The sequence below is a fragment of the Rhizobium sp. BK399 genome, from assembly GCF_014194695.1.
Taxonomy (GTDB): domain Bacteria; phylum Pseudomonadota; class Alphaproteobacteria; order Rhizobiales; family Rhizobiaceae; genus Rhizobium.
On the sequence record NZ_JACIAH010000004.1, the window covers coordinates 111,590 to 167,991 of the forward strand.

The following is a 56,402-nucleotide window of genomic DNA, read 5'->3' on the forward strand; positions in this document are numbered from 1 at the left end:
ATGTGAACGACTTTCGTATCCGCGCGGCCTGTCAGGCACTTGTGAACATGGACGAGCCGGTTACGCGGCTGATGTTCGATTGCGGCTTCATCAGCAAGTCGAATTTCAATCGCGAGTTCCTGCGCGTCACCGGCACCAACCCGACCGAATTCAGGCGACGCCGCCGTCACAAATCGGAGGCCGTCGCTACGCAACCGACGCTTTTTGTGTCACGGTGACAAAGTCACCGTTCACAAGCGTCGCGTGTGGTCCTATGCAGGGGCGTACCGTCATTCGAAAGAGTCTCCATGGCCAGCATTGAAATGATCGTTGCCGCCCGCGCCCGCCTGCGCGGACATGCGCGCCGCACGCCGCTTCTTTCTTCTCCCTTTATCGATGAGCTTGCCGGACGGCGGGTATTGGTGAAGGCCGAGTGCTTGCAGCACACCGGCTCCTTCAAATTCCGTGGCGGCTGGTCCGCCGTCTCCGCGCTCGATCCTGCCGTTCGCAGCCGCGGCGTCATCGCTTTCTCGTCAGGCAATCACGCGCAGGGCGTGGCGCTCGCCGCCAAGCTGCATGGCGTGCCGTCAGTCATCATCATGCCGTCGGACGCGCCAAAACTGAAGATCGCCAACACGCGTGCGCTCGGCGCCGAAGTCGTGCTCTACGATCGCGCGACACAGGATCGCGACGCCATTGGCGCTGAACTCTCTGCTGCGCGCGGCCTGACGCTGATCAAGCCTTTCGACGAACCGCAGGTGATCGCCGGACAGGGTACGACAGGTCTGGAAATTGCCGAACAGGCAGACGAGGAAGGCATCAGCTCGGCCGAGGTATTGGTCCCCTGCGGCGGCGGCGGCCTTTCCTCGGGGATAGCGCTTGCACTCGAAGCCAGTGCGCCTGCGTTCCGAGTGCGCCCCTGCGAGCCGGACGGCTTCGACGACTTCACGCGGTCGCTGGCATCAGGCAAGATCGAGCGCAACGCCACCATGACCGGCTCGATCTGCGACGCCATCATCACGCCGCAGCCAGGCAACATCACCTTTCCGATATTGCAGCGCCTCGCCGGCGCCGGCATCGTCGTGACGGACGAGGAGGCGCTCCGCGCCATGGCCCTTGCCTTTGTCCGGCTCAAGATCGTCGTCGAGCCCGGTGGGGCGGTGGCGCTTGCCGCAGCGCTCTTCCATGGCGATGAGTTGGAAGACGACAACGTCTTCGTCGTTACCTCGGGAGGCAATGTCGACGCCGATATCTTCGCCGAGGCATTGGCCCGGCACGGATAAAGGCAGGCGAAAGCCTGCCTCCAACCTCGCTTAGGCGGCCTTATAGCGTGCCGCAGGTGCCGAGCGTGACAGGTGCGGCATCAATGCCTGACGCGCACCCTCGTAGGCCGTCAGCAGCCCTCCATCTTCAAGAGCCGGGATCGTCGCGAGCTCACCTTGATCGAAACCGACAAGGGCGGCATCCACCATATCTTCCGCCGACATGACGATTTCGGTTGGCAGGTGCTCGACTGGCGTGCCGGCGATGTTCCAGAATTCGGTCGCCGTCGCTCCCGGCAGCACCGCCTGGATGCGGATGTTCTTGTCCGCAAGCTCGTGCTTCAACGATTGGCTGAAGGCAAGAACGAAAGCCTTGCTGGCGCCATAGACGCCGTTCAGCACTTCAGGCGCGATCGCGACGATCGAAGCGATGTTGATGATCGCGCCGCCGCCGCGCGCCACAAAACCGGGCACGCCGGCATAGCTCAGCCGCATCAACGCCGTGACGTTGAGATCGATCATCGCCTGCATCTTGTCGACATCGGCGGCAAGCAGCGGTGCCGTGCCACCGACGCCGGCATTGTTGACCAGAAGCGTAATGCTGCGGTCGCTCTTCAGAACCGACTCGACGCGCGCCAGGTCGGCCTTGTTGCCGAGGTCGGCCGGAATGGTTTCGACCGTCCTGCCTGTTTCCCGGGTCAGTCTCGTCGCAAGTTCGGAAAGCCGTTCTGCATTGCGGGCGACCAGAATGAGATCATAGCCGCGCTTTGCGAGCCGGTGAGCATAGACAGCACCAATCCCCGACGATGCGCCGGTAACGAGTGCGGTTCCTTTGTGCTGTTCGGTCATTGTCGTTCTCCGTGTTTGGGCAACAGCGCCCGCTGTTGGCTTGCGCAGAGTCTTACGCCCGATTGCCAATGGCTTGAATGTCATATAAGCCACCTTTTAGGACAAACGGAGTTTCGAGCCATGCAACGCATTGCCGTCCTGCTCTTTCCCGGCTTTCAGATGATGAGCCTAGCCGCCATCTCGGCCTTCGAGTTCACCAACATCGAACTCGGCGAGCCGGCCTATGAGGTTTCCTATCTCTCCGAGACCGGGGGACCTGTGCCCAGCTCCTTCGGCGTGAATGTCGAGACCACGCGCTTCGGTGATCCCGCTTTCGATACGCTGCTGGTGTCCGGCGCCGTCGGCATCAAACTGCCGACGGCGGGGGAAGGCGAGTTCATCCGCAAGGCGCTTGCCGCCTCGCGTCGCGTCGCCTCGATCTGTACCGGCGCTTTTCTGCTTGCGGAGGCAGGCGTCCTGGATGGCCGTCGCGCCACGACCCACTGGCTCCTCGCCCGCGAGCTGCAATCGCGCTATCCGAAGGTCAGGCTCGAGGAAGATCGCATCTTCATCATCGATGGCTCCGTCTGGAGCTCGGCGGGCATGACGGCCGGGGTCGACCTGGCGCTTGCGATGATCGAGAAAGACCACGGCGCCGATGTCGCCCGTGCGGTCGCCCGCAAGCTCGTCGTCTATCATCGCCGCGCCGGCGGCCAGTCGCAGTTCTCCGCACTCTTGGAACTGGAACCCAAATCGGACCGTATCCAGAAGGCGCTTGCCCATGCCCGCGGCAATCTGAAGAACACGCTATCAGTCGAGGAGCTGGCGGAAGCGGCGGCGCTCAGCCCCCGACAATTCAGCCGGACGTTTCGCGCAGAGACGGGACAATCGCCAGCCAAGGCGGTGGAGAACCTGCGCCTTGAGGCAGCCCGCCTGATGATGGAACAGGGCCGGCATCCGATCGACGTCGTTGCAACGGAAACAGGTTTCGCGGATCGGGAGAGGATGCGCCGCGCCTTCCTGCGCGCCTTCGGGCAGCCGCCCCAGGCAATCCGCCGAAACGCGCAGCGCGAATATCAGGCATAGGCCCGCGCCGCCGACCTTGCGGTCGATGGGACGGCGTCCGCGACAGCCTCCCGCACCGCTTGCAGCATGATGGACGCGAGCCGCGCGGTTGCCGGCCCAGGGTCGGCTTCGGCACGATGCAGCACGAGACCGAGCGAGGGAAGCTCTGGCAGGCCAGCGGCGTCGGCGACAAGCGGCTTCACCTTTCGCGGCAGGCCGATCGGCGTACGGATGCTGATCCCGAGCCCGGCAGCCGTCGCGGCCCACAATCCGCCGAGGCTTGGACTGACGAAGGCAAGCCGCCAGGGAATGCCCGCCGTATCAAGCGCCTTGGTCGCCGCGGTGCGCAGCAGGCACGGAGCCTCCAGTGAAGCAAGCGGCATCGGCTCGCCGCTGTCGAGGGTCCAGTCGACCGCGCCTTCCGCCGGACCGATCCAGCGCATCGGCACCTCGGCGATCTTCTCGCAATGCGGTGTCAGCGTGCCATCGTTCCAGGCCAGTGCCAGATCGAGCTTACCCGTGGTGACGCGCTCGATCAGCTCGACATTGCGCACCACCCGCGCTTCGATGCGGACCTTCGGATGCGCGCGCGCAAAACGGCCGAGCACGTCGGGCAAAAGGGTCTCGCCGAAGTCCTCCTGCAAACCGAGCCTGACCCAACCCTCGAGTTCGATGCTCTGCATGGCTGCGGCCGCTTCGTCGTTGAGCTCCAGCAGGCGGCGCGCATAGGCCAGCATCGTTTCACCCGCATCGGTGAGCGCAAGCCCGCGTCCGGCCTTGCGGAAGATCGGCGTCCCGGCCTGCTCCTCCAGCTTCTTCAGCTGGGCGCTGACGGCCGAGGTCGAACGGCCGAGACGGTCGGCTGCTCTCGCGAAGTTGCCGAGCTCCATTCCGGTCGCGAAGGTCCGGAGTACATCGAGATCAAAGATCGTCCGCCGCATCGTATAATCCCATTTTTATGGATCATAAGTTCATTTAATTCTGATTTTCTGCATTATCGTGGCGTGCGATGCTCCTCCTGTCAAGAATTCACACAGAGGAGGCATTGATGCCTTTTGTTCGTATCTCTCTCCTGCGCGGCAAGTCGCCGGACTATCTTCGCGCCGTTTCCGACAGCATTCATCAGGCAATGGTCGAGACATTCAATGTACCGCCTGCCGACCGCTTTCAGGTCATCCACCAGCATGAACCGGGTGAACTGATCTTCGACCGGAACTATCTCGCCGGACCGCGTTCCGACGACTTCGTGCTGTTCGCCATCACCGCCGGCAAGCCTCGCTCGACCGAAACGCGACAGGCCTTCTTCAAGCGCGCCGCCGAACTTCTCGGGGTATCCCCGGGCATCCGGCCGGAAGACATCATGATCGTCGTCACCACCACATCCCCGGACGAATGGTCGTTCGGCGATGGCAAGGCGCAGATGATCGAACCTGGCTGGGAAACCCGCGCCTTCGGGAGCGCCGGATGATGGGCAACCCTGAACGCATGACGGTTCGGCGTCCGGGCAACGCCGTCCGCTCACCCGCCGATATTGCCACCGCGCCCTTCTGGGTCGAGATGCTGCTGGAAGGCACGGCAGATGGCGAAAACACCGCGATGCGAGCAAGCCTCGATCCCGGTACGATCACGCGCTGGCACACGCATCCGCGCGGGCAGCTGCTCTATGTTCTATCAGGCAATGGCCTGGCGCGACGCGAAGGCGGCCCAGTGGAGAAATTGCGTGCCGGAGATGCCGTCTGGTTCGCCGCTGGTGAGAAGCACTGGCATGGTGCGACGCCTGACAGCCCCTTCAGCTACATCAGCATCCAGGCAACCGAAACCGACCGCATCGTTGACTGGCTTGAGCCTGTGGAGGTCCTCTCATGATGGCGATGCAATACAGCTTCACCCTGCCCGCCGACTACGACATGTCGATCATCGACCGCCGCATCCGCGACAAGGGACCGATGCTGGACGGGTTCCCCGGCCTCGGTTTCAAGGCCTACCTCAGCGCCCGCAAGGGTGAGTTCGGATCCCGCGAAAACCTCTATGCGCCCTTCTATCTCTGGCAGCAGCCGGAGCGCGCCAGCGACTTCCTCACCGGCCCCGGCTTCGAAGCACTGACGCAATCCTTCGGCTGGCCCCGGGTGAAGACCTGGATTGTCTGGCACGCGGAAACCATGCCTGCGGTGACAGAGGCCAAGTTTGCCACCGAGGAGACGATCGCCATCGAGCCCTACTCCTCGCTTGCTGAAATCAGAGATGAGGAAATCGGACGCGCGCAAAGACAAGCGCGGCAGGCTGACGTCGTCGCCTCGGTCTCGGCCTTCGAGCCGACAAGCTGGACGGCCGTGCGCTTCAGCCTGCATCGCTCGTCCCCGTTGATCGCGGGCGCCGGCCAGATCTATCGCGTCGGGCACATATCTCTGCCCTAGGGCGTCAGGTCGTTGCCCGGCGGTACAGCGCAAGCGACCCCGCCAGCGCCAGCATCGCCCCGCCGCAGGCGCGCTCCAGCCAGATTGCGCCCGCCGTCTTCAGCAGCCGGACGGCCTGCGAACCAAAGACCGCGTAACCGAGCATGATCAGAAAATCCAGCGACGCAAAGACCACCGCCAGAACGGCGTACTGGGTCGCCTGGGGCAGCGCCGGATTGATGAATTGCGGCAGGAACGCCGAGAAGAAAAGGTAGCCCTTGGGGTTGGTGACAGCGACCATGAAACTCTTGAGGCCGATCGAAAAGGCGGTTCCGCCGGCCATCTCGTTCTCCGGCTTCAGCGCCGCGTTGAAGCCGCCCTTGGTGCGCAGCATCATGATCCCGAGAAAGGCGAGATAGGCAGCGCCAACATATTTCAGCATCGAGAACCAGAACTCCGACGCCGCGAGAAGCGCGCCCAGACCGATCGCCACGGCACCGAGAAGCACGAAGTCGGAAAGCACCGCGCCGATCATGCCCGGGATCGCCCGGCGAACGCCGTAGCGCGAGCCGTTGGTCATCGCCAGAAGCACCGTCGGCCCAGGCGTCGCAATCGCCACAAAGGAAACGGCCACGAATGCGAGAAGTGTAACAATGTGCATGATGCCCTCCCGAACATGGAGGCCGACCCTTGCATGTGAGCCCGCCAGCCGCAAGACACCCATGGTTCAGGACAGCGAAAAGCCCGCCGCCTGTTAAGGCAGCGGGCTCTGTGAATAGTGGCTAGTTCGCTTAGATGCCGCTCTGGCCGTCGGAGCCGATATAGGCGATGCGCAGCATGTTGGTGGCGCCGGGCGTTCCGAGCGGCACGCCGGCCGAGATGATGATGCGGTCGCCCGGCTTGCCGAAGCCTTCGTCGGCAACGATGCGGCAGGCGCGGTTGACCATGTCATCGAGGTCGGTTGCGTCGTGGGTGACAACGCAATGCAGGCCCCAGACGATCGCAAGGCGACGCGCGGTCTGGATGACCGGCGACAGCGCCAGGATCGGCACCTGCGGACGTTCACGCGAGGCGCGCAGACCTGTGGTGCCCGACGAGGTGTAACAGACGATAGCAGACAGGCGGAGCGTTTCGGCGATCTGGCGTGCGGCGAGCGAAATCGCATCGGCGCCGGTTGCTTCCGGCTGCGCGCGCTGCGCGTAGATGATGCCCGGATAGTGCGGCTCGCGTTCGATGGTGCTGGCGATCGAGGCCATCGTCGAGACGGCTTCAACCGGATAGTCGCCGGATGCGGATTCGGCCGACAGCATGACGGCGTCGGCGCCTTCGAAGACGGCGGTCGCGACGTCGGAGACTTCGGCACGCGTCGGAACCGGCGCGGTAATCATCGATTCCAGCATCTGCGTGGCGACGATCACCGGCTTGCCCGAACGGCGGCAAGCGCGGATCAGCTGCTTCTGGATACCCGGAACGGATTCGAGCGGCATTTCGACGCCGAGGTCACCACGGGCAACCATGAGCGCGTCGGAAAGCTCGATAATCTCCTCGATGCGCTCGATCGCCTGCGGCTTTTCGATCTTCGACATGATGCCGACGCGGCCGCGCGCGATCTTGCGCACCTCGGCCAGATCTTCCGGGCGCTGCACGAACGACAGCGCAACCCAGTCGACGTCGTCAGTCGCCAGAACGGCGTCGAGGTCGGTGCGGTCCTTGTCGGTCAGAACGCCGACGGTCAGCAGCGTGTCGGGAAGGCTGACACCCTTGCGGTCGGAAATTTTCGTTCCAGAGATAACGGTGGTGACGATGCTCTTGCCGTCGCACTTTTCAGCGCGCAGGGCGAGCTTGCCGTCGTCGATCAGCAGGCGGTGGCCGGGCTGTACCGATTCCAGGATTTCCGGATGCGGCAGGAATACGCGGGTCGCGTCGCCGGGAATATCCTTGTTGTCGAGCGTAAAAGTGTCGCCCGGCTTCAGATCGACCTTGCCTTCAGCAAACTTTCCGACGCGCAGCTTCGGGCCCTGCAGGTCGGCGAGAATGCCGATCGGGCGGCCGGAGCGGGCTTCGACGGCGCGGATACGCTTGATCAGCATGCGCATCACGTCATGGCTGGCGTGGCTCATGTTGATACGGAAGACATCGGCACCTGCCTGGTGCAGCTTCTCGATCATCGATTCCTCGGACGAGGCGGGTCCAAGGGTGGCGAGGATTTTAACTTTGCGGTTGCGCTTCATCAATTCGGGCTTTCTTGCGTGCCGGGGGTATCGGAAAGTTGAACCATCCAGCTGCCCTGGCGGCCCGTGTCATATTCCTTGAACCCCATCTTCTGATAGCCACGGGCGTAGCAATCATTGACACCCGTGATCTTGAACTCGTTTTCCGCCACGCACATCTGCACGTCACCCGTCCATCGGCCTCCCCGGGCAGCGTCTTCGGCGTAGAGATAATAGTATCGGGACTGCAGCTCTCCCTCGATCAGCGTCGCGCAGGTCGTTGCCGGCACTTGCCACCAGCCTTCCGTCATCCAGCCATCCTTGGCTCGATACCCAATCGCCACGCCCACCAGATTCTGCGTTCCGTTGCACACGCGGAAATCGGCACGAGCCACATCAGCAATAAAAAACGGCGAGAAAGCCGCAAGAACAAACAGTGCAAAACGGGCAAGCGGCCCGAAACGCATAAGGAAACTTGGCGCGGTCTGAATCAACACGACTTCCAATGGGCTCCCGACTATTTTGTTTTAGGTGTGCCTTCTTGCGCTGCCTCCCGGCGAATGTCAACGCAATGCTAATCGATTATATTCTGGATGGCCGACTGTACTTGGACCACGCCGTCGCCTTTGCTCACCAGCGCGCTTGAACGCGCCCGCGGCCCGTGCGATCAGAGGCTGCCCCGTAACCACGATCGGCCATTTCCCTCATGAGCTCTTTCAAATCATTTGAACTACTAGCCGGCGATCATGACAAAGGCTTGGTGCTGCTCGGCGATCATGCAATGAACCGGCTGCCGGAGCGCTACGGCAGGCTGGGCCTGCCGGACAGCGCGTTCGAGCGACACATCGCCTATGATATCGGCATCGAGGGGTTGGTCCGCAAACTCGCCGCGATGCTCGACGTACCGGCTGTCCTGGGCGGCTTTTCACGATTGCTGATCGACCCGAATCGGGGTGAGGACGACCCCACGCTGATCATGAAGATTTCGGACGGCGCGGTCGTTCCCGGCAATCATCCGATTACCGCCGAAGAGTGGAATTATCGGATCGAGACGTTCCACAGGCCCTATCACAACGCCGTCAGCGAAACGATCGACAAGGTCGCGAACGAGAGCGGCAAAGCGCCGCTCGTCCTATCCCTCCACTCCTACACGCCGTTCTGGAAAGCCTTCCCCCGCCCTTGGCATGCAGCGGTTTTGTGGGACAACGACCATCGTGCCGTCGCGCCTCTGCTTGACATGCTGCGCAGCGATCCCGATCTCGTGGTCGGAGACAATGAGCCGTATGATGGCGCGCTGAAGGGCGACACGATGTATCGGCATTGTATGCTGACCGGCATCCCGCACGTTTTGCTCGAGGTGCGCCAGGATCTGATCGGCGACGAAGCGGGTATTACGGCATGGGCCCGGCGTCTGGCGCCGATCTTTGAGACAATGAACGCCGATCCGGTATTGCACGAGTATAATGTGCATGTGTCGCGCACCGGACCGTACGAATGAAGGAGACCGAGATGGCCGCGCTGAGCAAACAAAAGCAGACCGAATTTGAGGCTGCGGCTTTTCGTCGCCTCGTCGAGCATTTGCGTGAACGTGGCGACGTCCAGAACATCGAGCTGATGAATCTCGCCGGCTTCTGCCGCAACTGCCTTTCGAACTGGTATCGCGAGGCGGCTGAGGCGGACGGGGTTCCGCTCTCGAAGGAGGAATCGCGCGAAATCGTCTACGGCATGCCGTACGAGGATTGGAAAAACCTCCACCAGAACGATGCCTCGGCGGAGCAAAAAACCGCATTCGAGCTGAACAAGCCGCACAAATAATTCCCTCGCGTCTCGAATCGACTTGACCCCGGGCACGCTTCGCGGCAGTCAACGCCATCCGAATTTCACACCCCCAATCAGGAGAACACGATGTCTGATGCTCATGGCGTCGCCCGCGATCAGCTTCGCGCCTTTGTGGAGCGCATTGAACGCCTGGAAGAAGAAAAGAAGACCATCGCCGACGACATCAAGGACGTCTACGGCGAAGCCAAGGGCATGGGCTTCGATACCAAGATCCTCAAAAAGGTCGTTGCGCTACGCAAGAAGGACGAGCAGGAGCGTATGGAAGAAGACGCGATCCTCGACACCTACCTGCATGCGCTCGGCATGATCGAGGCCCCGCCGGAAGGCTGATTTTTCAGAGCAGTGCCTTTAGAGCCGCCGACCCGATCGGCGGCTTTTTTGTGCGGACTCACGCTCGAACAGAGCTTATTTTCCGGCTTCCTCGGCGGCCTTCTCGATCACGTCGGCGACCTTCTTCGGCTGTGACGCGAAGACGGCATGACTGGCCTTGATCTCGGTCACCGCGCTTCCGGCGCGCTTTGCCATTGTCCGCTCGAGTTCGGGGTTGATGGCACGGTCCTCGGTCGCCACGACTGACCAGCTCTTCTTTGACCGCCAGGCTGGATCGTCGACTTTAGCGCCAAAGACCTCTTTGGCCGCAAAGACCTGCGACTTGGCGAGAAAGGCAGCGTCGGCCTTTGGCACATCGGCGGCGAAATCGGCGTGAAACGCGCTTGGGTCCAAATAGAGGTACTTGGCGTCCTTGGTTTCCCTGATGCTGTTTGAAGCCGGCGGCTTGGAGCCGGCAAGCGTGGCTACATTTTCGCCCTTGTCAGGCTGGAAGGCCGCTACGTAAACAAGTCCCTCGACGTGCGGATCATTCCCCGCTTCCGTGATGACCATGCCGCCGTAGCTGTGACCGACCAGCAGTGTAGGTCCGTCCTGCAGGTCCAGAACGCGTTTCGTTGCCGCAACATCGTCGGCGAGCGATGATAGAGGCTCTTGCACGACAGTCACATGAAAGCCGCGCCGCTCCAGGATTTCCGTTGCCTTGCGCCAACTGGACCCGTCGGCGAAAGCGCCGTGAACGATGACGATATTCTTGATCTCGGCGGATTGGGCGGCGAAAGCGATGACACTGGTGGCGAAGGCAAGTGCGAAAGTGGAAATGATACGGCGGTTCATGCGGTCGCTCCTTTTGGGTTTATGACGCACCCGGCCGGAAAACATTGGGAGGCATCGACCGAGGGCGTACGCAATCTGGTCGTGGGACGTATTGTCGATATTTCAGATTTCGGACCAAATGTATGACAAAGTAGCGAGAGGTATTTGCGGCTCGGCCCAATCCTCGTTCGGACGATACGGTGCGCCAGCGCTGGCGCACATCCGCTCGCTGATTACCAATCGGAGATCTGCAGGCTCTCCGGGTATCATTCAGGCCGCGATGCGCGGCTTCTGTTCCGGCAGCATATGGGCCATGGCGCTGAGCAAGTCCGTTTGCGAGATCAACCCGAGAACGTAACCGCCGGCATCCACGATGACGACGGCGTGGGTGCGCCCATCGGTCAAGTCAGGCAGCAAGCTGATAGCCGGTGCATCCGGGGAAGCGGTCGCGGCTGTCGCAATGTGATCGGAAAGCCGCTCGGCCTGCACCAGTTCCCGCAGCCCGACCGTGCCGATCAAACGCCCGCTTCCATCCTTCACGGGCAATGTGCGAACGTTGTGCTTCAGAAGCAGTGCGCGCGCTTTCTCCGCCGTGGCGTTCTCATCGACCGCGATCACATCGCGCGACATGATGTCGGCGCAGCTGACGGTGCCGTGCGAACGAACGGCCGCCTCAACCTCAACCTGCCGCAGCAGGCGGCTGAGGTCACCGCGGTCGATATCGAAGGTTTCCTCGAACTTCGCCAATGCCGCATCGACGTCCTCTTCGCGGAAACCGATCCGCACAGCGGACGGCGGATCGATCGTCTGATGCGTATTGACCGGCGCCGGGGTGGCGAGGTGCGGATAGTTTCGCCGCCCGAGCTTGTGAAAGAGAATGCCGAGCGCGACCAGGATGCAGGAATTCAGTGCCACCGGCACGAAGGGAAAAAGCAGGCCCCAGCTTGCCACCGCAGGACCACCGAGCACAGCAGTCAGCGCCGCGGCGCCGCCGGGTGGATGCAGACAGCGGGTAAACGACATGGCGGCGATGGCCAGCGATACGCCAACGCCGATCGCAATGATCGGCTCATGGATGAAGTGCGCGGCGAGGATGCCCATCATCGCGGAGATCGTGTTGCCGCCGATGATCGACCACGGCTGCGCGAGCGGACTCGCAGGTACGGCGAAAAGCAGCACTGCCGAAGCACCCATCGGCGCAACGATCATCGGCAAGTGCGCACCTTGCCCGAAAAAGTAGCCGCAAACCATACCCGTCAGTGCGATCGCGATCAGCGCGCCAAGGCTGGCAAGCATGCGCTCGCGCAATGTTGCGCCGGCCAGGATCGGCGAGAACAGACGGCGACTGAAGCGATGGGCTGGGTCGACCTTGGGATTGCTGGAATTTGACATGACGAACCGACAGTTTGTGAAACGAAGTGTCTTGGGGAGAAGCAGCGCGTCCGGGTCAGGCGCTTGAAAGTGAATGGCCGCCTTTGCCTCGCGAGGCAATCAGGACATCGTAAAAGGCTTCGAACGAGTCCGACCGGTCGCCTTTGCGGCGGACGAGAAAGGTCTCGACCGTGCCGATCTCGCGGGTGACGATATCACCGGGCCATCGCAGGAGATCGAACACGGAGCGCGGCATCACCCCAAAGGCATTGCCGGCGACAATGCTCGCCAGGATCGCATGATAGGAGCCGAGTTCGAGGGTGTGCAGCGAGGCAGCACCTTCAGCCCACTCCTCGGCCATCCGCCGATAGGTACAGCCTGGCTCCATGACGGCAAGTGTGTCGAGGCGAAGGTTCCTTGCATCCTTGACGTCAGGATGCTTCGGCGGCAGGACGAGGATCAGCTCCTCGACATAGATCCGTCGCGCATCGAACCCGCCGAGGTCGAGATCGGCATAGCGCGCCCCGTCGAGCGCAGCCTCGGGCGGTCTTGCGACCAATGCGCAATCCAGTTCTTGGGCTAGCACGCTCTGCATGAGCTCCCGTGTCGCCCCCATCGTCAATTGCAATGAGACGTCCGGCCACAGCGATCCGAAACGCCTGATGACATCAGGGAGCCTGCTCGCGGCCGTGCTTTCCATCGTTCCGATACGCAGCGCGCCCGAGGCAGCGAGCGGCCGCACGGCCTGCTTTGCTTCTTCGGCCAAGTCAGCAAGACGCGTCGCGTAGGAGAGAAAGATCGTGCCTTCACGCGTCAGCGACATCTTCTTGCCATCGCGCGAGAACAGCGCCACCCCGAGATCCTCTTCGAGCTGCTGGATGCGCGTCGTGACATTCGACGGTACCCGGCCTATCGCCGCCGCGGCCTTCGTGACGCTGCAGGTCGATGCGACCGCCTGAAAGATTTCGATTGAGGACAGATCCATATTTTCACTTACAGCGAATATCGGAGGGGCTTTATTCTCGATCTGGAAATGAAAATCAACCCGAGCTCTTGTTTGAACCGCGCCTCGCCGCGCGACTTTCCGTCACATCCAAGAAACGAAAGAGCCGCCGGATCGCTCCGGCGGCTCTTTCGAAATTCCTTGTGGAACCATCAGTTCGATACGAACTTCCGCACTTCCATGAAGTTGACTGCACTACCGCTGAAGCGGCCAGGATCAATGGACGCCGTCTTGGTAAAGCCTTCAGCATAGACTGCAGTCGGCTGGGCGCGAAGTGTCTGGCTGACGAAACGCGGCGCCTTCACCGGCTTGGTGACCATCTCCATCCGGGAGTTGGTGAGCGCCCACTGCGAGATGATCTTCTGCGTCAGCTTCGGTTCGGTCCGAACGGTAGCCCGGCTGGCGTCGGCCTCCGCGGCCTCATGCTTTGTCGGGCGGCCACCCTTGGTCGGCAGACCCTGAGCTACACCGCTAGCATCGGATGACTTCGGCGCATCGAAGCCATCGCCAAAGCTTGCTGATTTCGTAGCCGGCGCGAGTGCAGCGAGCTGCAACGGAGCCTTTTCGCTTGGAACCTTTTGCGGTATCGCCGCGTTAATAGCCTGCTCGACGCTCGTGACCGGCGGCTGGTTGGACGCGACCTGACGGTCGCCATCACCATTCTGCTGGTCAAGGGCATCGGCAACGGCCGGAGAAAGCGTATCTTCCTGGTCTGCCACATCGTCGTCGGCTTCAGCATCGGCATCCGCCGCAGCCAGAAGTTTTTCGGCAAGCGCCGGTCGTTCACCCGGCGTTGGAACCGCTGCGAGATTCCCCGTCATCGCAGACGGATCGGCCGAAGCGACTTCCGCATCGCCTGGAGAGCGGCGCGGTCCGAGCAGAGATGGAACCGGTACGCTGTAGGCGCTCAGATCCGCAAACTGCTGCTGACCTTGCTCGGTCACAGCAGAAAGCGCTTGTTGCGCTGCATTTCCGGACTGTGGAGCAACGAGGGCGCTGGCGACTTCGCTGCCGCCCGGCTGATTGGCGAACGCCGGACGCACCTGCGGAACCGGCGCATTGACACTTGCGACCTCAGTAGCCTGCGCGGGCGCCTGCTCGCCGGGATTGGCGGCGTTCGGCATATTGGCCGCCGGCGGCGACGCCTTCGCAACCGCCACCGCTGCGCTGCTATCATCATCGGAACTGTCTTCGGCTTCGTCCGCGCCGCCGCCAAACAGGGCGGCAAACAGTGTCTTATGCTTCGGCTGATCGCCCGACGACGAGCCCGCATAGGCGCCGGAGCTGGCCATCTGCACCTGCGTCGAGCTCACGCGACGCTTGTAGTCAGCCACCGCCTGCTCGTAACCCGGCAGCGGACGGCCATCCGCGGGGATGTGCATCGTGTTGCCATTCGGGAAGAGCCGGACCAGTTCCTCGCGGCTCATGCGTGGCCAGGCGCGAACGCCGCCGACATCCATGTGCACGAAGGGAGAACCGGATTTCGGATAGAATCCAACGCCGCCGACCTGCATTTTCATGCCGATTCCGCGCAAAGTCGCCAGTTTGACGTCAGGAATGAAGAAATCCATCGCCTTGCCGAGCATGTGCTGGCTCTTCTCGGCGACGCCGGAATTGCGGGAGCGACCCTTCAGCATGGCATTGGTGGCAGGCGAGCGGAAGCCGCAGACGACGTTGATGTAGTCGCGCGAGCCGCTCTGCCGGTAGACTTCCCAGATGAGATCGAAAAGGCGCGGGTCCATCCTCGTCGGCTGGTTCTTGCGCCAATCGCGAAGGAAGCGGTTCAGCTGCTCGAGACCCTTCGGGTCGTACCGGCCGTTGCGCTTGTAAGTGATGACGGCCTTTTCGCCGGTGTGAATGAAATAGAGTTTGAGGCTACGCGTTTCGCCGGCCGCTTCGGAAGGCGAGCTGACCAGAACCGGCGACGAAACAGCGAGTGCGAGAAGGGCGGCCATAGCCGTCCTAAACACCTTTCCGCAAAGGTCCGTGTACCTATTGCGCCAGCTCAAGCGCGAAGGTCTCGTATTCCCATTCAGATCCGGCAAACTCAATCCCCGTCAGACAGCCGATAGTCCCTCTTTGACACCGTTGGCTGTTAAATGCGGTCACACGATGGCAAAAATGCCACACGTGATCAACCTTTTCCTTACATAATGAACAGGCCACTAACAAGTGGTTTATGATTGGTAACAAAAGATGATTGCCGGAGAGTTAATTTAGGCGATTATGCGGCGTCCTTCTGCGGATTGTCCGGATCTATGCCGTAATCCTTGAGTTTTCGGTACAATGTGGATCGTCCGATGCCCAATTTTCGAGCCACTTGACTCATCTGCCCTCGGTAGAATTTAAGGGCGAATCGGATCAATTCCTCTTCCACATCCGCAAGCTTTCGCACTTCCCCGGCTGGGTTTGTGCTGGCAATCGCGTTATCGGGCGCCTCCGTGATTCGTGCGACGGCCTCTTCGACGCTGGCCTGATGGGCCGGATAGGTGGCGGCCGAGGCGTCACTTTGGCGGTCGAGGCGCGTGTTATCGGCGACGAGCGCCAGATGATCGACGACATCGTATTCCGGTAGCTGGGCGGCAATCTGCGGGAAGTCCGCTTCGCTCAGTTCGCCGCCCTCGGCAAGGACGACCGCGCGGAAAATCGCATTCTCGAGCTGACGAATGTTACCCGGCCAGTCATAGGCAGTGAGCAGGGCCAGCGCGCCGGCGCTCACCGACATGCGGTGACCGCCCTTCTGCTCGCTCGAGAAGCGCTCGGTGAAGACCCGCACGAGATGCGGAATATCTTCCTTGCGCTTGCGAAGTGCTGGAATGGTGATCGGGAAAACGTTAAGTCGATAGTAGAGATCTTCACGGAAATGCCCGTTCTTGACCTCTTCGATCAGATCCTTGTTGGTCGCCGAGATCAGCCGGACATTGACCTTGTGCGCCGTGCGCGCACCAACGGTCTCGATCTCTCCCTGCTGCACGGCGCGTAGCAGCTTGACCTGCACATCGAGCGGCAGGTCGCCGATTTCGTCGAGGAAGATGGTGCCGCCATCGGCTTCCATGAACTTGCCGATGTGCTTTTCGGTGGCACCGGTGAAGGCACCCTTCTCGTGGCCGAAGAGAATGCTTTCGACCAGATTGTGCGGAATGGCGCCGCAATTGACCGTGACGAACGGCTTGCCGGAGCGGTCGCTGCCGGACTGGATCGCACGAGCAACCAGCTCCTTGCCTACACCGGACTCGCCTTCAAGCACGACCGGAATGTTCGATTGCGCTGCGCGCTGCGCCAGATCGATGACGCGGAGCATCGCCGGGCTTGCCGAAACGATGTCGTCGAAGCCGACCGCGCCGGACCGGGAGCGCCGGCCGGCCCGTGCCTTGACCTCGCGCTGATCGAGCTTCAGGGCGTTGGAGATCGAATTGGCAATCCGCTCCGGAGAGACCGGCTTGACGACGAAATCGAAGGCGCCGGCACGCATCGCCTGCACCACGGTCTCGATGCCGCCCTGCCCTGTCTGGACAATGACAGGAACATGCGTGCCGAATTCGTGCAGTGCTTCCAGGAATTCGAGGCCCGTCATCTCGGGCATCATCAGGTCGAGAACGATGACGTTGTAGAGGCCACTGCCTCTCTTCACCATCTCCAGCCCGATCCGGCCGTTTTCCGCCTGATGGACGACGTGGCCGTGACGCTCTATCGCGTTCTTGAGCAGTCGACGCTGGATCGGGTCGTCCTCGACGACGAGTATCTGCGCTGCACCCTTGAGCTCATGGTAACCGGTCATTGCTGCCTCACTTCATGCGAAACCTGGAGGCACTCTCGCAGAAAGGCTTGAACATCCAGTTTTGAGAAACAATTGCATTTTAACGTTTGTGACGAGGCCGAATCCGACCCGAAACGGAGCTTGTGGGCAGCCGAAAGCCCCTTGATGCCAAGCCTTTAGCGGCATAGACAGTCAAGCCTGTCGCAAACGAGGAAGAGGACCCCGATGATGAAAAACATGCTCTCCGGCACCACCATTAAGTTTTCGGCAAGTTCTGCTGCCTCTGCGACCGATGCCGCTCTCGGCGAGCTGCCGACCTGGAAACTGCAGGATCTCTACCCCTCTGCCACGTCCACCGCCTTCACTGGCGACATGGAAAAAGCCGGAAAGCAGGCAATCGCTTTCGAAGAGAAGTGGAAGGGCAAGCTCGCCGACGCCGCGAGCAAGAAGGGCGCGGAGGGAATCGGCCAGGCACTGAAGGAATATGAGGCGCTGGACGACATCATCGGACGCCTCGGCTCCTTCGCCGGGCTTACCTATTTCTCCGACACGTCGAACCCGGTGAACGGCAAGCTCTATGGCGACGCCCAGGCGAAGATCACCGAATTCTCCAGCCACCTCCTGTTTTTCGCGCTCGAGCTCAACCGCATCGACGACGCCGTGATCGATGCCTGCATGGCAAACGACCCCGATGCAGGCCACTATCGCCCCTGGCTCGTCGATCTGCGCAAGGACAAGCCCTACCAGCTGGAAGACAAGCTGGAACAGCTGTTCCTGGAAAAGTCGATGACCTCGGCCGCAGCCTTCAACCGCCTGTTCGACGAGACAATGGCCGAACTGCGTTTCGACGTCGACGGCGAGAAGCTGCCGCTCGAAGTCACGCTTAACATGCTGCAGGAAAAGGATCCGGAGATCCGCCGCAAGGGCGCGATGGCGCTGGCGCAGACCTTCAAGGAAAACCTGCGCACCTTCACGCTGATCACCAACACGCTCGCCAAGGATAAAGACATCTCCGACCGCTGGCGCGGCTTCGAGGACATTGCCGATTCCAGGCACCTTGCCAACCGCGTCGAGCGCGACGTCGTCGATGCGCTGGCGGCTGCCGTCAAGGAAGCCTATCCCCGCCTCTCGCACCGTTACTACAAGATGAAGGCGAAATGGCTCGGCATGGACCAGATGAATTTCTGGGACCGCAACGCGCCGCTGCCGGAAACCTCCAGTGCCGTCATCCCCTGGAACGAGGCGAAGGACACGGTTCTATCCGCCTATGGCGACTTCGCGCCCGAGATGGCTGAGATCGCCAAGCGCTTCTTCGACGAGCAGTGGATCGACGCTCCTGTTCGTCCCGGCAAGGCACCGGGTGCGTTCGCCCATCCGACCGTTCCGTCAGCGCATCCCTATGTACTCGTCAACTATCTCGGCAAGCCGCGCGACGTGATGACGCTCGCCCATGAACTTGGCCACGGCGTCCATCAGGTTCTCGCCGGCGCGCAGGGCGCGCTGATGTGCCAGACGCCGTTGACGCTCGCCGAAACCGCATCCGTCTTCGGCGAAATGCTGACCTTCCGCGCCCTCCTCGACAAAACAAAGGACAAGCGTGAGCGCAAGGCGATGCTTGCCCAGAAGGTCGAGGACATGATCAACACGGTCGTGCGCCAGATCGCCTTCTATGAATTCGAGCGCAAGGTCCACACCGCCCGCAAGGCCGGCGAGCTGACGTCGGAGGATATCGGCGAACTCTGGCTCTCCGTGCAGTCGGAAAGCCTCGGGCCGGCGATCAAGATCTCGGAGGGCTATGAGACCTACTGGGCCTATATCCCGCACTTCATCCACTCGCCCTTTTACGTCTACGCCTACGCCTTCGGCGATTGCCTGGTGAACTCGCTCTACGCCGTCTACCAGAAGGCCGACAAGGGCTTCCAGGAGAAGTATTTCGAGCTTCTGAAGGCCGGCGGCACCAAGCATCATTCCGAACTTTTGAAGCCGTTCGGCCTCGATGCCACGGATCCGTCGTTCTGGAGCAAGGGGTTGTCGATGATCGAAGGGCTGATCGACGAATTGGAAGCGCTTGATAAGAGCGCATAGCTCTCGATCCAAAGGCAGGCATGACCAAGGCTGAACGCTACGTTCTGTTCCGGGATGACACGACCGGGCAAGTGATGCTCTTTTCCGATCCGTCGGAGATCATCATCGCCCGGACGCGCGCCGAGTTCCTTGCCGGCCTTGCCCGAATGGAAGAAGCAAAAGCTGCCGGCAAATGGCTGGCTGGCTACATGGCGTATGAAGGGGGCTACCTCTTCGAGGCGAAGCTGGCGGCATTTCTTCCGGAAGGCCGGGAAACGCCACTGCTCGCCTTCGGCATCTTCGATGCACCCGAAGCCGATACCCATCCGCTCGCCGAGCCGACACGGCGCACCGAGAACGGTGAGTTCCTGAGCGACCCCAGGGCCGGCTGGGATTTTGCTACATATAAAGAGCGCTTCGACCGCCTGCATTGGCACCTGCGCCAGGGCGATTGCTACCAGGCAAACCTCACCATGCCGATCACCGCTCGCTGGGACGGCGATCCGCGCGCCGCCTTCTGGTCGCTGATTTCAAGGCAGCCGGTGAAATACGGCGCGCTCGTCGATCTTGGCGGCCCTATCCTGCTTTCGCGCTCCCCCGAACTCTTCTTCCGTACCGACGAGGACGGCTGGATCGAAACGCACCCGATGAAGGGAACGGCCAAACGTGGCGCCGATGACGCCGAGGACGCGGCGATCATCGCCGCGATGCGCGAGGACATCAAAACGCAGGCCGAAAACCGCATGATCGTCGACCTGCTGCGCAACGACATCTCGCGCATCACGGAGGTCGGCACCCTTGATGTACCGAAACTCTTCGACATCGAGACTTACCCGACCGTGCACCAGATGGTCAGCCACGTGCAGGCGAAACTCCTCTCGGATCTGACCATTCGCGATATCTTCTCCGCCCTCTTTCCCTGCGGATCGATCACCGGTGCGCCAAAACTCAGCGCCATGCAGATCCTGCACGCGCTGGAAGACACGCCGCGCGACGCCTATTGCGGCGCGATCGGCATGATTGCTCCATCAGGCGCCATGCGCTTTTCCGTCGCGATCCGCACCGTCAGCCTGTTTTCCGGCGGCAAGGCGATCTTCAACGTCGGCGGCGGCATCGTCTTCGATTCCACCGCCGAAGCCGAGTACGAGGAATGCCTGCTGAAGGCGCGGTTTGCGATCGGTGATCAGGAGATCGCGCGGTGAACGACTTCTCGCTGATCGAAACACTGCGCTGGGAGCCGGAAATTGGTTTCGTCAGGCTGCGTCTGCATCTTGCCCGCCTCTCCCGCTCCGCCCGCCGCATCGGCTTTCCCGACCCAACAGACGCAGCCGCGAAACTGGAAGCGGCGGTTGCCGGGGCCACGACACCCCTGCGAATGCGGTTGACGCTTGATCGACTGGGGCAAATCGAGGTCACCGCTGCGCCTTTCGCACCGATACCCGAGGGCATCATATGGAAGGTCCGGATTGCCAAAACCCGTCTCGATTCCGCCGATAAACTGCTGCGGATGAAGACGACACGGCGCGGCGTTTACGAGACTGCGCGCGCAGAATGTCCGGTGTCCGAAGCCGACGAAGTGCTGCTTCTGAACGAGCGCGGCGAGGTCTGCGAAGGTACGATCACCTCGGTCTTCCTCGACGACGGCTCGGGCACGCTGCGCACGCCGCCGATCTCCTGCGGCCTGCTATCAGGCGTCTTGCGCACGGAACTGATTTGCCAACGCAAGGCCCGCGTTGGACGGATCTCCGTAGACGATCTGACGGCCGGAAAGCTCTACATGGGCAATTCGCTGCGCGGGCTGATCCCGGCCCGGATCGTCGGCTAGGCCACGATCTTCAGCCGGTCCCTGCCGCTTTGCTTGGCGATATACAAGGCTTCGTCCGCACGGGCATAGACCTCACGTGCCGTCTCGCCGGATCGCAACTCGGCCAATCCCGCCGAGCAGGTATAAGAGAAGGACGGTGCGGCCGGGATCGGACGGGCTAAGCGTACCATTGCGATGATGCGCTCGATGATCAACTCGGCCTGCGCCAGGGTCGTATCCGGCAGGATCAGCATGAACTCCTCGCCACCGATCCGCCCGAAACTGTCGCGCCGGCGGATGACCGGCTGCACGCGGCGCGAGAAATCGATCAGCACATCATCACCGACCTGATGGCCGTAGACGTCATTGATGCGCTTGAAGAAGTCGAGATCGATGATGCAGATGCAGCCGGCAATACCGGGATTGGCGGAGTCTTGCTGCGCGATCAGGCTTTCCAGCGCCGCCATCATGAAGCGGCGGTTGGAGATGCTGGTGAGTTCATCCGTCTGCGAGGCCCGCAGCGCAAAGTCACGATCCTGTCGCACATCGCGCTCGCTCTGCTTCAGATGCGTGATGTCGCTGGCGATGCAAAGCATCCAGCCATCTTTCTGCACTGTCTCCGTCATCCAGAACCAGCGCCCATCGACGACATCGGTTTCGAAAGCCCTGAACGGCAACTTGCCCCGGCGCGATTGCGCGGAAACGAGCCACACCTCGAAATCAGCGGTGCGAATGATTGTCCCCTTGCCGGCGCGCGTATTGCGCCGCATCAGCTCTGACCACAAGGGTGTTTCGTCGGGTTCGATGGCGAAGGTCGAACGAAAGGCCGGATTTGCATAGCGCAGCCGGTCTTCCTGATCGTAAAGCGCGATCAGGACGGCGCTGTCTTCCTGCAACTCGGCAAGCCGCTCCGATATCTGGTTCATCCGATTGTTCCGGGCGTGCTGACTTCAACGGTTCGCACCTTGGAGCAGAATTCTAAAAAGAATATGGATGGCTCCTCAGCAATTGAATATTCACATACGTCGGAACGCAACGCCCTGAAAGGAAATTCTGCGATGTTCATCCTCGCCCTGACTTACGTGAAGCCGAACGAGGAAGCCGACAAGCAGATGGAGCCGCATATGGCCTGGGTCAGGGAAGGCTATGCACGGGGCTGGTTTCTCGCCTCCGGCCGCAAGGTGCCGCGCACCGGCGGCGTGGTCCTTGCCGTCGGCCAGCGCGCCGAAGTCGAGGCCTATGTCGCCGAGGACCCGTTCACGGTGCATGGCATCGCCGAATACGAAATCACTGAGGTAGCCATCACGACCACGGCTGAAGGGCTGGATCTCCTGAAGAGCTGAACGATCACGACAGGAACGACATGAGCGACCTCACCGAACATCTTCAATCTCTGGAACAGCGGCTATTCGAGCCGGAGATCCGCGCCTCCGTGACAGCGCTTGAGTCTCTTCTCTCGCCTGAGTTCAGGGAAATCGGTGCATCCGGTCGCCTCTATGGATACGGGGACATCGTCGCCGGCCTGCTAGCGGAGCCCCCCGATGGGACGACACGCACATTGACGGATTTCGAGCTGCTATTGCTCGCTTCCGACCTGGCGCTCGTCACCTACCGGGCGATGCGGACCGTCCCGGCTGGCCCGCCGGTCAGCTCGCTGCGCAGCTCCATCTGGCGGCATGACGCCGATCGCCAGTGGCGCATGGTCTTCCATCAGGGGACGTTGACCGGATAGAGTGCGGTCATGACGCTTCCGATCTACACGCCCTATGACGGTTCCGCCCGCCCGTTCACCATCGGCTTGATGCCGCTCGATCTCGCTCGCTGGATCGAACCGGACGGCGATTGGGGGCGCTATGTCGGCGAAAAGCGAAGACTGCTCGAAGCGCATCGCGATGAGGTCTTCGTGGCCGAGGACGGAACCGAAGCGGCACAACAAGAGGCATACGATCTCCTCCAGGCTCACCTTGCCGCGCGCCATCCCGGGCTTTCGGACGACGCGGCCGACTGCAACACCCCACCCCTGCTGCGCGCCGGGCTGCTGGTGCAAGACGATCTCGTCATCATGCGCCGCAAGGAAAATGGCTGGCATCTCGTCACCGGCTTCGTCGCCTTTCCCTCCTCCTGGTCGCTGCAGGAGAAGTTCGGTCGCCCGATGCAGGCGATCCACGCCGACGTACCCGGTTTTGGCGAAGGCACCCGCAATGCGGCGCTCATCACCCGCATCTTCGATAACCTGCAGGTCTCGCAGCCGGTAGAAAGGCTGAACTGGTCGGTCAATATCACGGACGATCTCTTTCTGCCGGTTTCGAAGCACCGCCGCCCGCCCTCTGCCGACGGCTTTACCCTCGCCGAGCGTTTTGCCCGAGTTGAGCGCCAGACGCTGCGCAAGCTGCCGAAGTCCGGCGACATCCTCTTCACCATCCGTGTCTACGTCGATCCGATCGCCGCAATCGCCCATCACCCCAACGCCGGCAGGCTCGCTGCAAGCTTCGCCGAGCAACTGGAAGCGCTCGATGAGCAGCAAGCCGCCTACAAGGGCCTCACCCTGCAAAAAGCCGAACTCGCGGCCAAGCTTCGGGCGCTAGCCGATGCCCTCTCGCCCGTCTGATATTTGCGTTCCGGGACCAACACTCTTTATTGTGACGCGGTTTTATGGTTAGAGCCGATAATCTCGCATTATCTGCGCATTTTCAGATAAATTCTTAGAGGCTATCGCCTTCGTCGCCTTCCACAGGAGAAAAGAAAGAATGACGGAACACAACCACCCGGTATATGCCGAAATTACCGGCCCGATCGTCATGATCGGCTTTGGCTCCATCGGCCGTGGCACCCTGCCGCTGATCGAGCGCCACTTCAAATTCGACAAGAGCCGGATGGTTGTCATCGACCCGCGCGACGACGCAGATCACACCGAAATCATGGCAAAGCACGGCGTGAAGCACATCAAGGCGCATGTCACGAAGGACAACTACAAGGAGTTGCTGAAGCCGCTTCTGACTGAAGGTGGCGGCCAGGGCTTCTGTGTCAATCTTTCCGTCGACACCGGGTCGGTCGACCTGATGAAGCTCTGCCGCAAGCTCGGCGCCCTCTACATCGACACCGTCATCGAGCCGTGGCTGGGCTTCTATTTCGACAAGAGCATGAAGAATGCCGACCGCACCAACTATGCTCTGCGCGAAACCCTTCGCAAGGAAAAAGCCAAAAATCCGGGCGGCCCGACGGCCGTCTCCACCTGCGGTGCAAACCCGGGCATGGTCTCGTGGTTCGTCAAGCAGGCGCTCGTCAACCTCGCCAACGACATCGGCCTGAATTTCGAAGAGCCGGATCAGCATGACCGCGAAGGCTGGGCGAAGCTGATGAAGAAGGTCGGCGTCAAGGGCATCCACATCGCCGAGCGCGACACCCAGCGCACCAAACATCCGAAGCCGCTCAACGTCTTCTGGAACACCTGGTCCGTCGAAGGCTTCATCTCCGAAGGTCTGCAGCCGGCCGAACTCGGCTGGGGCACCCACGAAAACTGGATGCCGAAGAATGGCAAGAAGCACAAGAAGGGCTGCAAGGCTGCGATATACCTCGAGCAGCCCGGCGCCAACACCCGCGTCCGCACCTGGTGCCCGACGCCAGGCCCGCAGTACGGCTTCCTCGTCACCCACAACGAGGCGATCTCGATCGCCGACTTCTTCACCGTTCGCGACAAGGACGGCGAAGTCACCTTCCGCCCGACCTGCCACTACGCCTATCATCCGGCGAACGACGCGGTTCTCTCGATGCATGAGATGTTCGGCAACGGCGGCAACCCGCAGCCGGTTCACCACGTTCTCGACGAAGACGAACTGGAGGACGGCGTCGACGAACTCGGCGTCCTGCTCTATGGCCACGAAAAGAACGCCTACTGGTACGGTTCGCGCCTGTCGCTGGAAGAAACCCGCCGCATCGCGCCTTACCAGAACGCGACGGGCATGCAGGTGACCTCCGCCGTTCTCGCCGGGATGGTCTGGGCACTCGAAAACCCCGGTGCCGGCATCGTCGAAGCCGACGAAGTCGATTACAAGCGCTGCCTCGAGGTGCAGAGCCAGTACCTCGGCCCGGTCGAAGGTCACTACACCGACTGGACTCCGCTCGATGGTCGTCCGGGTCTCTTCCCGGAAGATATCGACACCAAGGATCCGTGGCAGTTCAAGAACATCCTCGTTCGCTGATCTCAGTCGAACCGCATTCGAAGATGCCCGTCGCAAGGCGGGCATTTTTGTAACGCCTGCTGTATAAATGCCGTCTGGAGAGCGTGGAGCCTTGCCTTCCCCGGCGGCCCGCGCCATGTGTCTCACAACCACACGGATAGTTCTCGTTCCGAATCCCCGGGAGAAGCTCATGAAAATCAGACCCCTCCTTGTCCTTCTCGGCGCCGCCGCAGCCCTGACTGCTTGCAATACGTCGTCGCCACGCCCGGTGCCGGTCGCAGCAACCCCGGCTCAAACAGGCGTTGAGGGTTCATGGTCGGATCCGAACGGCATCATCTCCACATTCCAGGCCGGAACCTTCACCACTCGCACGACCGACAGCAACCAGCTTCTCGCGTCGGGCACTTATGTGAACACCTCGCCGTCGCTGGTCGAGATCAACATGACCTCGCTGGTGCGCAAGACACAATCCAAGGTCAATTGTGCGCTGGTGAGCCAGAACCAGCTCAACTGCACGTCGGATGCCGGCTCCCAATTCACGCTCGCGCGCCGCATGTAGAGCTGTAAAGTTCGATTTGCGTTGGACTAAATGGTTCTGGTCTGCCAAAAGGCCCGAGGACGCGACCGCCGTTATTTATAGAACGGGGTCGGGCGACCGATTGACGTCACGTTGCTGCCGCGAGATCACGCTGGCCGTCCTCAAATTCTCAACAAGCCGGTTTCAGAGGATGACTGCTTTCGCAGCCTGAGCAGATTTTCGTCGTTCCAAAAAGGAAAGCAGCTCTAGGGTTTGTTGAAAGCAGCCTCTCGCGAGGTTTTTCGTTTACCGCCCTTGGAATGCGCTGCTTCTGTTACAGCTTTTTCTCTTGCCGCCGCTAAGGGCTTGATGGAAACATCGATCGTGCAGGGACGGCGGAGCGCAGGGGTCAAAGGCTTCGCCCCAAAAATCAGGAGAGCAGGATGACGAAATCATTTCAATTCGGTCTGCTGACCGCGTCGATGCTGGCGCTGTCGAGCGGTGCCGCCTTTGCCGATTATGAACTCAATATTCTTCACATCAACGATTTCCATTCGCGCATCGAGTCGATCAACAAGTTCGATTCCACCTGCTCTGCCGAGGAGGAAGGCAAGAAGGAATGCTTCGGTGGCGCCGCCCGCCTGAAGACCGCGATCGACCAGCGCCGCAACGCCCTTGATGGCAAGAACGTGCTGCTGCTCAATGCTGGCGACAATTTCCAGGGCTCGCTTTTCTACACGACCTACAAGGGCGCCGCCGAAGCCGAAGTGCTGAACGACATGAAGTTCGACGTCATGACCGTCGGCAACCATGAGTTCGACGACAGCGAGGATGGTTTGGCAACCTTCCTCGACAAGGTGAAATTCCCTGTCATTTCAGCCAACGTGCTGGCCGGTGACGGCTCCAAGCTCGGCGACCGCATCAAGCCCTCGCTGGTGCTCGATGTCGGCGGCCAGAAGATCGGCATCGTCGGCGCAGTGACCAACGACACCGAAGAACTCTCCTCGCCCGGCCCGAAGGTGATGATCGCCGACGACGTGCAGACCATCACGGCAGCCGTCGAAGACCTGAAGAAGCAGGGTGTCAACAAGATCATCGCGTTGACCCATGTCGGCTATCCGCGCGACCTCGCGGCCATCGCCAAGATTCCCGATGTCGATGTTGTCGTCGGTGGCCATTCGCACAGCCTGCTGTCCAATACCGATCCGAAGGCGGAAGGCCCCTACCCGACGATGGTCGACAATCCCGGCGGTTACAAGGTGCCGGTGGTCCAGGCTGCGTCCTACAGCAAGTATCTCGGCGATCTCGTGGTCACCTTCGATGACAATGGCGTGGTCAAGGACGCCAAGGGCGATCCGATCCTGATCGATTCCTCGTTCACCCCTGATCCGACGCTCACCGCCCGGATCGCGGAACTCGCCAAGCCGATCGAGGAGCTGCGCAAGAAGGTCATCGGCTCCGCCGAAGCCCCGATCCAGGGCGACCGCACTGTCTGCCGTGTCGAGGAATGCTCGATGGGTAACCTCGTGGCCGATGCCATGCTCGACCGCGGCAAGAGCCAGGGCATGACCATCGCCATCCAGAATGGCGGCGGCCTGCGCGCATCGATCGATGCGGGCGACGTCACTCAGGGCGAAGTCATCACCGTTCTGCCGTTCCAGAATACGTTGGCGACCTTCCAGCTGACGGGCGCCGATATTCGCAAGGCATTGGAAAACGGCCTCGGCAAGATCGAAGAGGGCGCCGGCCGCTTCCCGCAGGTATCGGGCCTGAAATACACCTTCGACAAAACGAAGCCCGCCGGCAGCCGCCTCGTTTCGGTTGAGGTCAAGGACGGCGACGCCTTCGTACCGCTCGACGATCAGAAGACCTACGGCGTTGTCACCAACAACTTCATGCGCGCTGGTGGCGACGGCTACTCGATCTTCGAGACGGCAGGCAAGAACGCCTACGACTTCGGACCCGACCTTGCCGACGTGACGGCCGAATACCTGGCAGCGCACTCGCCCTACAAGCCCTACACCGACGGGCGTGTAACCGAAGTCGCAGCCTCCGGCACGCAAGCGCCGTCCGCAACGGAACCCGCGCCCGCCTCTCCGGCAGCCCCGGCAGCGCCCACCGCCGAAGCTCCAGCTGCACTTGCTCCCAACACGCCGACCAATCACGTGATCGCGGCCGGCGACACGCTCTGGGAACTCGCCAAGCAGTTCTACGGCGAGGGCGCGCTCTGGCAGAAGATCTCAGAAGCCAACGGCAAGCCGGCGCCGCGGCATCTGACGATCGGCAAGGAACTGCAGATTCCGTCGAAGTAAGACGATTTGTCTCGATCCGACGAGCCGGTCCGGGGGTTTCCCGAGCCGGCTTTTGTTCTATAGGGTGAACCATCGTGACCCGGCTGCGTATGAGCCGGGCAGACAAGATACCGGGGCTCACATGACGACTGTTGATACTGCACGCCGCCCGGCGGATCACCCGCCCGTGAAATCAGGCAAGGTGGGCGTCCTGCTCGTCAATCTCGGCACGCCCGATGGCACCGACTACACCTCGATGCGCCGTTACCTCCGGGAGTTCCTGACCGACAAGCGCGTCATCGAATGGTCGCCCTGGAAATGGTACCCGATCCTGTTCGGCATCGTCCTCAACACGCGCCCGCAGAAGGTGGGCAAGGCCTATGAGACGATCTGGAACAAGGACAGGAACGAAAGCTACCTGCGCACCTACACGCGCAACCAGTCCGACCTCATGGTCGAGCGCCTGCAGGACCTGCCTGACGTCAAGGTCGATTGGGCGATGCGCTACGGCACGCCCTCGATTCCCTCACGCATCCAGGCGCTGAAGGATGAAGGCTGCGACCGCATCGTGCTCTTCCCGCTCTATCCGCAATACGCCGCCGCAACGACGGCGACCGTCAACGACAAGGCCTTCCAGCATCTGCTCAAGATGCGCTGGCAGCCGGCGCTGCGCACCGTCCCCGACTATCATGACGACGAGACCTACATCGACGCGCTTGCCAATTCGGTGACGAACCACCTGGCGACGCTCGACTGGCAGCCGGACATGGTGGTCGCTTCCTTTCACGGCATTCCGATGTCCTACTTCAAGCTTGGCGATCCCTACTATTGCCAGTGCCAGAAGACCGGTCGCCTGTTGCGCGAACGGCTGGGACTTCCCGAAGACAAGTTCATGGTGACTTTCCAGTCCCGCTTCGGGCCGGAAGAGTGGCTGCAGCCCTACACCGACAAGACCGTCGAGAAGCTCGCACAGGACGGCGTCAAGAAGATCGCCGTCCTCAACCCCGGCTTCGTTTCCGACTGTCTGGAAACCTTGGAAGAAATCGCCGAGCAGGCCGCCCATTCCTTCCACGAGAACGGCGGCGAGAAGTTCGCGCACATCCCCTGCCTCAACGACAGCGAGGACGGCATGCGGGTGCTGGAAAAGGTCGTCCGCCGCGAACTGCTCGGCTGGGTCTGATCAGACGCCGCGCTTGTTGCCCCACAGCAGCACATGCAGCTGGGGCAGCACGCGGGCCTCGAACCACCGGTCCTCGGCCACCTTGTCGACCAGCCACAGCATCCTGTCCATGATGCCGTCGATATCGACGCGCGCGTCGTCGTCATCCGGCGGCGGTGGCGTATGGTTCCCTGGCTGCAAATAGACGGAGAGATCTGGATAACGCGCCGCCGCTTCTCGCGCATAGGCATAGTCGCGATCGTCGAAAACGACGATCTTCAGCGCGATCGCCGGCCCATTGCCAGCCAAGCGAAGACAGTCGTCGAACGCATCCCAATCCGTCGCCATACCGCTCGACGGCGGCTTCGGGCTCAGCACCAGCACATCGAGGTCGGCAAACCATTCCTTGGCGACGCTGCCCTGCGTCTCCAGCGCGAACTTGTAGCCTTGCGCGTGCCCATGCGCGATAAGACCGCCAAGCGGCTGGATCGCCGGGTTGCCACCCGAAAGCGAGACCATCAGCGGCTTGCCGCCGGAGAGCCGTGTCACATCAGCCCATATGCCATCAACAGTCATCGGCAGCCATTGATCGCGATACTCGCTATCGACAGCATGCAGGCTGTCGCACCACGAACAGCGGTAATCGCAGCCACCGGTTCGAACGAAGATGGTCGGCAGGCCGATCAGCACGCCCTCTCCCTGGATCGTCGGCCCGAAGATCTCGCTGACGCGGATCGGCGCCTCGCGAGCCCCACTCATGGCCGGTATTCCGCCCAGGTCTTCGGCGTCTCGCTGACACGCACGGCCGAGGTCTCCGGCAGCCGCTCCTTGCACCAGTTGTAGAAGTGCTTGGCAAGATATTCCGAGGTTACGCGATCATGGCCAAACACCTCGTTCAGGTGCCGATGGTCGAACCGTTCGTCGATGTAGCGCTTCAGCGGCGAAAGCTCATGATAGTCGCGCACGAAGCCGTTTTCATCGAGCTCGGCGGACGCAAGCTCGACCACGACGATGTAATTGTGCCCATGCAGCCGCGCACACTGGTGATCGGCAGGCAGATGCGTCAGCTGGTGAGAAGCGGAGAAGTGAAATTCCTTGGTGATGCGAAACATCACTTCACCTCCCTGGCCGAATAGCCAGACGTTGCGGCTTCCCAAAAATCCGGATCCTCGTATTCCGTCGGATCGGCGATGCCGGCCAGATGGAAAGCCTCGCGCCGCTCGACGCAGGTGCCGCAGCGTCCGCAATGGCGCGTGCCGCCCTTGTAGCAGGACCACGTCTCGGCAAACGGCGTCCCATGTTTCGCACCGTCGGTGACGATATCGGCCTTCGATATGTTAACGTAGGGAGCGAACAGCGAAACGCTGGCATAGCCGTCGAGCGCCTGGTTCTGCATCTCCTGGAAGGCATCGATGAAGCCTGGGCGACAATCGGGATAGATGAAATGGTCGCCGCCATGCACCGCGACAGCAACGGCATCCACCTTCTGGGCCGCCGCGAGGCCGAAAGCGATCGCCAGCATGATGGCGTTGCGGTTCGGCACCACGGTCGTCTTCATCGTCTCCTCGGCATAGTGCCCGTCTGGCACGTCAACGTCGTCGGTCAACGCCGATCCCGTCAGGTGCCGACCGATGGTCCGGATATCGATGATCTGATGGGGCACGCCGAGCCGCTTGGCACAGCCCGTGGCGAAGTCCAGTTCCTTGCGGTGGCGCTGTCCGTAGTCGAACGAAAGCAGGCTGATAAGCTGATGCTCCGCTGCGACCCTATGGGCAAGCGAAATGGAGTCCAATCCGCCGGAGCAGATGACGATAGTCTTCATGATGAGGATCCCTTGTTTTGACCGGGTGGGCTGCGACCGGTATTTCCTGCGGGTCTTCTAGGCCAAAGCGGCCCCGTTGTGAATAGCCAGCAGGCTCCCCATATCGAATCCGTCAGTAAATGCCGTTGCCGGCCCAAGGATACTGGCGTTTGAGGTCGGCTCGTTTAAGGTTGCGTCAGTCGATTCTATCGCGGGGGAGTTTTATGGTTCTGGGCGGCTTCGATATCGTCGTCATTGCACTGGTAGTCTTTGTCATTCTCGTGCTGTTTGCCGGGATCAAGACAGTACCGCAGGGCTACCGCTACACGATCGAGCGCTTCGGTCGTTACACCCGAACCCTCGAGCCGGGCCTCAATCTGATCACCCCATTCATCGAGCGCGTGGGCGCCCGCATGAACGTCATGGAGCAGGTTCTCAATGTGCCGACGCAGGAGGTCATCACCAAGGACAACGCCTCCATCTCAACCGACGCTGTCGCCTTCTTCCAGGTTCTCAACGCTGCCGAGGCGGCCTATCAGGTCGCGCACCTCGAGAATGCCATTCTGAACCTGACGATGACCAACATCCGCACGGTCATGGGTTCCATGGATCTCGACGAGTTGCTGTCGAACCGTGACGCAATCAACGACCGGCTGTTGCGCGTCGTCGACGATGCGGTGCAGCCGTGGGGCATCAAGGTGACGCGCGTCGAGATCAAGGACATCCAGCCGCCGCGCGACCTCGTCGACGCCATGGCGCGGCAGATGAAGGCCGAACGCGAGAAACGTGCTCAGGTGCTCGAAGCGGAAGGTTCCCGCAACTCCCAGATCCTGCGGGCCGAGGGCGCCAAGCAGTCCGCCATTTTGCAGGCCGAGGGCCAGCGCGAAGCAGCCTTCCGCAACGCCGAGGCGCGAGAGCGTCTGGCCGAGGCTGAAGCCAAGGCAACGAAGATGGTGTCCGAAGCGATTGCCTCGGGCAACGTTCAGGCAATCAACTACTTCGTAGCTCAGAAATACACCGAAGCGCTGGCGTCGATCGGCACCGCCGGCAATTCCAAGGTGGTGCTGATGCCGATGGAGGCGTCTTCCCTCATCGGATCGCTTGGCGGTATCGGCGCGATTGCCAAGGAGGTCTTCGGCGATAACCCGACCCCGTCTGCGCCGCGCCCGCAGTCAACGCCGCGTACTGCTCCGGCCGTCAACCCTTTCAACCCGCCAACGGAGCGTTGAGCCATGATCGCCGCCCTTGTCGCGGAACTCGGACCCTGGAGTTGGTGGATCGCCGGCCTGATCCTGTTGGCCGCAGAATTGGTCGCGCCGGGCTTCTTCCTCATCTGGATCGGCCTTGCCGCCTTAATCGTCGGCATTCTGTCGCTGCTGTTCTGGGATAACAGCTTCTGGTTCTGGCAGGTGCAGGCCATCCTGTTTGCGCTGCTTGCCGTCGCGACAACCTTCATCGGCCGAAAGCTGACCCTGCAGCATGGCGAGACCGACCAGCCTTTCCTCAATCAGCGGGCAGAAAGCCTCGTCGGGCGCACGGCGACCTTGGCAGAGCCAATTCGCGAGGGGCGCGGACGCATTCGCCTTGACGATACGGTCTGGCGCGTCAGCGGCCCCGATCTGCCAGTGGGCACCAGGGTAAAGGTCGTGGCAAGCAGCGGCCGCGATCTGACCGTGGAGCCGGCCTGATCAGGCCACGCCGATCCGCAGCAGATCGTGGAAGTGCACGAGCCCGATCGGGCGATTGTCATCATCGACGACGATCAGCGCACCGATGCTGTGCTGGTTCAGCATTGCAAGAGCAGCCGTCGCCAGCACGGTCGCCTTCACTGTCTTCGGCGTCCGCGTCATGATGTCGTCGACCACCAGTTCGGAGAGGTTGCGCGTTAGATTACGCGCCAGATCGCCTTCCGTGATGATCCCGCAAAGGCGCTCGTTTTCGTCGAGAATGCCGACGCAGCCGAAATGCTTGCGAGACAACGTCGAGATCGCCACCGGCACCGGCGTTCCCCTCGCCACCAGCGGGACACGATCGCCCGTATGCATGATATCAGCGACATGGCTGAGGCTCGCGCCGAGCTTTCCGCCCGGATGGAACACATGGAAATCGCGCGCCGTGAAGCCCCGTGCCTCGAGCAATGCAATGGCAAGCGCATCACCCATGGCAAGCTGCATCAGCGTCGACGTCGTCGGCGCAAGTCCATGCGGGCAGGCTTCCTCTTCGTTCGGCATCAAAAGAATGATGTCCGAGGCGGCGGCGAGCGACGATTTCTCAGAGCAAGTGACGGCAATCAGCGGAATCGAAAACCGGCGCGTATAGGCGATGATGCTGCGAAGCTCAGCGCTCTCTCCGCCCTTGGAGAGGGCAAGCACGACATCAGTCGTGCCGATCATGCCGAGATCGCCGTGATTGGCCTCTGCAGCGTGGACGAAGAACGCGGGCGTGCCTGTTGACGCCAGCGTCGCAGCGATCTTCACACCGATATGGCCGCTTTTGCCGACGCCGGTAACGATGACGCGACCGGAGATCCCGGTGATCGTCTCGACTGCGCGCATGAAGGAGACCGCAAGGGCATCGTCAAATGCGCGCTCCAATGCTTCAAGCGCCCGCCTCTCGGTATCGATCGTCCGTCTGGCGGACTCCAGGACACCGTTTTCGATGACATTTATCGCTCTTTTGGTCATGGCACTGCGTTAGCGGTTTTCACCGGCTGAGTCCATTGGCTGATCCGCAGGGCATACCGGCGCAACGAATGGTTAACCACAAGCCTTTACGTTCGGGTAACGCTTCGAAGCATGCCAGGATAGACATGGGCCATTGGAAGGATACGAGCAGTCTCACGCCGCTCCGCGCGGCGGGCTTTGCCGTATCCATAGCTCTGACTGTTGGCGCCGTCTTCGCGTCTCAACCCGCAGTTGCTCAGTCGATGCCGGTCTCCAACAGCGCGATACGCTCGTCCAATGCACCGGTTACCGCGGCGGCGGAAGATGAAAGCGATATCCCTGAAGGACCGACCGCCATCCCGACGATAACCGAAAGTCCGACGTCAGGAGCAAACGCCGCCCCCATTGCAGCTGGCGATCAGAAGCCGAGCGATGAAACCACCGGCGCAATTCTCGACGAGGACATGATACGCCTGAACACGCGCGAGGCGCCGCTCGACGAGCGGCTGCCAAGCCGCAAACCGGAACCCAACCCGGCAACCGAGGAAACGCCCGGCATCCACATCGGCACCTTCGTGCTGCGTCCGACCGTTACCCAGAGCATCAACACCGAGACCCAGAAAGACGCCGGCACCAAGCAGACGCGTGCGTTTCTCGAAACAGACATGCACGCGACGCTGACTTCGGACTGGGCGTTGCATCAGCTTTTGGTGACCACCGACGGCGCTTGGCAAAAGAACGTCAGCGGCGAAGGCGAGGAGCAGCCGGATTTCAGGATCAACGGTGATCTGCGCCTCGACCTTCCGCAGGACACGACAGCCCACATAATCGGTGGCTACCATTTCTACCGCGAAGACACAGATGATCCGAATGCCCTGCAGAACGCCGACAAGCAATCCGATGTCCAGGAATTCAGCACCGGCGCCTCGATCGAGCGCGACTTCGGCATCCTGCGTGGCAGCACCGGCATCGATCTGGTCCGCACGATTTACTCCGACGCCACCTTGGCGGACGGCACCACGGTTTCCCTGAGCGATCGCAACGAGACCAACGGCACGATCCGCGGCCGTATCGGCTATGAGCTGTCCCCGGCCTTGATCCCGTTTGTCGAGGCCAATGTCGGCAAGACGGTCTATGACCAGAGTGTTGACTCCGCCGGCTTCCGCCGTTCGGGGGACAGCTATGGCGCCAAGGTCGGTGTCGAACTCGACATGGGCGAAAAACTTCGCGGCGAGGTTGGAATCGGCTATGAGACTGCGACCTTCGACGACGACCGCCTCTCGGACATCGATACAGCCGTCGTGGACGCACAACTGCTGTGGTCGCCGCTGAGGGGTACCGACGTTAACATCGGCCTGCTGACCAGCATCAACCCGTCGACGACCGCCGGAGAATCCGGCTACGTATCCCATGCCTTGACGACGGGCGTCACGCATCAGTTGCGAGACAATCTGACGGGCACCGTGCTTGGCGGCATTACCTATCGCGACTATCCTTCGGACAGCCCGACAAGTGATGAAACGGTCTACACCACGAGTGCCGGTCTGACCTGGAACATCAACCGATATCTCGATCTGACCAGCACCATCGGCTACGAGCTGACGTCACGCAAGACGAGCAGCGACTCCGAGCAGTGGCGGGCCGGCGTCGGCCTCAAACTCAAGCGCTGAAACGAGATCCGCCTCCAAGTGGGAGGCTTGGAGGCGGATCCAGTTCGTTCAGTCGGCGGCCTGCTTCAGAGGCCCTTCAGCAGTTCCTTGAAGCCGCTTTCGACCGTCGGGCGAATATCCGCGCGTTCCAGCGCGAAGGCCACGTTGGCGAGGATGAAGCCGTCCTTGGCGCCGCAGTCGTAAGTCGTGCCGCGGAAGTGATAGCCCGCGAAGGTCTGATCCTTGAGCAACTTCAGCATGCCGTCGGTCAGCTGGATTTCGTTGCCGGCGCCGCGTTCCTGGGTTTCCAGGATCTTGAACACCTCAGGCTGCAGGATGTAGCGACCGTTGATGAAGTAGTTCGACGGAGCGGTGCCCTTGGCCGGCTTCTCGACCATGCTGGTGATGCGGAAGCCCTCGCCGACCGCGTCGCCGACACCGACGATACCGTACTTGTGAGCCTGATCGGGGGCGCACTCCTCGACGGCGATGATGTTGCCGCCGCTCTGGGCATAAAGATCGATCATGCCCTTCATGCAGCCCTTGCCTTCGCTCTTCATGATCATGTCGGGCAATAGCAGCGCGAACGGCTCGTTGCCGACGATCTCGCGGGCGCACCAGACGGCGTGGCCGAGACCAAGCGGCTCCTGCTGGCGGGTGAAGCTGACCGTACCAGCCTTGGGAAGCTGGCCGGCAAGCAGCGTCATTTCCGCCTGCTTGCTGCGCTCGCGCAGGGTCTGCTCGAGCTCGAAGTGGATATCGAAGTAATCTTCGATGATGTGCTTGTTACGGCCGGTGACGAAAACGAAATGCTCGATGCCCGCTTCCAGTGCTTCGTCGACCACATACTGAATGATCGGTTTGTCGACGACAGTCAGCATTTCCTTCGGCACGGCTTTCGTGGCCGGGAGAAAGCGAGTCCCGAGACCCGCAACCGGAAATACAGCTTTGCGAACTTTTTTATGCTCTGCCACACAATCCTCCTGCGATGATTTCATCGCTTGAAATAAAAGGCAATTTTGATTGGACTAGATGAGATTTGCTACGGTTTTGCAAATGGTGACTGCGTTCCTAGGTCATGGTAAAGAATTTGTTGACTTCGTTCAGGTAGTCTCAGGCCTGAGCGGAACCTCGCGCTCTGCTGTGCCTGAAACGAAAGGACGGATGACCGCCGATGACTCAAAATCACAGAAACTCCCTTCGTGGTCTTGCTCTAGCACTCATCGTGACCGCGTCCGCCGGTCTGGCTCCGCTCAACGCGAAAGCCGATCAGCGGTTCCAGAAGTGGATCGCGGACTTCTATCAAACAGCCGCTCAAAATGGCATCAGCAAGGCAACCTATCGCAAAGCCTTCGCAGGCGTCAGCGATCCGGACCCGACGGTCCTTGAAAAGGCGGCCTATCAGCCTGAATTCACGACGAAAATCTGGGACTATGTTGATTCCCGTGTAAATCCGTACACGGTTCAGATCGGTCGTCAGATGGCGGTCAAATACGCCTCGACACTGAATTCAGTTCAGCGCCAGTTCGGCGTCGACAAGACGATTCTCCTCGCAATTTGGTCGATGGAGTCCAACTATGGTGCGGTTCTCGATAAGGATGACCGCCTGCACTACGTGCCGCGGGCGCTCGCGACGCTCGCCTACGCCGACGAACGGCGGGCGAAATTCGCCAAGAAGCAGCTGATTGCAGCGCTGAAGATTCTGCAGAATGGCGATATCTCGCCGGATGGCATGACCGGTTCCTGGGCGGGCGCGATGGGCCACACCCAGTTCATTCCGACGAGCTACCTGCTATACGCGGTCGATGCCGACGGTAACGGTCACCGCGATATCTGGAACTCCGTGCCGGATGCCCTGGCGACATCTGCCAACCTGCTGAGGAAGAACGGCTGGGACGCGGGCAAGACCTGGGGATATGAGGTCGTAGTACCCCCCGCTGCACGCAAGCAGGCTGGGAAGACCCATACGCTGGCACAGTGGGCCTCCCTTGGCCTGACCCGCCCGAACGGCAAGAGCTTCCGTGACGGCGGCAGCAACGCCGTGCTAAAAATGCCTGCCGGACCAAACGGCCCAGGCTTCCTGATGACAGCCAACTTCTTCACCATCAAGAACTATAACGCCTCGGACAGCTACGCCATCGCGGTTGGACTGCTGGCTGATGAGATAGCCGGCTACGGTGGCATGAAACAGCCCTGGCCGCGACCGGACGGTACGCTTGATATGAAGCAAAAGTTCGAATTGCAGACGCGCCTGAAGACGCTCGGCTATTACGACGGCGAGGTCGACGGGAACTTCGGCAGCGGATCCAAGGCCGCAATCGCGGCGGTCCAGGCACGCATGGGAATGCAGCAGGATGGCGAGCCATCGCTGCCGCTGCTCAACGCGCTTCGCAAGTAGACGGAATAATCAGCAACATGCATTTTGGGGTGTGGACGCGAGTTCCCGCTCCATGCCAGAATACCGGCAGATGCGAGGCTGCTGATTATGCGTAAACGAGTAAACCGGGTAACGCTCCGCTGGGGTGCGATCGGCACCGCGACGCTGGTGGTTTTCTTCAGCGCTCTCCCGGTGCAGGTCGCCGACGCCCAGGAGCGCTATTACTATCGCCGCTCGATTCTCGATTTCTTCCTCGGTCGCCGCTACATCCAGGAGTATCCGCCGCAGCAGGCGCCGTCTCAGAACGCGCCACAGCGACAGCCTGCGCCGAGGAAGAAGGCCGCAGCGCCGAAAGCGGCTGCATCTCCCCGTCCTACCGCTCCCGCCGTCGTTGAGGAAAAGGTCGTCGAGAAGCTTGCCAATGCCCAGAAGATTCTCGTCGTCGGCGATTTTCTCGCTGGCGGTCTCGGCGTCGGCATGGACGCCGCGTTCAGGGATTCTCCCGGCGTCGTCGTCGAGACGCACAGCAACGTCGCCTCCGGTCTGGTCCGAGACGACTACTATGACTGGCCACAGCAACTGACAAAGCTCATGGACGAGACAAAGCCCGCCATGGTCATCGTCATGCTCGGCGCGAATGACCGTCAGCAGATGGTGACGGATATCGGCAAGGAGAAGTTCAGGACCGATGGTTGGTATGCCGAATATCAGCGGCGCGTCGTAGCCTTCGGCCAGCAGGTCACCAGCCGCAAGATCCCGTTGCTCTGGGTCGGCCTGCCGGCCTTCGATTCGCCGGCGATGACCGCCGATGCCGTGCAGCTGAACCAACTGTTCCGCAAGCAGATGGAGGGGGTCGGCGGCGAGTTTGTCGATATCTGGGACGGTTTCGTCAGCGAAGGCGGCGAGTTTATCGTCACCGGGTCCGACATCAATGGCCAGCAGGTGCGACTGCGCACTTCGGACGGTATCAACCTCACCGAGGCCGGCCGGCGCAAGCTTGCCTTCTATGTCGAGAAGCCTGTGCGCCGCATTCTCGGGGTGCAGGCAAGCCCGGACCTCGTTCGCCTCGACACAGGCAACGCACCGGCGATCGACGCCGTGGCAATGCCCGGCCGCACCGAACCGATCAGCCTCTCCGACCCCAACCTGGACGGCGGCGCGGAACTTCTTGGCGGCAGAGCCTTCCCGGTCAGCGCCACCAAGTCACCACGCGATCTACTGGTTCAGGACGGCGAGATGGCGGCTCCCCCCGCGGGTCGCGTTGATGACTACCGCATGGCACCAATGAAGCCCACGGCTCAGGTCACCATTAAATAGTCCGGCCGCTTGATGCAGCTCAAGTGCAGCGGAAGCGCCGGCTGAATCCGGTCCGGATGCGACGAAAAAGGGCCGCTCAAAGCGGCCCTAAATCCAACCATCAACTATGTAGCTTACCGCGGCAGAACCGTCGAACCCATCAGCGCTTCGTCGATGGAGCGCGCGGCCTGGCGGCCCTCGCGGATCGCCCAGACCACCAGCGACTGGCCGCGGCGCACGTCGCCCGCCGTCCAGAACTTGTCAACCGAGGTCTTGTAGTCCTTATCGTTGGCAACGACGTTGGTCGAGCCGCGGCGGTCGGTGTTGAGCGTGAGCTTGCCGTCGAGCTCCTTCAGCACGCTGTCCTTGAATGGGCCGCTGAAACCGATCGCGATGAAGGCGAGATCGGCCTTGATGATGAACTCCGTGCCGGCAATCGGCTTGCGGCGCTCATCAACTTCGCAGCACTTGACGCCGGTCAGGACGCCGTCTTCGCCGACGAATTCGAGCGTCGCGACCTGGAACTCCCGGATCGCGCCTTCGGCCTGCGAGGACGAGGTGCGCATCTTGGTCGCCCAGAACGGCCAGACAGCGAGCTTGTCTTCCTTCTCCGGCGGCTGCGGGCGGATGTCGAGCTGCGTGACCTTCACTGCGCCCTGACGGAACGCCGTGCCGACGCAGTCCGACGCGGTATCGCCGCCGCCGACGACGACGACATGCTTGGCGCCTGCCAGGATCGGATCGGACGCCCAGCCGACGCTGTCGATGTTTTCGCGGCCGACGCGCTTGTTCTGCTGTACGAGGTACGGCATCGCATCGTGGACACCGGAAAACTCGATGCCGGGAATGCCCGCTTCGCGCGGCGTTTCCGAACCACCGCAATAGAGCACCGCGTCGTAGTCGGCGAGCAGCTGCTCGACCTTCACGTCGACGCCGACATTGACGCCACAGTGGAAGGTGACGCCCTCGCCCTTCATCTGCTCGACACGGCGATCGATGAAGTTCTTCTCCATCTTGAAGTCGGGGATACCGTAGCGCAGCAGGCCGCCGGGCTTCGATTCGCGCTCGTAGAGGTGAACCTCGTGACCTGCACGACCGAGCTGCTGGGCAGCCGCCATGCCGGCCGGGCCGGAACCAATGATCGCAACCTTCTTGCCGGTGTGAATCGTGGCCGGCTGCGGCCGGATGAAGCCGAGCTCGTAGGCCTTGTCAGCGATCGCCTGTTCGACGGTCTTGATCGCAACCGGCGTGTCTTCGAGGTTCAGCGTGCAGGCTTCCTCACAAGGCGCCGGGCAGACGCGGCCGGTGAACTCCGGGAAGTTGTTCGTGGAATGCAGGTTCTGGATCGCCGCTTCCCAGTTGTTGTTGTAGACGAGGTCGTTCCAATCAGGAATCTGGTTATGAACAGGACAACCGGTCGGACCGTGGCAATACGGGATGCCACAGTCCATGCAGCGGGCGGCCTGTTTCTGTACTTCCTGGTCTGACATCGGGATCGTGAATTCGCGGAAATGCCGAATGCGATCCGATGCAGGCTGATACTTCGCCACCTGCCGGTCGATTTCCAGAAACCCTGTGACCTTACCCATATTTTCGTCCCTCATCATCTCAAAGCCCAAGACCCAGAGGTCCCCAGTACCAGTAGGCGAGTCCCATGACCGCACCCAGGGCTATAAATTCCGTTTTCAGGTCACCGCTGAGATATGAAGTCCCGGCGAAAACTGCGACGGCGAGGCACAGAGATATAAAGAGGTGGAATAGTGACCATCGATTTTTCATCAGCGTCCTTTCCGGTATCTCTGTGCCCCTCGTCTGAGCAGCTGTAGACCTAGCGATTCAAGAGCATTACTCCGCCGCAATTCCCATACGGGCGCGTTCCATCTCTTCCAGGGCACGGCGGTATTCGACCGGCATGACCTTGCGGAACTTCGGACGGTAGTCGGCCCAGTTGTCCAGGATCTGCATGGCGCGGGTGGAGCCCGTGTAGTGCAGATGGTTGGAGATCAGCTGGTAGAGACGCTCCTCGTCGTGGCGCGTCATGTCACCGGAGACGTCGACGCGTCCCTTGTGCATGAGGTCGCCGCCGTGATGATGCAGCTTCTCGAGCATGTCGTCTTCCTCCGGCACCGGCTCGAGCTCAACCATCGCCATGTTGCAGCGCTTGGCGAAATCGCCGGCCTCATCGAGCACGTAGGCAACGCCACCGGACATGCCGGCCGCGAAATTACGACCCGTTTGGCCGAGAACGACAACGACACCGCCCGTCATGTATTCGCAGCCGTGGTCGCCCACGCCTTCGACGATGGCGATCGCACCCGAGTTGCGGACCGCGAAGCGCTCGCCCGCGACACCGCGGAAGTAGCACTCACCCTCGGTCGCACCGTAGAGAACGGTGTTGCCGACGATGATCGACTCTTCCGCGACGATCTTCGAATTCTCCGGCGGCCGGACGATGATCTTGCCGCCCGAAAGGCCCTTGCCGACATAGTCGTTGCCATCACCGATCAGGTTGAAGGTGATGCCGCGTGCCAGGAAGGCGCCGAACGACTGGCCGGCCGTGCCTTTGAGCGTCACGTTGATCGTATCGTCCTTGAGGCCACGGTGGTTATAGCGCTTGGCAACTTCACCCGACAGCATCGCGCCCGCCGAACGGTCGACGTTCTTGATATCGGCCTCGAAGGATACAGGCGTCTTCGAAGCAAGTGCCGGCTCGGCTTCCGCGATCAGCTTGCGATCGAGAATGTCGTCGATCGGGTGCTTCTGGCGCGTCGTCCAGTAGGTGGCTTCCTTCGGCGCTTCGACCTTGTGGAAGATGCGGCTGAAGTCAAGACCCTTGGACTTCCAGTGCGCCAGCATCTCGTCCTTCTCGAGCAGCTCCGAAGCACCGATGATGTCATCGAGCCTGGTGAAGCCGAGCGAGGCGAGGATCTCGCGCACTTCGTTGGCGACGAAGAAGAAGTAGTTGACGACGTGCTCCGGCGTGCCCTTGAAGCGCTTGCGCAGAACCGGATCCTGCGTGGCAACGCCGACAGGACAGGTGTTCAGGTGGCACTTGCGCATCATGATGCAGCCGGCGGCGATCAGTGGCGCGGTCGCGAAGCCGAACTCGTCGGCACCGAGAAGCGCACCGATGATGACGTCGCGGCCGGTCTTCAGGCCACCATCGACCTGTAGCGCGATGCGCGAACGCAGGCCATTAAGCACCAGCGTCTGCTGCGTCTCGGCAAGGCCGATTTCCCACGGAGAACCCGCGTGCTTCAGCGAGGTCAGCGGCGATGCGCCGGTGCCGCCGTCGAAGCCGGAGACCGTGATGTGGTCGGCGCGCGCCTTGGCAACGCCGGCGGCAACCGTACCGACGCCGACTTCCGAGACGAGCTTGACCGACACGTCGGACGTCGGGTTGACGTTCTTCAGGTCGTAGATCAGCTGCGCCAGATCTTCGATCGAGTAGATGTCGTGGTGCGGCGGCGGCGAGATCAGGCCGACACCCGGCGTCGAGTGACGGGTCTTGGCAACGGTCGCGTCGACCTTGTGGCCGGGCAGCTGGCCGCCTTCGCCGGGCTTGGCGCCCTGCGCGACCTTGATCTGCAGCATGTCGGCGTTGACGAGATACTCGGTCGTGACACCGAAGCGTCCCGATGCGATCTGCTTGATCGCCGAGCGTTCCGGGTTGGACGAACCGTCCGGCAGCGGCATGTAGCGGTCGGACTCTTCGCCGCCCTCGCCGGTGTTGGACTTGCCGCCGATCTTGTTCATCGCGATCGCCAGCGTCGTATGCGCCTCGCGGCTGATCGAGCCGAAGGACATGGCGCCGGTCGAGAAGCGCTTGACGATCTCGGCGGCAGGCTCCACGTCGTCGACCGAAACCGGCTTGCGGCCCAGCTGATCGGCGCTCTTGATGTTGAAGAGGCCACGGATCGTGTTCATGCGCAGCGCCGAGGTGTTCACCATCTCGGCGAACTCGCGGTAGCGGTCCTCAGCATTGCCGCGAACGGCGTGCTGCAGCGTGGCCACCGCATCCGGCGTCCAGGCATGGCTTTCGCCGCGCATGCGGTAGGCATACTCACCACCGATATCGAGCGTGGTCGCCAGCAGCGGGTCCTTGCCGAAGGCGGAGTTGTGACGGGCAACGGTCTCTTCGGCGATATCAGTGAGATCGACGCCTTCGATCATCGTCGCAGTGCCGAAGAAATACTTGTCGACCAGTTCCTGCTGCAGGCCGATCGCATCGAAGATCTGACCGCCGCAATAGGATTGATAGGTCGAGATGCCCATCTTCGACATGACCTTGAGGATGCCCTTACCGACCGCCTTGATGTAGCGGTAGACGACTTCAGACGCGTCCACTTCCTTCGGGAACTCGCCCTTGGCATGCATGTCGAGCAGCGTGTCGAAGGCAAGGTAAGGGTTGATCGCTTCGGCGCCATAGCCCGCGAGCAGGCAGAAGTGATGCACTTCGCGCGGCTCGCCGGTCTCGACGACGAGGCCGACCGAGGTGCGCAGGCCCTTGCGGATCAGGTGATGGTGGACGGCTGCGGTCGCGAGCAGCGCCGGGATCGCGATACGGTCCGGTCCGATCTGGCGGTCTGACAGCACGATGATGTTGTAGCCGCCCTTGACCGCCGCTTCCGCGCGCTCACAAAGACGGTCGAGCATCTCCGGCATGCCTTCGGCGCCACGCTCGACGTCGTAGGTGAAGTCGAGCGTCTTGGTGTCGAAGCGGTCTTCCGTGTGACCGATCGAGCGGATCTTCTCGAGATCGCCGTTGGTCAGGATCGGCTGACGCACTTCCAGGCGCTTGGCGTTCGCCATGCCGGTGTGGTCGAGAATGTTCGGACGCGGCCCGATGAACGAAACGAGGCTCATCACGAGCTCTTCGCGGATCGGGTCGATCGGCGGGTTGGTGACCTGCGCGAAGTTCTGCTTGAAGTAGGTGTAGAGCAGCTTCGACTTTTCAGACATCGCCGAGATCGGCGTGTCTGTACCCATCGAGCCGACAGCTTCCTGACCCGTCGTCGCCATCGGCGACATCAGGATCTTGGTGTCTTCGGTGGTGTAGCCGAAAGCCTGCTGGCGGTTAAGCAGCGACACGTCGCGGCGCAGCGCGCGTGGCTCCACCGGCTTCAGCTCTTCCAGAATTAACTGCGTGCGATCGAGCCACTGTCCATACGGATGCTTGGTCGCAAGCTCGGTCTTCAACTCCTCGTCGGAGATGATCTTGCCCTTTTCCATGTCGATCAGCAGCATCTTGCCCGGCTGCAGGCGCCACTTCTTGACGATGTCCTCTTCGGCCACCGGCAGCGTGCCGGCTTCCGACGCGAGGATGACGCGATCATCAGATGTGACGAGATAGCGGGCCGGACGCAGGCCGTTGCGGTCGAGCGTCGCGCCGATCTGCTTGCCGTCGGTGAATGCGACAGCCGCCGGGCCGTCCCACGGCTCCATCAGGGCAGCGTGATATTCGTAGAACGCCTTGCGCTCCTTCGACATCGACTGGTTGCCGGCCCAGGCCTCCGGGATCAGCATCATCACGGCATGGGCCATGGAATAGCCGCCGCGCACAAGGAACTCGAGCGCGTTGTCGAAGCAGGCCGTGTCCGACTGGCCTTCATAGGAGATCGGCCAAAGCTTGGAGATGTCGTCGCCGAAGAGCGGCGAGGAAACCGATGCCTGGCGCGCCGCCATCCAGTTGACGTTGGAGCGCAGCGTGTTGATTTCGCCGTTGTGGGCGACCATGCGATAAGGATGCGCCAACTTCCAAGACGGGAAGGTGTTGGTCGAGAAGCGCTGATGCACGAGGGCGACAGCGCTTTCGAACCGCGGGTCCGACAGATCCTTATAATAAGCGCCCACCTGGTAGGCCAGGAACATGCCCTTGTAGACGATCGTCGCCGACGAGAGCGACACGGGGTAGAAGTGGCTCTCCTCACCGTCGAATTCGTCGTAGATGCGGTTGGAAATCACCTTGCGCAGCGTAAACAGGCGGCGTTCGAATTCATCGGTGGTCGCGGCATCGTCGCCGGCGCCGATGAATATCTGACAGTGATGCGGTTCGGTAGCGGCGATATCGGGCGCCTTCGACAGCGACGTGTTGTCGACGGGCACGTCGCGGAAGCCGATGAGAACCTGGCCCTCTTCGGAGATGACGTCCTGCATCACCTTCTTGAAATGCGCGATCTGCTTTTCGTCGCGCGGCATGAAGATATGACCGACGCCATACTCACCCGCCTTTGGAAGGGTAATGCCCTGCTTGGCCATTTCCTCGCGGAAGAAGCGGTCTGGGATCTGGACGAGAATACCGGCGCCATCGCCCATCAGCGGATCGGCGCCGACGGCACCACGGTGCGTCAGGTTCTCGAGAATGAAGAGACCGTCCTTGACGATCTGGTGCGACTTCTGACCCTTCATGTGGGCGACAAAGCCGACGCCGCAGGCATCATGCTCGTTGCGCGGATCGTAGAGGCCCTGTTTTCGCGGCAAACCGGAGGCGAATTTACGCGCATTGGCCGTCGCGCGCGTCGTTGCTGCTGCGAACTGGTCAAAACCCGTGGATGGCGTCTTCGTCATCTTTCCCTCCTGTCAGAGCCCGCGGGGACTGCGGCGGCTCTTTGCCCCGCACCGTCCCTGATCCTAGGTTCGGCGCGTGACAGCGCTGTTGCATTAATCGAAGATCCGGTCGCCGGCGGCAGGCTCTCCAGGGAAAGCAGCCGTTGCGCTCCTGCGCCTGCCATTCCGCCTCCGCACACGGGCATTCGCCCGTATTTTGGAGAACTATAGCGTGAAACCCTACAAGTGTAAGGTTTTTTGGCATCTCCTCGGCCATCGCGGCCAAATAGGACAGCAACCCTGTCCTAATTCACTCGATCTATGCCAGAAACATATGGTCCATGCAAGACGGTAAAATCAAAAAATCGGCGCCTCGCGACCGAATATTGCCAATAGAATCGTTTCTGGCGACAGAAAATTACGCAGCTCCGCATCATTTTGTTTATTGATTGCTGAAGTCAATTTTTGTGATGGATTCCGCGCCGGCCCTTTGACCAGCCGAAATGTTGGCGTAATGTCGCCCCCCGAACCTGATCTCCCACCACATCCCAAGCGGTCCCCATCCATGTATTTTGCATCCGACAACTGGGCAGGCGCCCATCGATCCATCGCCGAACGTCTGCTCAGGGAGTCCGACGGCTTTGCCGCAGCCTATGGCGCAAGTGATCTCGACCGCCGTGTCGAGCGCCGCTTTGCGGAAGTCTTCGAACGCGACGTTGCAGTGCTTTTCGTTGGCACCGGCACGGCAGCGAACTCGCTTTCGCTCGCGAGCGTTCAACGGCCAGGCGGCATCACCTTCTGTCATTCCGAGGCGCATGTGATTGCCGACGAATGCGGCGCCCCCGACTTCTTCAGCGGCGCCCGTCTGCTTGGCGTTCCAGGCGCCGAGGGAAAGATCGACCCGGAAAAGCTCAAGGAGAAGATCGCAGCCTTCCCGCAGACCGCCGTGCAGCACGGCCGGGCAACGGCGGTCACGATCACACAGGCAACCGAGGCCGGTACCGTCTATTCCCTCGCCGAAATCGATGAGATCGCCGAGATCGCCCAGAAAGACAAACTGCCTCTCCATATGGACGGCGCACGCTTTGCCAATGCCCTCGTCTCCCTCGGCGTCAGCGCGGCCGAGATGACCTGGAAGCGCGGCATCGACATGCTGTCCTTCGGCGCCACGAAGAATGGATGCTGGTGCGCGGAAGCGATCGTGTTCTTCAATCCGGAGAAAGCGAGGGAAATGCCGTTCATCCGCAAGCGCGCCGCCCAGCTGTTCTCGAAGTCCCGCTTCATCGCGGCCCAGTTCGACGCCTATTTCGAGAACGATCTCTGGCTCGATCTCGCTCGCCATGCAAACGGTATGTCCGATCGCCTGCGCGCCGGCATCACGGCAAGCAACGGGTCACGGCTTGCCTGGCCGACCTCCGCCAACGAAGTCTTCGCCATCATTCCGAAAAGCGCTGCGAAACAGGCAGAGGAAAAAGGCGCCAAGTTCTATGCATGGCCGGTCCCGCCGGCGACACCCCAGCTAGTCGGCCCGGATCAAACCCTGATCCGGCTCGTCACCAGCTTCGCGACTGAAGAGGCGGACGTCGACGGCTTCCTTGCCTGCCTTGCAGGCTGAATTCCCGGACTCAATTCTGATGGCCCGTCACGGCGGATTGCGGCTTGCCGCTATCCGTCGTTTTCGCGTCGTGTCCCGCCACGACAATCAGCATCACACAGGCAACCAGCCCGGATACGAAGAGTACGCCATACGTCATCGGTCCGTTCTCCTTGCCCCGAAGATCGACCATGGGAGATGGGAGACTAGGCGCCGAACCTGACCAGATGACTAAGCTACAGGGTTGAGAGCGCCTTAAAATGGTAAGCAGCCCATTAACTTTTACGCGGGAGTACGATCGAAACTTGCGCCCTTCAGATCGCCCTGACGTGTGCGGTACTGAATATCGGCCCACTGGCTGCCACGCCAAAACCGCGCTATCTCGGACTGCGCCCTGATACCGAAAAGCGAGAAATACTGATGAAGATCCGTCCTGAACAGCCTAGCGACATTGTGGCGATCCGCCAGCTGACCAAAGCGGCCTTCGCGCAGATGGAGTACAGCAGTCAAACCGAAGCCGAGATCGTTGACGCACTCCGCAAAGCGAACGCTTTGACAATCTCGCTCGTCGCTGTCGAAGACGCTGCCGTCATCGGACATGTCGCCTTCTCGCCCGTTACGATCGACGATGAAGACATGGACTGGTATGGACTTGGGCCGGTTTCGGTGATGCCCGACCGCCAGGGCGAGGGCATTGGCGGAAAGCTCATTCGCGACGGCCTGGCGCGGCTCACAGATATCGGCGCCAAGGGTTGCGTCGTTCTCGGCGATCCCGGCTACTACACCCGCTTCGGCTTTCAGAATGACGCCAACCTGATCTTTGAGGCGGCTCCGCCCGAATATTTCATGCGCTTAGTGTTCGACGGCCCCACGCCCGCAGGTAAAGTCAGCTACCACGACGGTTTCAACGCCACGTGACGGGGACGCTGATCTCGCTAGACAGGTCGTGAAACCGGCTTCCAACGTTTGTTCGGCAGCCAACCGGCTTCTTTCTGTCATGCGTTGGTGCGAAGACTACGCACCTTGCCGAGAATATCGTCCGATAGCGCTGACACCAGTGCCTGGTCCGCTCCCTTGCGCGGCACCAGCACGAACTCTACATCCTCAAGCACGGGCAGCCTGCCTTTGCCGATTTCCTTCAACCCGGACGGCGCCATGCTTCGCGGCTGTACCAGCACCCCCATGCCCGCCCGCGCCGCCGCAGTCAGGCCGCTCAGGCTGCCGCAGGTGCAGACGATGCGCCAGGCGGTTCGGGTGCGGCCCAGCGCCTCGAGCGCAATGCTGCGCGTCACGCTCGGCGGAGGGAAGGCGATCAATGGCAGCGGCCCGGCGCCCAACACGTGCTCCGGATCACGCGCCAGCCAGACGAGCGGCTCGCGGTAGACCAGACGCCCGCGGGCGTCCCCCAGCCGGCGCTTCGCCAACACCAGGTCGATCTCGCCATTGTCCTGCATCTCGTAGAGCGTACCGGAGAGCGCCACCGTCAACTCCAGATCGACTGAGGGGTGCGAACGCACGAAATCCTCGAGTACGGCCGGAAGCTGGCTGGTCACGAAATCTTCCGACACACCGAGCCGAAGATTCCCGCGCAGCTTCTGCCCTCTGAATTGTGAGTGGACCTGTGCCTCGATCGCCAGCATCGCCCGGGCATGGCTAAGCAGCGCCTCGCCGTCGGTGGTCAACAGCACCTTATGGGTGTCACGCGCCAGCAGACGCCGGCCCACTGCGCTTTCGAGCCGCTGGATATGCTGGCTGACCGTCGACTGTCCGAGGCCAAGCCGCTCCGCGGCAAGCGTGAAGCTTCCCATCTGTTCGACGGCAACAAAACTGCGCAGTTGCGTAAGATCCAGCATGTTAATCCAGAAACACAATAACTGTTATTCGTTGCATCCTGTATCATAATGGAAGAAAGACAGATGATCCACTGCTCACGAAGAGTATTCGTCATGCGCCGTTTTCTGCCCGATAGCTTCACAACCCTATTGGTTTGCACGGTCGTCCTTGCCTCGCTGTTACCGGCGAGAGGGGCCTTCGCCGGCTACTTCGGGATCGCGACGAACCTAGCCATCGCCCTGCTCTTCTTCCTGCATGGTGCCCGCCTCTCCCGCGATGTGGTGATCGCCGGTCTTCTGCACTGGCGGCTCCACCTCGTTATCCTGCTGACGACGTTCGGCCTCTTCCCGATCCTTGGCCTCGGTCTCGGTTTCGTGCCTGATTGGATCTTGCCGAAGCCGCTCTACCTCGGGCTCCTGTACCTCAGCGTCCTGCCATCGACGGTGCAATCCTCGATCGCCTTCACCTCTATGGCTGGCGGCAATGTCCCGGCCGCTATTTGCTCGGCCTCGGCATCGAACATCTTTGGCATGTTCCTGACGCCGCTGCTGGTCGGCCTGCTGTTTTCCGTCGGCGGCCATGGCGGCTTCTCCTGGGATGCGCTGCAGCAGATCCTCTTGCAGCTGTTGCTGCCCTTCGTCGTCGGCCAGGTGCTGGAGCCTTGGATCGGCGGCTGGATCCGCGCAAAGAAGAAGCTGTTGATGCCTGTCGACCGGGGCTCGATCTTGATGGTCGTCTATCTCGCCTTCAGCACGGCCGTCGTCGAGGGATTGTGGCACACCTTCTCGATCGGCGATATCGCGGCGGTCATCGTCGCCGACACCGCTCTGCTCGCCTTCGTGCTCTGTTTCACCATGTACGGGAGCCGTTTGCTGGGCTTCAACAAGGCCGACGAGATCACCATCACCTTCTGCGGCTCGAAAAAGAGCCTCGCCAGCGGCGCGCCGATGGCGAGCGTGATCTTCGCCGGTCAATCGATCGGCGCGATCGTGCTGCCGCTGATGCTGTTCCACCAGATACAGCTGATGGTCTGCGCCGTGATCGCGCAGAAATATGCGGCAAAGGCCGCGCACCGGATCACCGAAGAAGAAGCCGAAGAAGCAGCAAGCCCCGCCTGACGTTGGCCAATAAGAAAGCGGCGCTCGGATGAGCGCCGCCTGCAGGATTGGTCTTGGGAGGACCGATTATTTGGCGACCTGTGCCTCGATGGCCTTCGGCGCGCTCACTGGCTCAGCCGCAATCGCGATCTTGCGCGGCTTCATGGCTTCCGGAATGCTGCGAAGCAGGTCGATGTGGAGCAGACCGTTCTTCAGCGAAGCGGCAGTGACCTCGACGTGGTCGGCAAGCTGGAAGCGGCGCTCGAAGGCGCGCTTGGCGATGCCACGATAAAGGAACTCGCTACCTTCAGCCTTTTCTTCGCTCTTCTCGCCCTTGACTGTCAGAGCGTGGGCCTGCGACTCGATGGAAATTTCGGTCTCGTCGAAACCGGCAACGGCCATGGTGATGCGGTAGGTGTTTTCGCCGGTACGCTCGATGTTGTAGGGCGGATAGGTCTGGCCCTGGTCAGGCTGACCGAGGCTGTCGAGCATGGTGAAGAGGCGGTCGAAACCGACGGTGGAACGATAAAGGGGAGAGAAGTCTACGTGACGCATGATGTCCTCCTGAGGAAGCGACGTGTTTGCGATAATTGCCCCTGAAACCCCTTGTTCGGCAGCTCCGGGACGGTTTAGCAGGCCCGTTTGGCGCCTGCAGAAATGATGTGGGGATGGTTTTTGTGGAGTTCAAGCCCCTCGCCTGAAGAGGGAACTTACCTTGCGTGAACGGCATATGAACATGCAGTTCGGAAGCCGTTCATGACAGGAGGCATAGCAATAGTGCCATCGGGTGACACTGGCCCGATGGCTGGAGTGTATCGTCCCTTCGTCTTCAGCCCGATCTCCGGCCGGCATCGCGGAACCCTCAAGTTTCGCATGCCGGTCTTTTTTATGGTGTAACTCGAAGACGAGGAAGCTTGCAGCCTGTCAGACCGACAGCTCTTTGGCTCGCGTATTGATCGCCTCGCAGGCGTCCCCGAACGGATCGCACATCGGCACTAGAGGCGAAGCGCCAAGCTGAAGAAGCGCCTTCAGGTGCTTCCAACCACCTTCCTCGCCCACCACCGGCGCGTAGGATGTCATCACGGTGCGCTCCTCGGCATAGAGGCGCTTGTACTCCGCAAAATTGGAGAAGTTCTCGTAATTGCTCTCCGACGGATGGAAGGTCTCGGCCGCAGCACCTTCGGCAAGAATGACCTCGTGGGTACTGAGCAGGACAGCATAATACTCGATCGAGGTATCATCGGCAGGAACGACCGGCGCGATTGTCGTGCCGTTGACGAGATCCCTCACGCGGATCAGCACTCCGTTCAGAAACAGCGCATGGCCTGGCGACAGGTAGAGATCGGAATGTGGTGTGCGGCTATCCAGCGCGTGGCGGGAAACGCGGATCGGCACGACACCTTCATGCCAGCGCGCACCGCTCTTCTTGAAAACCTGCCGGCCCACCCATTTGACTGGACGGGCGCTCCCGTCCGGAAGGGCAACGTTATCGCCGACGCGCAGATCCTCGACAGGCTTTTCGCCGCAATCGGTGAGGATCGCCGTCCCACGCAGGAAGCACTGTGCTCCGCCGCCACCGCCGCCTCCACCGGAGCCTCCCTGTCCGCCGGAGCCATTCCCGCCTCCACCAGAGTGACCACGCCCCCAGCGCCGCCCCATTGCACTCGCGGGAGACTTGGAAGCTGCCGTCGCCAAGGCCGCAACACCAGCGAGCCGCGCACCGGCGGCAGCGGCAACACCTAGAAAATGTCTGCGCGCGGTATTGCGTGGCAGCTTCGGATCTTCCGTGGATGACATGCTGGCGTCCTTTTGAAAAGAGTAATACCCGCCTATGTTACAATAAGTTGCATTGCATTGAACTTCGCAGAATAGAGCTAGGCCCTACCGAAAAGGGAGTAGGCAAGGCATAATGGCAGCGAAGGACGTTGCAAAAACTGAATCGTTCAGCCTGGAAAAGGCCCGAGGTATAGGTGCATTTTTCTTTGATTTGACAGGGCAATCGCCTATCCGCTTTACTCGACAGGCAAATCCGCGAAGGACACGATTGGTCGACCATGGAACAGGTCCTTTTTTCGACCCCCGAAAACCCGGCACCCGAAAACCGCACCGAAGGCTACTTCGAAACCCATGACGGCCTTCGGCTGCGCTATGCCGTTTTTCGCTCCAATGCAGCAGTGGCGAAAGGCACCGTCGTCCTTCTCCAGGGCCGAAACGAATTTATCGAGAAGTATTTCGAGACCATCCGCGACCTGACAGCCCAGGGCCTTTGGGTTGCAACCTTCGATCTGCGCGGTCAGGGCGGCTCCGACCGGGTGCTGAAGAAGGGTCCGTACGGCCATGTCCGCCGCTTCATCGACTACGAACACGACCTCGATACGTTCCTCGAGAAGATCGTCCTGCCGGATACTCGTCTGCCGTTCTTCATCCTGGCGCATTCGACCGGAGCGCTGATTGCGCTATCCGCCGCGCCCTACCTCTCGACGCGCATCGAACGGATGGTGCTGACTGCACCCTTCATCGGCCTCTCCGGCCAAGCAGCATCGGAAGGTACCATCCGCGCGCTTTCCGGGTTTGCCTGTTCGCTCGGGCTCGGCAACTTTCCGCTTGCACGCAAGCTCAGGGAACTGCCGTTCCGCGACAATCCCCTCACCTCGGATGAAGCTCGCTTCGAGCGCAACGTTGCCGTGGCTACAGCTCATCCGGAATTGATGCTGGGGCCGCCGACTGCGCGCTGGCTGCACGACTCCTTCCGGACGATTGACCGCGTCACGTCTCCGAGCCATCTGTTCTCGATCACCATTCCGACGGTGGTCATCGCGCCGACGCGCGATGCCATCGTTCCCTACATCGCGCAGGAGCGCATCTCACGCTATTTTCGCGCTGCGCAGTTCGTGCCGATCAACGGTGCGCGGCATGAGGTGCTGCAGGAGCGCGATGTCTACCGCCAGGCCGCTCTTGCGGCTTTCCACGCTTTCATTCCCGGCAGCGACGCGGAAGCCGTCGAGGAAGTCGAAGGGTTCGGTACGTAGCCCGGTCTCAATCCGCGAGACTGCCTACAAATGCCGATCGACCTACCGTCCGAGGATTGCCCTGGCCTCGTCGTAGACGGCGCGGCTGCCGGCGGCGATAATCGAGCCGCCATTTTCCGGACGCCCGCCATCCCAGGTAGTGATGATCCCGCCGGCGTTTTCGATGACCGGAATGATGCCGCCGACATCGTAAGGCTTCAGGCTGTTTTCAATCACCAGATCGACGTGACCCGCGGCAAGCAGCGCATAGGCATAGCAATCTGTACCATATCGGAAGAGCCTCACCTGGCTCTCGATCTCCCGATATTTCTCCATCTCTGCGCCTGCGAAGAGATGCGGCGAGGTGGTGAAAAGAATGGCGTTCCCCAAAGTGCCGCAATCACGAACCTGCAGTCGGCGCTCTCCCTCAGGACCGTTGTAGATAGAACCGTTCGCATCGGCGAAGTAGCGCTCGCCGGTAAACGGCTGCTCGATCATGCCCATGACCGCACGACCGTTTCTCTGCAATCCGATCAGCGTGCCCCAGACGGGCACGCCTGATATAAAGGCGCGCGTGCCATCGATCGGATCGATAACCCAGACATACTCACGGTCGAGACCGACATTGCCGTGCTCCTCGCCGAGAATGCCGTGATCGGGAAAGTGCTCCTCGATCAGCGCGCGAATGGCGACTTCCGCCGCCCTGTCGCCCTCGGTGACCGGATCGAAGCCGCTCGACAGCTTGTTGGTGACGTCGAGGCCAGAACGGAAACGCGGCAGCGTTTCTGCCTTGGCGGCTTCGGCCAGACGATTGAAGAACGAACGGTCAGGCAACATGGCGAAATCCATCTGTGGCGCGCGAATGGCGCTTTTCATAGCGGAATTGCAGCGAGTTGCAAACGAGAGCGGCAGCCTTTAGCCGGCTGCACAATAATTTTGCACTGCAAAATTTTGATTGACAATTGTGCAACGCAATAGTAGCGTTTGCTCACAGTCTTCTGACTGTAAATGCCCTCCTTGGGTGTTTCCTCCCTAGACTTGGACCGCCGCGAGGCGGTCTTTTTTTGGCAATCCGGGAGGCTTACTCGGCAGCGAGCGCGGAGTCGGTCGCGAACTGTGCCACGTAGACTGCCATCTGCCGCATGAAGGCGGTGATTGCGCCCGCAACCAGGGCAAAATCGGAACGCTTCTCCAGCGTGATTTCGTCGACATAGATCGACCGGTTCACTTCGATCTGCAGCGCATGCAGCCCACGCGACGGGCGACCGTAATGTTCGGTGATGAAGCCGCCGGCATAAGGCTTGTTGCGGATCGCGGTGAAGCCCATTTCTTCGAATATCGCGACAGCGGCACGCGACAGGTCCGCGGAAGCGCTGGTGCCGTAGCGATCGCCGATGATGAAATCCGGCCGCGCATTGCTGCCGGCAACACGGACATTGCCCGGCATCGAGTGGCAATCAATCAGCACGCCGAACCCGAACTGAACATGCGTACGGGCGATCAGTCGTCGCAGCGCCGCATGATAAGGCTTGTAAACGGCCTCGATGCGGTCTAGCCCCTCCTGCACAGACAGCCGGCGAGTATAGATTTCCATGTTCTCGGCAACGATACGCGGAATGGTGCCGAGCCCGCCCGCAACCCGCAGCGAATTGATGTTCGCATAGGGCGGCAACAGCCCGTCGAACATGCGCGGATCGAGCTCGTAGGGCTCGCGGTTCACGTCGAGATAGGCGCGCGGAAAATTGGCAAGCAGAAGCGGCGCACCGAGGGCGCTCGCATCCGCGAACAACTCGTCGACGTAATGATCCTCGGAGCGGCGTATGGAAACGCCCTCGAGCCGCGACTGAGCGATGAATTCCGGAGGATAGATGCGGCCGCTATGCGGCGAGTTGTAGACGAATGGAATGGTGTGCGACAAAGGCTCCCGGACCTCGAAAAGTGCGTATTCGGGGATTTCGTGCACCCTTTTTCCCTCTTTACCATGCCTGCCGATCGCTGCTCTGCTTATGTTGCCAGTTGCCGCACGGCAAGTCCATACTATCTCATGGGGATGACGGCCCGGACAGCCTCTTCACTGGTTGTTTACTGGCCGAATTCTAGTGTAATTGGCTGGAGCCCCACGCATAAATTACTGATTAGCGGTCTGGATAATGACTCAAAAGATACTTCTTGCAGAAGACGACAACGACATGCGCCGCTTCCTTGTGAAGGCGCTTGAAAAGGCAGGCTACAAGGTCCTCTCATACGACAACGGCGCCAGCGCCTATGACAGGCTTCGCGAAGAACCCTTCTCGCTGCTCCTGACCGATATCGTCATGCCTGAGATGGACGGAATCGAGCTGGCGCGCCGCGCGACCGAACTCGATCCCGACCTGAAGGTGATGTTCATCACTGGATTCGCGGCCGTGGCATTGAACCCTGATTCGAAGGCACCGAAGGATGCGAAGGTCCTTTCCAAGCCTTTCCACCTCCGCGACCTCGTCGAGGAAGTGAACAAAATGCTTGCCGCCTAAGGCTTCCGGCAGCGCGTGTCACAAAACCGAAAAAAGTCTATTGACGACAAAAACGGTTTGTGGTCTATGCGCCGCCATCGGATGGGCGTGTAGCTCAGCGGGAGAGCACTACGTTGACATCGTAGGGGTCACAGGTTCAATCCCTGTCACGCCCACCATTCGAATTCAAAGGCTTAGCGAGAAATCGCTAGGCCTTTTTAGTGAGCAGCTAGCAAGCAAAGCACGGGGAAGAGGCGCGAACTGATCAGCCCACCTTGGAGCGCGATCTAAGCATCCCATGCTTTATCCCAAGCATGTCTTCCCCACGATCTTGTTTGACAACTCCCCATTCCGCGAAGAATCCGTAGCAGTGCCGTCGACGACGTTTGCCTCGTCAAAGGACCCGGCTGCTACCAATCACAGTTTCGATGAGTTGGCTTGCGAGGTGAGAGTGTACGTCAAACGGCGGACCGGGGTCGTTATATCCCCGACCCGTCGAGTTCCTGGTCGTCGTCGCCTTCCCATGGAGTAGGCGTGGAGGCTCGGCTCACCGATGGCATCGGCATCCAGCACTTCAACTCCGGCTCGGCATATTCAACGACGCGACCGGGGGAGGAATCGGAGGCACGCCAGCCGTCAGCACCGAACTGATCGCCACGCGACCAGTAGACGAGGTCAACCTCCGCCGGCCCCTGTTCGGATGGGCGGACCGTGACGAGGATCCGACTGCCGTCTTTCGGCGCGCTTGCCATGTGGCGCCACCGGTTTGGCTCGTCCATCGTTTTTCCTCCCGCCTTGCCGTTGTCGAAGTGTCTCCTCGCCGTCGAAAGCGGTCAACCCAAACTTTGCACAACCCAACGACTTTCGATTGCTTGCCCGATCCAGCATTCCCAGTCGAAGGCATAGTCCACGTCGTCGCCATGTACCCTACTCTTGCTGCTCTCGCCGGGGCCAAGCTCGACCATACGCAACCACTCGACACCTATGGCCGACAACCAGCGAGGGCCGACCGATGGTGGGTGCAGTGCGTGACGGCGATTGGAAACTGGTGCGGAAGGCATCGCTGCCTCCAAGCGTCGAGTTGTTTGATCTTTCCAAGGATAAATCCGAAACCACCAATCTTGCCGATGGCAATGCTGACCTGCAGGGCCGGGTAACGGCGCTTGCTGCTGAATGAGACGCG

Annotated in this window: 55 protein-coding genes and 1 tRNA gene (1 of these 56 cut by a window edge); 31 read left to right on the forward strand and 25 right to left on the reverse strand. The window is 61.1% G+C overall.

The window, feature by feature from the left end:
- Both FHT97_RS30795 and FHT97_RS11310 read left to right on the forward strand, forming a co-directional pair.
- A protein-coding gene (locus tag FHT97_RS30795; protein WP_259128927.1) for an AraC family transcriptional regulator crosses the window boundary here: on the forward strand, positions 1-218 show its final stretch. The gene continues 367 nt to the left of window position 1, outside the view; 218 of the gene's 585 nt are visible here — the last part of the coding sequence; its start codon lies beyond the left edge, outside the window; its stop codon occupies positions 216-218.
- A gap of 69 nt (positions 219-287) precedes the next feature.
- Complete coding sequence (locus FHT97_RS11310) at positions 288-1,262, forward strand: threonine/serine dehydratase (protein WP_183862177.1); 975 nt, start codon at positions 288-290, stop codon at positions 1,260-1,262.
- Positions 1,263-1,292: 30 nt separating this feature from the next.
- Here FHT97_RS11310 and FHT97_RS11315 read toward each other — a convergent pair whose 3' ends face one another.
- A complete protein-coding gene (locus FHT97_RS11315) occupies positions 1,293-2,090 on the reverse strand; it encodes an SDR family oxidoreductase (protein WP_183862178.1) in 798 nt (265 codons plus the stop codon).
- 120 nt (positions 2,091-2,210) lie between these two features.
- Here FHT97_RS11315 and FHT97_RS11320 point away from each other — a divergent pair, with 120 nt between their 5' ends.
- Positions 2,211-3,155 carry a GlxA family transcriptional regulator gene (locus FHT97_RS11320; protein WP_183862181.1) on the forward strand — a complete coding sequence of 315 codons (945 nt, stop codon included), beginning with the start codon at positions 2,211-2,213 and terminating at the stop codon, positions 3,153-3,155.
- Here FHT97_RS11320 and FHT97_RS11325 read toward each other — a convergent pair.
- Positions 3,146-4,075 (reverse strand): LysR substrate-binding domain-containing protein, encoded by a 930-nt coding sequence (locus tag FHT97_RS11325; RefSeq protein ID WP_183862183.1) that lies wholly within the window; start codon positions 4,073-4,075, stop codon positions 3,146-3,148. The two genes, FHT97_RS11320 and FHT97_RS11325, sit on opposite strands and share 10 nt — an antisense overlap.
- Before the next feature lie 107 nt (positions 4,076-4,182).
- On the opposite strand from FHT97_RS11325, the gene FHT97_RS11330 reads away from it, so the two are divergent.
- The 3 genes from FHT97_RS11330 to FHT97_RS11340 are packed head-to-tail and all read left to right on the forward strand — an operon-like array spanning position 4,183 to position 5,548.
- A complete protein-coding gene (locus tag FHT97_RS11330; RefSeq protein WP_183862185.1) occupies positions 4,183-4,602 on the forward strand; it encodes a tautomerase family protein in 420 nt (139 codons plus the stop codon).
- On the forward strand, positions 4,599-5,000 hold the full coding sequence (locus FHT97_RS11335) for a cupin domain-containing protein (RefSeq protein WP_183862187.1): 402 nt from the start codon (positions 4,599-4,601) through the stop codon (positions 4,998-5,000). The genes FHT97_RS11330 and FHT97_RS11335 overlap by 4 nt, the downstream gene beginning before the upstream one ends.
- Positions 4,997-5,548: a DUF4865 family protein gene (locus tag FHT97_RS11340; protein WP_183862189.1), complete on the forward strand. Its 552-nt coding sequence runs from the start codon at positions 4,997-4,999 to the stop codon at positions 5,546-5,548. The genes FHT97_RS11335 and FHT97_RS11340 overlap by 4 nt, the downstream gene beginning before the upstream one ends.
- Positions 5,549-5,552: 4 nt before the next feature.
- On the opposite strand, the gene FHT97_RS11345 is transcribed toward FHT97_RS11340, so the two are convergent.
- From FHT97_RS11345 to FHT97_RS11355, 3 genes are all read right to left on the reverse strand, one after another.
- Entirely contained in the window at positions 5,553-6,188 is a 636-nt protein-coding gene (locus tag FHT97_RS11345; RefSeq protein WP_183862191.1) for a LysE family translocator, read from the reverse strand.
- Positions 6,189-6,318: 130 nt separating this feature from the next.
- On the reverse strand, positions 6,319-7,758 hold the full coding sequence (gene pyk / locus FHT97_RS11350) for a pyruvate kinase (protein WP_183862192.1): 1,440 nt from the start codon (positions 7,756-7,758) through the stop codon (positions 6,319-6,321).
- Entirely contained in the window at positions 7,758-8,243 is a 486-nt protein-coding gene (locus FHT97_RS11355) for a DUF1036 domain-containing protein (protein ID WP_183862194.1), read from the reverse strand. The genes pyk and FHT97_RS11355 overlap by 1 nt, the downstream gene beginning before the upstream one ends.
- Before the next feature lie 200 nt (positions 8,244-8,443).
- Between FHT97_RS11355 and FHT97_RS11360 the strand changes: the two genes are divergently transcribed.
- From FHT97_RS11360 to FHT97_RS11370, 3 genes are all read left to right on the forward strand, one after another.
- Entirely contained in the window at positions 8,444-9,235 is a 792-nt protein-coding gene (locus tag FHT97_RS11360) for an N-formylglutamate amidohydrolase (protein WP_183862196.1), read from the forward strand.
- Between the two features lie 11 nt (positions 9,236-9,246).
- Positions 9,247-9,552: a DUF1244 domain-containing protein gene (locus FHT97_RS11365; RefSeq protein ID WP_183862198.1), complete on the forward strand. Its 306-nt coding sequence runs from the start codon at positions 9,247-9,249 to the stop codon at positions 9,550-9,552.
- Between the two features lie 90 nt (positions 9,553-9,642).
- Positions 9,643-9,906, forward strand: a complete 264-nt coding sequence (locus FHT97_RS11370) for a DUF2312 domain-containing protein (RefSeq protein WP_007527482.1) — start codon at positions 9,643-9,645, stop codon at positions 9,904-9,906.
- Positions 9,907-9,981: 75 nt separating this feature from the next.
- On the opposite strand, the gene FHT97_RS11375 is transcribed toward FHT97_RS11370, so the two are convergent.
- From FHT97_RS11375 to FHT97_RS11395, 5 genes are all read right to left on the reverse strand, one after another.
- Positions 9,982-10,740, reverse strand: coding sequence for an alpha/beta hydrolase (locus FHT97_RS11375; RefSeq protein ID WP_183862200.1), 759 nt, complete (start codon positions 10,738-10,740; stop codon positions 9,982-9,984).
- Between the two features lie 249 nt (positions 10,741-10,989).
- The gene (locus tag FHT97_RS11380) at positions 10,990-12,111 is read right to left on the reverse strand and encodes an HPP family protein (RefSeq protein ID WP_183755767.1); all 1,122 of its coding nucleotides are present in this window, start codon (positions 12,109-12,111) and stop codon (positions 10,990-10,992) included.
- 55 nt (positions 12,112-12,166) lie between these two features.
- On the reverse strand, positions 12,167-13,075 hold the full coding sequence (locus FHT97_RS11385; RefSeq protein WP_183755768.1) for a LysR substrate-binding domain-containing protein: 909 nt from the start codon (positions 13,073-13,075) through the stop codon (positions 12,167-12,169).
- Between the two features lie 170 nt (positions 13,076-13,245).
- Positions 13,246-15,138 (reverse strand): DUF882 domain-containing protein, encoded by a 1,893-nt coding sequence (locus FHT97_RS11390; RefSeq protein ID WP_183862202.1) that lies wholly within the window; start codon positions 15,136-15,138, stop codon positions 13,246-13,248.
- A gap of 179 nt (positions 15,139-15,317) precedes the next feature.
- Complete coding sequence (locus FHT97_RS11395) at positions 15,318-16,871, reverse strand: sigma-54 dependent transcriptional regulator (RefSeq protein ID WP_183862204.1); 1,554 nt, start codon at positions 16,869-16,871, stop codon at positions 15,318-15,320.
- A gap of 207 nt (positions 16,872-17,078) precedes the next feature.
- On the opposite strand from FHT97_RS11395, the gene FHT97_RS11400 reads away from it, so the two are divergent.
- From FHT97_RS11400 to FHT97_RS11410, 3 genes are read left to right on the forward strand one after another with little or no spacing between them, the layout of a single operon-like run.
- Entirely contained in the window at positions 17,079-18,935 is a 1,857-nt protein-coding gene (locus tag FHT97_RS11400) for a M3 family oligoendopeptidase (RefSeq protein WP_183862537.1), read from the forward strand.
- Between the two features lie 20 nt (positions 18,936-18,955).
- Positions 18,956-20,116, forward strand: a complete 1,161-nt coding sequence (locus tag FHT97_RS11405) for an aminodeoxychorismate synthase component I (RefSeq protein WP_183862206.1) — start codon at positions 18,956-18,958, stop codon at positions 20,114-20,116.
- A complete protein-coding gene (locus FHT97_RS11410) occupies positions 20,113-20,739 on the forward strand; it encodes an aminotransferase class IV family protein (RefSeq protein WP_183862208.1) in 627 nt (208 codons plus the stop codon). Before FHT97_RS11405 ends, FHT97_RS11410 begins: the two co-directional genes overlap by 4 nt.
- Here FHT97_RS11410 and FHT97_RS11415 read toward each other — a convergent pair.
- Positions 20,736-21,644 carry a sensor domain-containing diguanylate cyclase gene (locus tag FHT97_RS11415; protein WP_183862210.1) on the reverse strand — a complete coding sequence of 303 codons (909 nt, stop codon included), beginning with the start codon at positions 21,642-21,644 and terminating at the stop codon, positions 20,736-20,738. The two genes, FHT97_RS11410 and FHT97_RS11415, sit on opposite strands and share 4 nt — an antisense overlap.
- A gap of 132 nt (positions 21,645-21,776) precedes the next feature.
- Between FHT97_RS11415 and FHT97_RS11420 the strand changes: the two genes are divergently transcribed.
- The 7 genes from FHT97_RS11420 to hemH all read left to right on the forward strand — a co-directional run bounded on the left by FHT97_RS11420 (position 21,777) and on the right by hemH (position 28,884).
- The gene (locus tag FHT97_RS11420; protein WP_183862212.1) at positions 21,777-22,061 is read left to right on the forward strand and encodes a YciI family protein; all 285 of its coding nucleotides are present in this window, start codon (positions 21,777-21,779) and stop codon (positions 22,059-22,061) included.
- A 20-nt stretch (positions 22,062-22,081) separates the two neighbouring features.
- The gene (locus FHT97_RS11425) at positions 22,082-22,450 is read left to right on the forward strand and encodes a DUF4440 domain-containing protein (RefSeq protein WP_183862214.1); all 369 of its coding nucleotides are present in this window, start codon (positions 22,082-22,084) and stop codon (positions 22,448-22,450) included.
- Positions 22,451-22,459: 9 nt separating this feature from the next.
- Positions 22,460-23,326 carry a DUF3445 domain-containing protein gene (locus FHT97_RS11430; protein WP_183862216.1) on the forward strand — a complete coding sequence of 289 codons (867 nt, stop codon included), beginning with the start codon at positions 22,460-22,462 and terminating at the stop codon, positions 23,324-23,326.
- A 139-nt stretch (positions 23,327-23,465) separates the two neighbouring features.
- Positions 23,466-24,917 carry a homospermidine synthase gene (locus FHT97_RS11435; RefSeq protein ID WP_183862218.1) on the forward strand — a complete coding sequence of 484 codons (1,452 nt, stop codon included), beginning with the start codon at positions 23,466-23,468 and terminating at the stop codon, positions 24,915-24,917.
- A gap of 169 nt (positions 24,918-25,086) precedes the next feature.
- A complete protein-coding gene (gene omp10, locus FHT97_RS11440) occupies positions 25,087-25,455 on the forward strand; it encodes an outer membrane lipoprotein Omp10 (RefSeq protein WP_183862220.1) in 369 nt (122 codons plus the stop codon).
- A gap of 401 nt (positions 25,456-25,856) precedes the next feature.
- Complete coding sequence (locus tag FHT97_RS11445; protein WP_183862222.1) at positions 25,857-27,725, forward strand: 5'-nucleotidase C-terminal domain-containing protein; 1,869 nt, start codon at positions 25,857-25,859, stop codon at positions 27,723-27,725.
- 121 nt (positions 27,726-27,846) lie between these two features.
- Positions 27,847-28,884, forward strand: a complete 1,038-nt coding sequence (gene hemH, locus FHT97_RS11450) for a ferrochelatase (RefSeq protein ID WP_183862224.1) — start codon at positions 27,847-27,849, stop codon at positions 28,882-28,884.
- Here the strand turns inward: hemH and queE are convergent, their stop codons facing one another.
- From queE to queC, 3 genes are read right to left on the reverse strand one after another with little or no spacing between them, the layout of a single operon-like run.
- Entirely contained in the window at positions 28,885-29,622 is a 738-nt protein-coding gene (gene queE / locus FHT97_RS11455; RefSeq protein ID WP_183862226.1) for a 7-carboxy-7-deazaguanine synthase QueE, read from the reverse strand.
- A complete protein-coding gene (gene queD / locus FHT97_RS11460) occupies positions 29,619-29,975 on the reverse strand; it encodes a 6-carboxytetrahydropterin synthase QueD (protein WP_183862228.1) in 357 nt (118 codons plus the stop codon). Before queD ends, queE begins: the two co-directional genes overlap by 4 nt.
- On the reverse strand, positions 29,975-30,685 hold the full coding sequence (gene queC, locus FHT97_RS11465) for a 7-cyano-7-deazaguanine synthase QueC (RefSeq protein WP_183862230.1): 711 nt from the start codon (positions 30,683-30,685) through the stop codon (positions 29,975-29,977). The genes queD and queC overlap by 1 nt, the downstream gene beginning before the upstream one ends.
- 203 nt (positions 30,686-30,888) lie before the next feature.
- Between queC and FHT97_RS11470 the strand changes: the two genes are divergently transcribed.
- Positions 30,889-31,893, forward strand: coding sequence for an SPFH domain-containing protein (locus tag FHT97_RS11470; RefSeq protein WP_183862231.1), 1,005 nt, complete (start codon positions 30,889-30,891; stop codon positions 31,891-31,893).
- A 3-nt stretch (positions 31,894-31,896) separates the two neighbouring features.
- Positions 31,897-32,352: an NfeD family protein gene (locus FHT97_RS11475; RefSeq protein WP_183755784.1), complete on the forward strand. Its 456-nt coding sequence runs from the start codon at positions 31,897-31,899 to the stop codon at positions 32,350-32,352.
- Here the strand turns inward: FHT97_RS11475 and FHT97_RS11480 are convergent, their stop codons facing one another.
- Positions 32,353-33,348, reverse strand: coding sequence for a KpsF/GutQ family sugar-phosphate isomerase (locus tag FHT97_RS11480; protein WP_183862233.1), 996 nt, complete (start codon positions 33,346-33,348; stop codon positions 32,353-32,355). It lies immediately after the preceding gene.
- Between the two features lie 125 nt (positions 33,349-33,473).
- Here FHT97_RS11480 and FHT97_RS11485 point away from each other — a divergent pair, with 125 nt between their 5' ends.
- Positions 33,474-34,997, forward strand: coding sequence for an outer membrane beta-barrel protein (locus FHT97_RS11485; RefSeq protein WP_183862235.1), 1,524 nt, complete (start codon positions 33,474-33,476; stop codon positions 34,995-34,997).
- Between the two features lie 65 nt (positions 34,998-35,062).
- Here FHT97_RS11485 and galU read toward each other — a convergent pair whose 3' ends face one another.
- Positions 35,063-35,950, reverse strand: coding sequence for a UTP--glucose-1-phosphate uridylyltransferase GalU (galU, locus tag FHT97_RS11490; RefSeq protein ID WP_016557108.1), 888 nt, complete (start codon positions 35,948-35,950; stop codon positions 35,063-35,065).
- A 200-nt stretch (positions 35,951-36,150) separates the two neighbouring features.
- Between galU and FHT97_RS11495 the strand changes: the two genes are divergently transcribed.
- A complete protein-coding gene (locus tag FHT97_RS11495) occupies positions 36,151-37,374 on the forward strand; it encodes a lytic murein transglycosylase (protein ID WP_183755787.1) in 1,224 nt (407 codons plus the stop codon).
- Between the two features lie 87 nt (positions 37,375-37,461).
- A complete protein-coding gene (locus FHT97_RS11500) occupies positions 37,462-38,670 on the forward strand; it encodes a DUF459 domain-containing protein (protein WP_183862237.1) in 1,209 nt (402 codons plus the stop codon).
- Between the two features lie 113 nt (positions 38,671-38,783).
- Here FHT97_RS11500 and FHT97_RS11505 read toward each other — a convergent pair whose 3' ends face one another.
- Positions 38,784-40,238: a glutamate synthase subunit beta gene (locus FHT97_RS11505; RefSeq protein WP_183755789.1), complete on the reverse strand. Its 1,455-nt coding sequence runs from the start codon at positions 40,236-40,238 to the stop codon at positions 38,784-38,786.
- A 256-nt stretch (positions 40,239-40,494) separates the two neighbouring features.
- Positions 40,495-45,216 (reverse strand): glutamate synthase large subunit, encoded by a 4,722-nt coding sequence (gene gltB, locus FHT97_RS11510; RefSeq protein ID WP_183862239.1) that lies wholly within the window; start codon positions 45,214-45,216, stop codon positions 40,495-40,497.
- A gap of 544 nt (positions 45,217-45,760) precedes the next feature.
- Here gltB and FHT97_RS11515 point away from each other — a divergent pair.
- Positions 45,761-46,810, forward strand: coding sequence for a low specificity L-threonine aldolase (locus FHT97_RS11515; RefSeq protein WP_183862241.1), 1,050 nt, complete (start codon positions 45,761-45,763; stop codon positions 46,808-46,810).
- Positions 46,811-46,820: 10 nt separating this feature from the next.
- Here FHT97_RS11515 and FHT97_RS31405 read toward each other — a convergent pair whose 3' ends face one another.
- The gene (locus tag FHT97_RS31405; RefSeq protein WP_259128832.1) at positions 46,821-46,949 is read right to left on the reverse strand and encodes a hypothetical protein; all 129 of its coding nucleotides are present in this window, start codon (positions 46,947-46,949) and stop codon (positions 46,821-46,823) included.
- 260 nt (positions 46,950-47,209) lie between these two features.
- Here FHT97_RS31405 and FHT97_RS11520 point away from each other — a divergent pair, with 260 nt between their 5' ends.
- A complete protein-coding gene (locus tag FHT97_RS11520) occupies positions 47,210-47,707 on the forward strand; it encodes an N-acetyltransferase (protein WP_183862243.1) in 498 nt (165 codons plus the stop codon).
- A gap of 77 nt (positions 47,708-47,784) precedes the next feature.
- On the opposite strand, the gene FHT97_RS11525 is transcribed toward FHT97_RS11520, so the two are convergent.
- Complete coding sequence (locus FHT97_RS11525) at positions 47,785-48,642, reverse strand: LysR substrate-binding domain-containing protein (protein WP_183862245.1); 858 nt, start codon at positions 48,640-48,642, stop codon at positions 47,785-47,787.
- A 93-nt stretch (positions 48,643-48,735) separates the two neighbouring features.
- Here FHT97_RS11525 and FHT97_RS11530 point away from each other — a divergent pair, with 93 nt between their 5' ends.
- Positions 48,736-49,740, forward strand: a complete 1,005-nt coding sequence (locus FHT97_RS11530) for a bile acid:sodium symporter family protein (protein WP_016557099.1) — start codon at positions 48,736-48,738, stop codon at positions 49,738-49,740.
- Positions 49,741-49,806: 66 nt separating this feature from the next.
- Here the strand turns inward: FHT97_RS11530 and FHT97_RS11535 are convergent, their stop codons facing one another.
- Positions 49,807-50,274, reverse strand: a complete 468-nt coding sequence (locus tag FHT97_RS11535) for an Hsp20 family protein (protein ID WP_183755794.1) — start codon at positions 50,272-50,274, stop codon at positions 49,807-49,809.
- 369 nt (positions 50,275-50,643) lie between these two features.
- A complete protein-coding gene (locus FHT97_RS11540; RefSeq protein WP_183862247.1) occupies positions 50,644-51,516 on the reverse strand; it encodes a Hint domain-containing protein in 873 nt (290 codons plus the stop codon).
- A 257-nt stretch (positions 51,517-51,773) separates the two neighbouring features.
- Here FHT97_RS11540 and FHT97_RS11545 point away from each other — a divergent pair, with 257 nt between their 5' ends.
- Positions 51,774-52,748, forward strand: a complete 975-nt coding sequence (locus tag FHT97_RS11545) for an alpha/beta hydrolase (protein ID WP_183862249.1) — start codon at positions 51,774-51,776, stop codon at positions 52,746-52,748.
- 42 nt (positions 52,749-52,790) lie between these two features.
- Here FHT97_RS11545 and hisN read toward each other — a convergent pair whose 3' ends face one another.
- Complete coding sequence (gene hisN, locus FHT97_RS11550; RefSeq protein WP_183862251.1) at positions 52,791-53,564, reverse strand: histidinol-phosphatase; 774 nt, start codon at positions 53,562-53,564, stop codon at positions 52,791-52,793.
- A 244-nt stretch (positions 53,565-53,808) separates the two neighbouring features.
- The gene (locus FHT97_RS11555) at positions 53,809-54,690 is read right to left on the reverse strand and encodes an N-formylglutamate amidohydrolase (protein ID WP_183862252.1); all 882 of its coding nucleotides are present in this window, start codon (positions 54,688-54,690) and stop codon (positions 53,809-53,811) included.
- A gap of 187 nt (positions 54,691-54,877) precedes the next feature.
- On the opposite strand from FHT97_RS11555, the gene cpdR1 reads away from it, so the two are divergent.
- Both cpdR1 and FHT97_RS11565 read left to right on the forward strand, forming a co-directional pair.
- Positions 54,878-55,240, forward strand: a complete 363-nt coding sequence (gene cpdR1 / locus FHT97_RS11560; protein WP_007527565.1) for a response regulator CpdR1 — start codon at positions 54,878-54,880, stop codon at positions 55,238-55,240.
- Positions 55,241-55,323: 83 nt separating this feature from the next.
- Positions 55,324-55,398: transfer RNA gene (locus tag FHT97_RS11565), tRNA-Val, on the forward strand.
- A gap of 300 nt (positions 55,399-55,698) precedes the next feature.
- Here the strand turns inward: FHT97_RS11565 and FHT97_RS11570 are convergent.
- Entirely contained in the window at positions 55,699-55,998 is a 300-nt protein-coding gene (locus FHT97_RS11570; protein WP_183862254.1) for a hypothetical protein, read from the reverse strand.
- Positions 55,999-56,243: 245 nt separating this feature from the next.
- Here FHT97_RS11570 and FHT97_RS11575 point away from each other — a divergent pair, with 245 nt between their 5' ends.
- Complete coding sequence (locus FHT97_RS11575) at positions 56,244-56,396, forward strand: hypothetical protein (protein WP_183862256.1); 153 nt, start codon at positions 56,244-56,246, stop codon at positions 56,394-56,396.
- Positions 56,397-56,402 lie beyond the last annotated feature (6 nt).

Coding starts and splice junctions, on each gene's coding strand:
- FHT97_RS11370 (WP_007527482.1), top strand. CDS start 9,643: ATGTCTGATGCTCATGGCGTCGCCCGCGATCAGCTTCGCGCCTTTGTG.
- FHT97_RS11515 (WP_183862241.1), top strand. CDS start 45,761: ATGTATTTTGCATCCGACAACTGGGCAGGCGCCCATCGATCCATCGCC.
- gltB (WP_183862239.1), bottom strand. CDS start 45,216: ATGACGAAGACGCCATCCACGGGTTTTGACCAGTTCGCAGCAGCAACG.
- FHT97_RS11540 (WP_183862247.1), bottom strand. CDS start 51,516: ATGTCATCCACGGAAGATCCGAAGCTGCCACGCAATACCGCGCGCAGA.
- FHT97_RS11400 (WP_183862537.1), top strand. CDS start 17,079: ATGAAAAACATGCTCTCCGGCACCACCATTAAGTTTTCGGCAAGTTCT.
- FHT97_RS11375 (WP_183862200.1), bottom strand. CDS start 10,740: ATGAACCGCCGTATCATTTCCACTTTCGCACTTGCCTTCGCCACCAGT.
- FHT97_RS11335 (WP_183862187.1), top strand. CDS start 4,599: ATGATGGGCAACCCTGAACGCATGACGGTTCGGCGTCCGGGCAACGCC.
- FHT97_RS11330 (WP_183862185.1), top strand. CDS start 4,183: ATGCCTTTTGTTCGTATCTCTCTCCTGCGCGGCAAGTCGCCGGACTAT.
- FHT97_RS11415 (WP_183862210.1), bottom strand. CDS start 21,644: ATGAACCAGATATCGGAGCGGCTTGCCGAGTTGCAGGAAGACAGCGCC.
- FHT97_RS11340 (WP_183862189.1), top strand. CDS start 4,997: ATGATGGCGATGCAATACAGCTTCACCCTGCCCGCCGACTACGACATG.
- FHT97_RS11325 (WP_183862183.1), bottom strand. CDS start 4,075: ATGCGGCGGACGATCTTTGATCTCGATGTACTCCGGACCTTCGCGACC.
- FHT97_RS11485 (WP_183862235.1), top strand. CDS start 33,474: ATGGGCCATTGGAAGGATACGAGCAGTCTCACGCCGCTCCGCGCGGCG.
- FHT97_RS11430 (WP_183862216.1), top strand. CDS start 22,460: ATGACGCTTCCGATCTACACGCCCTATGACGGTTCCGCCCGCCCGTTC.
- hisN (WP_183862251.1), bottom strand. CDS start 53,564: ATGTTGCCTGACCGTTCGTTCTTCAATCGTCTGGCCGAAGCCGCCAAG.
- FHT97_RS11535 (WP_183755794.1), bottom strand. CDS start 50,274: ATGCGTCACGTAGACTTCTCTCCCCTTTATCGTTCCACCGTCGGTTTC.
- FHT97_RS11480 (WP_183862233.1), bottom strand. CDS start 33,348: ATGACCAAAAGAGCGATAAATGTCATCGAAAACGGTGTCCTGGAGTCC.
- FHT97_RS11385 (WP_183755768.1), bottom strand. CDS start 13,075: ATGGATCTGTCCTCAATCGAAATCTTTCAGGCGGTCGCATCGACCTGC.
- hemH (WP_183862224.1), top strand. CDS start 27,847: ATGACGACTGTTGATACTGCACGCCGCCCGGCGGATCACCCGCCCGTG.
- FHT97_RS11425 (WP_183862214.1), top strand. CDS start 22,082: ATGAGCGACCTCACCGAACATCTTCAATCTCTGGAACAGCGGCTATTC.
- queD (WP_183862228.1), bottom strand. CDS start 29,975: ATGTTTCGCATCACCAAGGAATTTCACTTCTCCGCTTCTCACCAGCTG.
- FHT97_RS11470 (WP_183862231.1), top strand. CDS start 30,889: ATGGTTCTGGGCGGCTTCGATATCGTCGTCATTGCACTGGTAGTCTTT.
- pyk (WP_183862192.1), bottom strand. CDS start 7,758: ATGAAGCGCAACCGCAAAGTTAAAATCCTCGCCACCCTTGGACCCGCC.
- FHT97_RS11435 (WP_183862218.1), top strand. CDS start 23,466: ATGACGGAACACAACCACCCGGTATATGCCGAAATTACCGGCCCGATC.
- FHT97_RS11420 (WP_183862212.1), top strand. CDS start 21,777: ATGTTCATCCTCGCCCTGACTTACGTGAAGCCGAACGAGGAAGCCGAC.
- FHT97_RS11530 (WP_016557099.1), top strand. CDS start 48,736: ATGCGCCGTTTTCTGCCCGATAGCTTCACAACCCTATTGGTTTGCACG.
- FHT97_RS11495 (WP_183755787.1), top strand. CDS start 36,151: ATGACTCAAAATCACAGAAACTCCCTTCGTGGTCTTGCTCTAGCACTC.
- FHT97_RS11315 (WP_183862178.1), bottom strand. CDS start 2,090: ATGACCGAACAGCACAAAGGAACCGCACTCGTTACCGGCGCATCGTCG.
- queE (WP_183862226.1), bottom strand. CDS start 29,622: ATGAGTGGGGCTCGCGAGGCGCCGATCCGCGTCAGCGAGATCTTCGGG.
- FHT97_RS11475 (WP_183755784.1), top strand. CDS start 31,897: ATGATCGCCGCCCTTGTCGCGGAACTCGGACCCTGGAGTTGGTGGATC.
- FHT97_RS11505 (WP_183755789.1), bottom strand. CDS start 40,238: ATGGGTAAGGTCACAGGGTTTCTGGAAATCGACCGGCAGGTGGCGAAG.
- FHT97_RS11445 (WP_183862222.1), top strand. CDS start 25,857: ATGACGAAATCATTTCAATTCGGTCTGCTGACCGCGTCGATGCTGGCG.
- FHT97_RS11320 (WP_183862181.1), top strand. CDS start 2,211: ATGCAACGCATTGCCGTCCTGCTCTTTCCCGGCTTTCAGATGATGAGC.
- FHT97_RS11365 (WP_183862198.1), top strand. CDS start 9,247: ATGGCCGCGCTGAGCAAACAAAAGCAGACCGAATTTGAGGCTGCGGCT.
- FHT97_RS31405 (WP_259128832.1), bottom strand. CDS start 46,949: ATGACGTATGGCGTACTCTTCGTATCCGGGCTGGTTGCCTGTGTGATG.
- FHT97_RS11545 (WP_183862249.1), top strand. CDS start 51,774: ATGGAACAGGTCCTTTTTTCGACCCCCGAAAACCCGGCACCCGAAAAC.
- FHT97_RS11310 (WP_183862177.1), top strand. CDS start 288: ATGGCCAGCATTGAAATGATCGTTGCCGCCCGCGCCCGCCTGCGCGGA.
- FHT97_RS11520 (WP_183862243.1), top strand. CDS start 47,210: ATGAAGATCCGTCCTGAACAGCCTAGCGACATTGTGGCGATCCGCCAG.
- FHT97_RS11525 (WP_183862245.1), bottom strand. CDS start 48,642: ATGCTGGATCTTACGCAACTGCGCAGTTTTGTTGCCGTCGAACAGATG.
- FHT97_RS11570 (WP_183862254.1), bottom strand. CDS start 55,998: ATGGACGAGCCAAACCGGTGGCGCCACATGGCAAGCGCGCCGAAAGAC.
- cpdR1 (WP_007527565.1), top strand. CDS start 54,878: ATGACTCAAAAGATACTTCTTGCAGAAGACGACAACGACATGCGCCGC.
- FHT97_RS11360 (WP_183862196.1), top strand. CDS start 8,444: ATGAGCTCTTTCAAATCATTTGAACTACTAGCCGGCGATCATGACAAA.
- FHT97_RS11395 (WP_183862204.1), bottom strand. CDS start 16,871: ATGACCGGTTACCATGAGCTCAAGGGTGCAGCGCAGATACTCGTCGTC.
- FHT97_RS11380 (WP_183755767.1), bottom strand. CDS start 12,111: ATGTCAAATTCCAGCAATCCCAAGGTCGACCCAGCCCATCGCTTCAGT.
- omp10 (WP_183862220.1), top strand. CDS start 25,087: ATGAAAATCAGACCCCTCCTTGTCCTTCTCGGCGCCGCCGCAGCCCTG.
- queC (WP_183862230.1), bottom strand. CDS start 30,685: ATGAAGACTATCGTCATCTGCTCCGGCGGATTGGACTCCATTTCGCTT.
- FHT97_RS11405 (WP_183862206.1), top strand. CDS start 18,956: ATGACCAAGGCTGAACGCTACGTTCTGTTCCGGGATGACACGACCGGG.
- FHT97_RS11500 (WP_183862237.1), top strand. CDS start 37,462: ATGCGTAAACGAGTAAACCGGGTAACGCTCCGCTGGGGTGCGATCGGC.
- FHT97_RS11345 (WP_183862191.1), bottom strand. CDS start 6,188: ATGCACATTGTTACACTTCTCGCATTCGTGGCCGTTTCCTTTGTGGCG.